The following is a 57671-nucleotide window of genomic DNA, read 5'->3' on the forward strand; positions in this document are numbered from 1 at the left end:
CCCTCCCAATCCTGGTTGTAGCGGGCGTAACCGCTGTCAGACGAGTGCTGGGTGACGAGCACGTCGAGTTCGACGACCCGCTTCCAGAACGGGTCGAACTCCGGCAGCGCGAACGACCGGAGACCCTTGAAACCGGGCACCGGTGCGGGCCGGACCAGGATCGCCTTCGCCCCACGCTCGACGCACCATTCGAGTTCCTCGATCGCCTTGTCCACAATGGGGAGGCTGATCACCGGGACGGTGAAGATGCGCTCCTTGTAGTTGAACGACCATGTCTCGTAGAGCCACTGGTTGAGGGAGTGGACCACTGCGTGGATCAGCTCCGGATTGTCGCGCATGCGCTCCTCGACGAGGCTCGCCAGCGTCGGGAACATCAGGGTGCGGTCGATCTTGAGTTCGTCCATCAACTCCAGGCGCGGTGCCGGCTCACGGAAGGCGGGGATCGCCTTGATCGGCTTACCGAAGATCTCCCGCTTGCTCTTTCCCTCGGGATTGCCGTTCTTGAAGTAGTCCTCCATGGCACCCGGCCGCGCGACCACGTCGAAGGTCGGGTTGGGGATGTACTCGCTGATCTGGCCACGGATGGCGATCTTGGTGCGGCCCTCGACCTCGACGTACTGGATGGCCTTCTTGTACTTGTCTGGCAGGAACTTGGTGAGCGCCTCCTTGGTCTCGTACAGGTGGTTGTCCGCGTCGAACAGCGGGTAGGGCAGCTGGCTCGGTGACATGTGAAACTCTCCTTTGCTACTTTCGAGAATACTATTCTCCTGAACGTGCATCGTGCAATGCCGTGCGGATTCGGAATTTCTGGACCTTGCCGCTCGCGGTGCGGGGGAAGTCGTCGACCACGTGGACCTCTTCGGGCCATTTCTGCTTGGCCAGACCGACCGCGGCCAGGTGTGCACGGAGGTCCTCGATGGTGGGGGAGCCCCGATCGGGATGGACTCGCAGGACGGCGGCGGCGCGTTCGCCGAGCCGGTCGTCGGGAACCGCGACGACGACGGCGTCGGCCACTACGTCCATCCCGAGTAGGGCATCCTCGACCTCGAGGGCGCTGATGTTCTCGCCGCCGCGGATGATGATGTCGGATTTGCGATCGGTGATGCTGAGATAACCGTCCTCGTCAAGGGCGCCGATGTCTCCGGTGTGATACCACCCGTCATCGTCGAACATGCGCGCAGTGAGGTCCGCGTCGGTGTAACCCATGCAGAGATCCGGTCCGCGGCTGAGGATCTCGCCGTCCTCGCCGAGCCGGATCTCGACCCCGGGTAGTGGCCGACCGTCGGTGTAGAGACGTTTGTCCTCCGCGGCGCTGGGGTGCGAACCGGTGATCGACGGGTGCTCGGTGCTGCCGTAGGAACGGAACACCGTGATGCCGAGGGCGGCCAGCCGTGTGGTGATCGCCGCCGGAACGGACGATCCGCCCAGGCCCGCGTACTTCATTTGGGGCACATCGGCTTCGGTGAAGTCGGGGTGGTCGATCAGGCTCGTCATGTAGTACGTCGCGCCGCCGCCCACCGTGACGTTCTCGGCCCGCATCAGGCGCAATGCCTCGCCGGGATCCCACACGTCGGTGAGATTGACGTCGGTGCCGTCGAGGACCGGGATGAGGAAGGCGTTGATCATCCCGATGAAGTGACCGACCGGTGCCGCGGTGAGCTGCCTGCCGCGGTCGTCCGGATACATCGCGGAGAGCTGGCGGGTCTCGTGGACCAACGAGTGATGGCTGTGCAGAACACCTTTGGGGTTGGTGGTGGTACCGGAGGTGAACGCGATCAGCGCGCAGGTGGACGGATTCACCGGGAGGACGCCTGTCAGCGGCTCGTCGTCGAGGAGGTCGGTGAAGTCCTTGTCGATCACCCCGACGATCGGGACGTCGGCGCAGACGGACAGGTCAAAGGTGATCCGCCCGAAACTCTCGGGCGTGATGAAGACCTTGGGTGTCACCTCGCCGAGAATGTAGGAAACCTCTTTGCGCCCATAGAAATGCACGATCGGCACGACCGCCGCACCGAGGAACGCCGACGCCCAGAACACCGCGGCGGCCTCCATCGAGTTCGGTAGCTGGAACGCGACGACGTCGCCGGGTCCCACGCCCCGCCTGTGCAATCCGGCCGCCAGTCGTCGTGCGACGATCTCGACGTCGCGAAAGGTCCCCGACCAGGGGCGGGTTGCCGAGTGCACCAGGAAGCGGGCATCAGGGGATGCCGCCAGACCGTCCCGGAGCAGGTCGCCGAGGGTCTCGTCCGTCCACCACCCGTTGGCGACGTACTTCTCGGCGAGCTCGGTCGGTACCTGCCTGGTCATGAAGCCCCCATGCGCTCGGCCGGAGCCGCTGTCCCGGCAGAACTGCCGCCGACCCCGGATTCGATGGTGATAATGTTCTCTTTGAACGAGAATAGCAATCTCACTTCCGGAGAGCGAGCGGTTATGGTGAAGTTGGAGACGGTCGACGGCCTGGCCGTGATCACGATCGATCGGCCGGAGGCGCGGAACGCGATAGCGCTGTCGACGATGGACGAACTCGACGAGGCGATCGACGCGGCGGCCGGCGCGCGGGCGCTCGCGATCACCGGCGGCGGCGACCGGGTCTTCGTGTCCGGCGGCGACCTCAAAGAACTCGCGAAGCTCCGGACCCTGGACGAGGCCAGGGCGATGGCCTGGCGGATGCGGCGGATCTGTGATCGCATCAGCGCTTTCCCGGGGCCGGTGGTGGCCGCACTGAACGGGCACGCCCTGGGTGGCGGCGCCGAGGTCGCGGTGGCCGCGGACATCCGGCTCGCGGCCGACGACATCACGATCGGCTTCAATCAGTCGAGTCTGGCGATCATGCCGGCGTGGGGAGGCGCGGAACGGCTCACCACCCTGGTCGGCCCGTCCCAGGCCCTGTTGCTCGCCGGGTCGGGGCGAAAGTTGTCCGCGGAGGAAGCGATGAAGGTGGGCCTGGTCGATCAGGTCATCGAACGGTCCCGGTTCGACGACGGTTGGCGAACTGTCGCGCAATCGCTCGCGACGGCGCCCGCCACCGCGATCAAGAAGGTCATCCGGGGTGTCGAGCCGGGTGAGGCCGTCGAGGAGTTCGCGCATCTGTGGGTCGCCGACGAGCACTGGGCTGCGGCCGACCGGGTTCTCAAGCGGGCAAAGTGATCGAGCAGGGTCCGACGGTGAACATCGACGACTCGGTGGCAGCAGCGCATCGTGCCCTCTACGAGGCGGGCCTTGATGTCCGCTCCGAGGTGGTCGGCGCCGACTATGTGGCCGAATCGCTCGCCCGCAACGTCGGTTCCGACGGCGAAGCGTTGCAACGGTTCGTCACGGAGTCGGTGTGGGGCTCGGTCTGGACACGCCCCGGTCTCGACCGGCGGAGCCGGAGCCTGATGACAATCGGCATGCTGGTCGCCCTCAATCATCACCCGGAACTGGCCGTTCACGTGCGCGCGGGACTGGGCAACGGCCTGACCCGTGACGAGGTCGTCGAGGCGATCATCCATGCCACCGCGTATTGCGGCGTGCCTGCGGGCATCGCCGCGATGCGGGTCGCGCAAGACGTCTTGATCCGCGAACTGGGAGAGCGTCCCGACGTCGCCGCATCCCGAAAGGGAAGCCATGCCTGACATCCCGATTCCGGAGCGGCGCGTCGCCATGATCGGCCTCGGCGCCATGGGGTCGCCGATCGCAGCCAACTTCGTGGCGGCGGGACAGCCGCTCGTCATCGCTGACGCCGCGCCCTCCGCGGTTCAGCGATTCCTCGCCGCACATCCCGATCGGGTGGCACCGGGTGATCCCGCGGACTGCGACGTGGTGGTCCTCTCCCTGCCCACGAGTGATGTGGTCGACGAGGTGATTCTCGGCGAGAACGGCCTGCTCCGCCGCCTGGCGCCGGGAACGATCATCGTCGACATGAGTTCCAGTGTCCCGGCCCGCACCCGGGCACTCGGGGATGCGGCCGCCGCGGCGGATGTGGCGGTCGTCGACGCACCGGTCAGTGGTGGGGTGGCCCGTGCAGTCGTCGCGGATCTGGCGGTGATGGTCGGCGGGGACGACGGGGCGGTCGAGATCGTGTGGCCCCTGCTGGCCGCAACCGCGCGCGAGATCATCCATGTGGGTCCGACCGGATCGGCGCACGCCGCGAAGGCGCTCAACAACCTGCTGTCGGCGGTGGGACTGTTCGCGGCCGCCGAAGTGCTCGTCGTCGGGACCAAATTCGGCATCGACCCAGCGACGCTGCTGTCGGTGCTCAACGCGGGTAGCGGTCGCAATCAGGCCACCGAGGCCAAGTTCGGGACGTTCGTGCTGAACCGCGGTTTCGACTCGGGATTCACGGCGTCGCTGATGAACAAGGACGTCGGCATCGCGCTCGACCTCGCCCGCGACTGCGGCGTGGACCTCGACATCGGGTCAGCGCTCGGTCGGGCGTGGGCATCGGCCACCGAAGCGATCGGACCGGGCGCCGATCAGACCGAGATCGTCCGAGTCCTCGAACAGGCCGCGGGGGTCGAACTCCGTTGACCGTATCCACTGGTCGAGGGCACGCGTTGTCAGATCACCTTGCCTGCCCGGTGATTTCGCGGGCTTGCACGGAAACTGCCGAGGCGGCAATGTTGCTGCAGACCGAATTGTTCCCACCGACTCACACGAGGTGCACGAGAAGATGACCCGCCTGTTCACCAGACCGTCGCCCGACAACACCGCTGTGCAATTGCTGATGCGTGCGGCCATCGGCGGAACGATGATCGCCCACGGCGTCAAGCACGGGCGCAGCCTCGACGGCACCGCAGGCTGGTTCGGCTCCATCGGGTTCAAGCAACCCAAGCTGCAGGCCCAGGCGTCCGCCGTGGTCGAGGTGGGGGCGGGCGCCGCCATCGTCGCAGGTGCCGGTACACCGGTGGCCGCGTCGGCCGTGGTCGGGACGATGGCCGTCGCTGCTCGTTCGGTGCACCTCCCCAACGGCTTCTTCATCACCTCCGAGGGATGGGAGTACGTCGCCAATCTCTCGGTGGCCGCCATCGCGCTCGCCGCCCTGGGCCCGGGTAAATGGAGCGTCGACCGCGCACTGGGGCTCGACAGCAAACTCACCGGCAACCGCGCTGCCGCGCTCGCCGCCGGTCTCGGTCTCGGTGCCGCCGCCGCACAGCTGGCCGCCTTCCACCGGCCTCCGAAGGCATCTGCCTGACCGGCACTCGGGCCGGCGTCGTCGTGCCCCAGGTGCTCAGGTCGGCCAGGTGTGCACGGGTTCGCCCTCGTGCATCAGCGTCACGTAGTCGCCGAGCATGCCGTGCAGGGCCGCATCGCGGTCCTCGCCCGCAGCCTCGCGGGCCAGGACCGCGCGCCGCTGCCATGCCGACCCGGTCTGCCGGTTGATGCAGCGCCCCTCGATGACCGACAGGTAGCGCGAGCGTGCCTTGGCCGAGACGCCATAGGAACGCAGGCCGTCGTCGGCGAGGGGGAGCAGCCGTCGCAGGGTGAGTTCGTCGGGACGCACCCACCCGACGTTCGGCCAGTACAACTGTGCCTCGAGGCCCGCGCGAGCGCCCGACTGCAGGTTCTCCGCGGCGGCGTTGAAGGACATCTGCGACCAGAGCGGGCGGTCGGACTCGACGAGGCCGCGAACCAGGCCGTAGTAGAAGGCCGAGTTGGCCATGGTGTCGACGACCGTCGGCCCGGCGGGTAGGACGCGGTTCTCCACCCGCAGATGGGCGTGCCCGTCGACGACGTCGTACACCGGCCGGTTCCAGCGGTACACGGTGCCGTTGTGCAGGCGGAGCTCGTCCAGTGACGGGATCCTTCCCTCGTCGAGTTCGGCCAGCGGATCGACATCGGTGGAGACGGGGAGCAGTGCCGGGAAGTATCGGGTGTTCTCCTCGAAGAGATCGAAGATCGTGTTGATCCATCGCTCACCGAACCAGACCCGCGGCCGGACACCTTGATTCTTCAGCTCCAGGGGCCGGGTGTCGGTCGCCTGCTCGAACACCGGGATGCGGCTCTCGTGCCAGAGCGCGGCGCCGGCCAGGAACGGCGAATTGCCCGCCAGCGCCACCTGTACCCCGGAGATGCTCTGCGCCGCATTCCAATGCGCGGCAAAGTCTTCGGGGGCAACCCGCAGATGCAACTGCAACGATGTGCAGGCCGCCTCGGGGAGGATCGAGTCGGTCGTGGTGTGCAGGCGGTCGGTGTGGTGACCGTCGCCCAGCGGGATCCCGCTGATGTCGATCTCGATCGCCTCGCCGCGGGCGTCGAAGATCTGCTCGTTGAGCAGGTCGTACCGGGGATTGGCCGAAATCCATTGGTGAGCAAAATGTTCGGCGTTGAGGGTGGGGAGCATGCCGATCATCACGAGATGATTGTCGGTCTGCGCGGCCCGCTTTTCCGCGCGATTGAGTGAGGTGCGCAGAGCCTGCTCGAGGGAGATGGTGTCGTCGGTGACGAAGGGGCGCGGGGAGACGTTGATCTCGATGTTGAACTGGCCGAGCTCGGTCTGGTAGTCGGGATCGGCGATGGCGTCGAGCACCGTGGCGTTGGCCATCGCCGGATTCATGTCATCGTCGACGAGGTTGAGTTCCACCTCCATGCCCAGCAACGGCTCCGGCGGCCGACCGTGATCGGTGAACAGGCCCTCGGCCAGCATGCGTGCGATCGCCTCGGTACCGCGACTCACCTGCCTGCGGAACCGGACGCGGTCCTCGCCGGTGAACTCACGTTTCGAGACGTCGGTTCCCATGGCTCAATGGTGCATGATGGTCGGCGTGGCAGCGCGTAAACCGATCGATCCGGCGCAGGCCAGGGCGGCGGTCCTCGCCGTTGCCGAGTGGATTCGTGACGACACGGTCAAGGCTCCCGCCCGGCAGGAGGTCGCCGCCGCCGTCCGACTCACCGCCCGCACGCTCGCCGACGTCGCACCCGGCAACTCCGTCGAGGTGCGGGTGCCGCCCTATGTGGCCGTGCAGTGCATCGAAGGTCCGCGCCACACTCGCGGAACACCGCCAAACGTGGTGGAGACGGACCCGCGGAGCTGGTTGCGGATGGTCACCGGAAACCGGGACATGACGGACCTGGTGGACGCCGGCGAGGTCAGCGCATCCGGATCGCGGGCCGGGGATGTCGCGCACTGGATGCCGCTGTTCCCGCTGTGAGGACCGGGCCGGTTCACGGCGTCGGGGTGTCGGCGGGTGCAGGTTCGATCCGCTTGCGGCCGACGATCAGGATGACCGCCAGGATCGGATAGACCAGGATCGCGGCGACCGACCCGACGTAGCCGCTCTGGTCGACGAGGATCGACGTCCCGGTGAGGATCGAGAAGTCGAAGAGCCCGTGGACCACCGAGTTGAGGACATTGCCCCGGGAGACCCGCCTCATCAGGTAGAAGAAGTAGCCGGCGAGACTCACGGCGATCGCTTGCGGAATCGCGGAGACGCCGTGGCCGATCGCGTTGGTGAGGTGGACCGCCCCGAAGACGATGCTCGACCACAGCGCGACCCGCCCCTCGCCGAGGCCGTGCTCACGCATCGCCGTGACGCCGATCCCACGGAACATCGTCTCCTCGCCCCACCCGACGAACTGGGTGGCGACCAGGAGCGTGAGGACGAAGATCAGATCCTTGTCGGCGAGGGCCCGGTAGTCGGTGCCTGCGGCGATCGCCACCAGCATCAACACCGGCACGATCCACACCCACCGCGACACCGGGCGCTCGTCGTACAGGACCGGGCGCCACCACCCGAGTCGGGTCACCACCAGGAACGTGAAGGCCAGTGCCACCCCGAGGGGGATGATCATCGAGAACACGACGCCCCGGGTCGTGACGATCTCCGTCACCCCGCTCGCGTGTTCGACCGCGAGCCCACCGAGTTGGATGATCGCCAGATAGACGAGCACCACGACGGCGAACCACACATAGGTCAGCTGTCGCAGGGGCCGTCGCGGCGGGTGGTCGGGAAGCGGCATCGTCACCGGGACAAGGTAGCCCGCGCAGATCCGGCGTGCCGCGCCGACGACTCGCCTCGAGCGGGGGGAATACGGCCGGTCGGCGCGCCGTTGCCGGATTCGCGTAACGCCGCGACCGGTCGGTACGCTTGGTGCGTCTCCCCAGCCCACCTGCGTCCTCGATCTCAGGGAGCCCATTGATGACCGACTTGTCGATCAACAGCACAAACCTCCTCGCTCCCACGCGATCATGCGGTGCCGCCCAACCCGCCGACGACGTCGAGAACGAACCTCGCGAGGAGTGCGGTGTCTTCGGGGTGTGGGCACCGGGCGAGGATGTGGCCAAGCTCTCCTATTACGGGCTCTATGCTCTGCAGCACCGCGGCCAGGAAGCGGCGGGGATCGCCGTCGGCGACGGATCGCAGGTCCTGGTGTTCAAAGATCTCGGGCTCGTCAGCCAGGTCTTCGACGAGCAGACCCTTGGCGCGATGGTCGGTCACGTGGCGATCGGGCACTGCCGCTACTCGACGACCGGATCGACGACCTGGGAGAACTCGCAGCCGATCTTCCGGACGACCGATGCGGGCACCGGGGTCGCACTCGGGCACAACGGCAATCTGGTGAACACCGCCGACCTGGCGAGCCGCGCGCGCGGGCTCGGTCTGATGAGTTCGGCCGCCACGTCGGATTCCGATCTGGTCGGCGCCCTGCTCGCCCATGGCGCCGCGGACAGCACGCTGGAGCAGGCGGCGATGGATCTGCTGCCCACCCTGCAGGGTGCGTTCTGCCTCACGTTCATGGACGAACACACGCTCTATGCGGCGCGTGACGCGCACGGTGTGCGCCCTCTGTCGCTCGGCCGCCTCGACCGCGGGTGGGTGGTGGCGTCGGAGACAGCGGCGCTCGACATCGTCGGCGCATCCTTCGTGCGGGACATCGAACCCGGGGAACTCCTGGCCATCGACGCCGATGGCGTCCGCAGCTCGCGTTTCGCCGAGCCGACCCCCAAGGGCTGTGTCTTCGAGTACGTCTACCTGGCCCGACCGGACAGCGTCATTCACGGACGGTCGGTGCACTCGACCCGCGTGGAGATCGGTCGCCGTCTGGCCCGTGAGTATCCGGCCGACGGCGATCTGGTGATCCCCGTCCCGGAGTCAGGCACGCCGGCCGCGGTCGGTTTCGCTCAGGAATCGGGTATTTCGTACGGACAGGGCCTGATGAAGAACGCCTACGTCGGCCGTACCTTCATCCAGCCGTCCCAAACCATCCGCCAGCTCGGCATTCGCCTCAAACTCAACCCGCTCAAGGAAGTCATCCGCGGCAAACGGCTTGTCGTCGTGGACGACTCGATCGTCCGAGGCAATACTCAACGAGCATTGATCCGCATGCTCCGCGAGGCCGGGGCAGCCGAGATCCACGTGCGTATCGCGTCGAGCCCGGTCCGCTGGCCGTGTTTCTACGGCATCGACTTCGCATCGCCAGCCGAACTGATCGCCAACGGTATGGAGTCCGAGGCCGGGATGGTCGAGGGCGTCCGGCAGGCCATCGGCGCGGATTCGCTGGGGTACATCAGTATCGAGGAGATGATCGCCGCCACCGATCAGCCGGCGGAGACCCTCTGCGCGGCGTGTTTCGACGGTGACTACCCCATCGACCTGCCCAAGGAGACCTCCATGGGCAAGGCGGTGCTCGAGCAGATGCTCGCCAGCGCCGTCGGGGACGGCCGCGCCGACCCGCTGACCGTTGCCAACGACAACGTCAGCGCGGTGATGCGGCCCTGATCCCGGGCTGTCAGATCTACTGCCGACGCCACACACCGAACGGTACGGCCGCACCGCGGTCGGGTACCGTGTTTGAGCGGTGGTGACTCGCTGTGCCGACGTCGGAATCGCGGGCCACCGGACCACGGCCTACACCATGCGCGACGACGGAGCCTCCGATCACCCGGAGATCCGACAACCTGGTTTTCGACAAGGGGTGCTCAGCTAGATGACCGATCGGGATTCGGCTGCCGACAATCCGGCAAACAACCCGCCCGCGGGCGACGGTGGTGCCTCGTACGCAGCCGCAGGCGTGGACATCGACGCAGGCGAGCGCGCGGTCGAACTGTTTGCGCCGCATGCCAAGCGCGCGTCCCGCCCAGAGGTGATGGGCGGTCTGGGCGGGTTCTCCGGACTGTTCGCGCTCAAGGGCAACTACCGAGAGCCTGTCCTCGCCGCGGCGAGTGACGGCGTCGGCACCAAGCTCGCCATCGCCCAGGCGATGAACAAGCACGACACCGTGGGCCGGGACCTGGTCGCCATGTGCGTCGACGACCTGGTCGTGTGCGGGGCGGAGCCGCTCTTTCTGCAGGACTACATCGCCGTCGGCAAGGTGGTGCCGGAGACGGTTGCGCAGATCGTCGCGGGTATCGCCGACGGCTGCGTGGACGCCGGTTGTGCACTGCTCGGCGGGGAGACCGCCGAACACCCCGGCCTCATGGGCGAAGACCACTACGACCTCTCGGCCACCGCGATCGGGGTCGTCGAGGCCGACCAGATCCTCTCGCCCGAGCGTGTTCGTCCGGGTGACGTGATCATCGGAATGGGGTCGTCGGGCCTGCATTCCAACGGCTATTCGCTCGCGCGCAAGGTGCTCCTCGAATGGGGCCACATGGACCTGGCCGGGCATGTCGAGGAGTTCGGCCGCTCACTCGGTGAGGAGCTGCTCGAGCCGACCCGGATCTATGCGCGTGACTGCCTCGCCTTGGCCGCCGAGACCGATGTCCGCACCTTCGCGCATGTCACCGGTGGTGGCCTGGCCGAGAATCTGGCGCGGGTGATCCCGTCGGGTCTGGTCGCCGAGCTCGAGCGCGGGACCTGGACTCCGGCACCGGTGTTCGCCATGATCGGCCAGCGCGGCCGGGTGGAGCGCGAGGAAATGGAGCGCACGTTCAACATGGGTGTCGGCATGGTCGCCGTGGTGGCGCCCGAGGACACCGAGCGCGCACAGGCGGTGCTGACCGCCCGTCATGTCGACAATTGGGTGCTCGGTGCGGTCAAACGGTCCACGGAGCCGAAGAACACCGAGCTGCCCCGGGTGGTGCTGTCCGGCGAGCATCCTCGCTTCTGACCACCGCACGCGCCACTGCGCTGCAGGTGTGGCGTTCTCCGCATCGTCGTGGCTCGGGTCTCGATACGCCGCTCCTTCGTCGCGGCTACTCGACCGACGGGGGGTGCCGCTCCTTCGTCGCGGCTACTCGACCGGCAGAGATGCCGAAGCGGGATGCCGAACCTTGGCGGTTCTCTCGTTGATCGAGTAGCGGCAAACGGAGTGAGTCGCGTATCGAGATCCGAAGCCGCGCACGATCGGCGACAGCGCACAACCACACCTGAGCATCTCGCGCGTGACACTCGCCACGGACGAACTGCTCAGGTGTGGTTGTTGCGTTGGTGTGCTCCGAGATCGGTGCTGAGAGGAGAGGGTGGAGTCGACGACTCAGGAGCGTCAGGCTCGACGCCACTCGTCCTCGTCGACCCACTCGTCCACCGGATCCCGGCGTTCCGCCGAGTCCTCCGACCCGGACAACTCGCGCTGCAAGCTGTCGAAGTCGGTGTTCGGAGTGGAGTACTTCAGCTGACGAGCAACCTTCGTCTGCTTTGCTTTTGCCCGGCCGCGGCCCATTTGGGACCCCCTCGCACAATGACGGGGCGGCCAAACGCTTGGCGGCCCCGTTCTCTAGGTAATGAATCTGTCGTGGCACCAGTTTAGCGCGCTCGTTCCGATAATGCGGATCGCCCTGCCGACTGCGCCGCAGCGAGTCGGAAAGTGGGGAGTCGGGTCACGCGTGGGCCAGTTTGCGCGAGGCCTCCCGTCGGACCTTGGGACCGAGGTCCTCGCAGGCCAGCAGGGTCGCGAGGGCATCCGCATCGGCCGTGGTGCCGCTCACGAGATCACGCACGGTGACCCGGTGATCGGGTCGACGCACGATATGGACGGCGTCCCCGGCGCCAACGCTGCCCGGCGTGACAACCCGCAGGTAACAGCCGGTGTCGGCACGATCCAGAAAGCGCTTGACCCACCGCCGCTCCTCCGCCCAAACGGCAAAGGTGCGGCACGGCGTGCGTGGAATCGTCGTCTCGACGACGAGGCCGTCGCCGCCGATCTCCCAGCGTTCCCCGACCACCGCGTCGGTGGTCGGCAGGCCGTCGATCCGCAGATTCTCGCCGAACCAGCCGGACGGCAGTTCGCGGCCGAGTTCCTCGGCCCAACGCAGCGCCTCGTGTTCGCTGTAGGCGTAGATCGCCTGCTCGATGCCGCCGTGGTATTTGGTGTCCACGACGTGGTCGGGCATCAGCCCGAGCTCTCCGACGGCGATGCGGCCGGCCAGTGGCCGCTTGTCGATCCCGCTGGCCCCGATCGTGTCGAGAATCACGTCGTCGGTCGCAGCGCACACGGCCAGGACGACTCCGGCCGACGGATCGTCTGCGATCACGACTACGAGACCCCGCCGTGGCGGAGCCGGTCGATCGCCGCGCGGCCGGCCTGGACGCGCTCGTCGTCGCGGACCGAATCGGGGTCGATCCGGGCACTCACCGGGCGCTCGCCATCGACGAGCAGGTCGACCTCGGGGCCGACCGACCGCTTGACCAGCGCCAGCGCGATCGGACCGAGCTCGTAATGGTCGACGACTGTCCCGATCCGGCCGACCACGCGTCCGCCTGCTTTGACCGGATCGCCGGTGGACGGTCGCTCGTCGGTGCTCCCGTCGAGATGGAGCAGGACGAGGCGACGCGGCGCCTTGCCGAGGTTGTGGACCCGCGCGACGGTCTCCTGTCCGCGGTAGCAGCCCTTGTCGAGGTGAACCGCCCCGAGCTCGTCGGGTCCGCCGATCCAGTTCACCTCCTGCGGGATGGTGCGGTCATCGGTGTCGACTCCGTGTCGGGGGCGCATCGCGGCGACCCGCAGCGCGTCATGGGTCCAGCCACCTGCCATCCGTGCGCCGGCGTCGGTGAGTTGCGTCCACCACGCCTCGACGGCGGATTCGGGGATCACCAGGTCGATCACGGGCAGCCGTGCGCCCTCGCCGATCGGAGGCATCACCCGCCAGAAGCCGAGTGGTTCCTCCTCGTGGTGGAGTTCGGGCAGATCGCCTGCGGTGTAGATCGGGGCGTCGGGGGCGAGATCGATGAGGTCGGCGATCGGGCCGTGCACGATGTCCGGACCGATCAGTGTGAGGACCGACATGTCGGGCCGGGCGGCCGGTTCGACCTTCGCCCAGAAGACCATCTTGGCGAGGAAGTTCAGCAGGACCGGCCCGCGCCGACCTTCGCAGTCGACCCAGGTCACCCCGTCGACATCGGTCATCACGAAATGCTCCTCGACGCGACCGTTCGCATCGAGCGACAGGTTCTCGGCGCTGGTCCGGTCGGCCAGGGACTCCACATGCTGACTGGAGATGGTGTGCAGCCAGGTCAGTCGGTCGGCACCCGGCAACTCGATCACGGTCCGGTCCGAACGGTCGACGACGGCCGCGGAACGTTCCGCGGTCCGCTGCTCTCCGAGGGGATCTCCGTAATGCCAGGCGACCTGGACAAGGTCGTCATCACCGTCCTGGGGTGGCCCGGGCACGGCGCCCTGAGTGGAATACCTGGTCAGAATGCGCGACGCGGTCACATGTCGAGTCTACGGGGCGACACGAACCGGCGAGTGCGGGTCATGACGGACGGACCTCACCTAGCCTCGAGTCCATGGCGCAGCAGATTCTGGTCACCCTCGACGGCACGGTGCACGATCCCGACGTCCCGTTCCTCCATGCCGACGACCTGGCGGCGGTGCGTGGCGACGGCGTGTTCGAGACCTTGCTGATCCGCTCCGGCCGGACGCGGCGCGTGGGAGCGCACCTCGATCGCCTCGAACGCAGCGCGGCGATGATGGATCTGCCCGAGCCCGATCGTGACGCATGGCAGTCGGCCATCGAGGTGGCCGAGAAGGAATGGTCGGTCGCGGGTGGGGACGGCGAGGCGTGGCTGCGGCTGATCTACTCGCGAGGGCGGGAGAGCGCGCCGGATGCCGGACCGACGGCGTATCTGGTCGTCGGTGCCGTTGCCGAGCGGGTACGACACGCCCGCTCGGAGGGACTCTCGGTGGTGACACTGGACCGCGGCTACTCGACAGATCTCGCCGAGACCGCGCCCTGGCAGCTCCTCGGCGCCAAGTCGCTCAGCTACGCGACCAACATGGCCGCCCTGCGTCATGCCGAACAGCAGGGGTTCGACGACGTGATCTACCTCAGCAGCGAGGGAGCGGTGCTGGAGGGGCCGAGATCGACGGTCGTCACCGTGACGGGGAAGACCCTGGCCACCCCGCCCCCGGAGACCGGCATCCTGCCCGGGACCACGCAGCGCGCGGTCTTCGACATCGCGGAGCAGGAGGGCTGGACGACCGCGACGCAGACCCTTCGCCGAGCCGACCTCGTCGGCGCCGATTCGGTCTGGCTGATCAGCAGTGTCACCTTGGCCGCGCGGGTCAGATCGCTCAACCGGTATGTGATGCCGACATCAACGACAGATGACGAATTCGCCGATTTGGTGGACCGCGCGATTTGCGTTGACTGACAATGGGAGCGACGTTCGTGCGTTGACCGGTGACACGTCGCCGGTCAACGGGCGGACGGGATCCAGACCACAATTTCATCCAGGTGCGATCAGGGCTTTGGGTGCTTGAACTTGCCCATCCGCGCAGCGTAGCGTGGGTCGGGTACGACTACTACGAAATGTAGTAGGTGAGGGTTCGGCAATCAGGAGGTCGCACACCGCGGCCCGGCTCGTGCATCGCAGCCCGATGCACCGACTCTGATAGAGGCGACATGGACGCTCTTGATGTCTCCCGATGGCAATTCGGGATCACCACCGTCTATCACTTCATTCTGGTCCCACTGACCATCGGTCTGGCGCCGATGATCGCTGTCATGCAGACGGTCTGGCACGTGACCGGCAACGAACAGTGGCTGCGCGCGACCAAGTTCTTCGGGAAGCTCTTCCTGATCAACTTCGCGCTGGGTGTCGCCACCGGCATCGTGCAGGAATTCCAGTTCGGCATGAACTGGAGCGAGTACAGCCGATACGTCGCCGATGTGTTCGGTGCGCCTTTGGCCTTCGAAGGCCTGGTCGCGTTCTTCCTCGAATCGACCTTCATCGGTCTGTGGATCTTCGGCTGGGGTCGTTTGCCGCGGCGAGTCCACCTGGCCTGCATCTGGCTGGCCGCGATCGGCGTCAACGCATCTGCCTACTTCATCATCGCCGCGAACTCGTGGATGCAGCACCCGGTGGGTGTGGAGTGGGACAACGAACGAAATCGTCCGGCGATGAACGACTTCGGGGCGGTTCTGACCAACAACACCACCCTGGCGGCGTTCCCGCACGTCATCGCCGGCGCGCTGCTGACCGCAGGTACCTTCGTCGCGGCCATCGGTTGCTGGTGGATGGCCCGGAACATGTGGCGGGCGAAGAAACTTCGCGTGGCCATCGAGACCGGCGACACCTCCGAGATGCCGAAGGCGACGTCGCCCAGTCAGATCGACGCCACGCCCGAGGATCTCGAGCACGACGCACGCAGGATGTGGCGCCCGGTGACGCGGTTCGCGCTGTGGGTGACCGTGGTCTCGGGCGTTGCCCTGTTCATCACCGGCGACATCCAGGCCGAGATCATGTTCGAGCAGCAGCCGATGAAGATGGCATCCGCGGAATCCCTGTGCAACACCGAGACCGGTGCCGCGTTCTCGGTGCTGAGCGTCGGTCGGCAGAACAACTGCGACAACGTCCACCCGGTGATCGAGATCCCCAACATGTTGTCGTTCCTGGCCAATCGCGACATCCACAGCACTGTGCAGGGCGTGAATCAGCTACAGGTGCAGTACCAGGAGGCGCTCGACATGCCCGGGCAGAACTTCGCGCCCAACCTGTTCGTCACGTACTGGGGCTTCCGGGCGATGATCACCTGGGCGCTCGGCTCGGCGGTGCTCGCGTTGGGCGGGCTGTGGCTGACGCGGAAGAAGAGAGTTGTCGAGTCGCGAAAGTTCGGCTTGCTGGCCTTGTGGATGATCCCCACCCCGTTCCTGGCCAACAGTTCCGGCTGGATCTTCACCGAGATGGGACGTCAGCCCTGGGTGGTCGCGCCGAACTGGGCCGAGGATCTGGACCCGTTGCAGATCCACATGCTCGTCCAGGACGGTGTCTCCAACCATGTGGCGGCCACGGTCTGGGTGACGCTCATCGGTTTCACGGTTCTCTACGGGGCACTCGGGGTCGTGTGGTTCATGCTGCAGCGCCGCTACATCATCGAGGGGCCGGCCACCTACGATGCGGTACCACCAGATGAGCCGTCGCCGGACGATTCCGATTCCGGTGAGCCCAAACAACTCTCGTTCGCGTACTGAGGAGATGACCGATGGGACTGCAGGAGTTCTGGTTTCTGATCATCGCGATACTGTTCGTCGGCTATTTCGTGCTCGAGGGTTTCGACTTCGGGGTCGGCATGTTGATGCCCTTCCTCGGGCGCAGCCATACCGGTGGTGACGAGAAGGTCGAGCCGACCGAGGATCTCGCCGATCCGGACAGCCGTCGCAGGGCGATCCTGAACACGATCGGGCCGGTGTGGGACGGCAACGAGGTGTGGGTGATCACCGGTGGCGCCGCGATGTTCGCGGCATTCGGCGGCTGGTACGCGACGATGTTCTCGGCCTTCTATCTGCCGCTGTTCCTGATCCTGGTCGGGCTCATCACCCGCGTGTGTGCCATCGAATGGCGGGGCAAGATCAATTCGCCGAAGTGGCGCGCATGGGCCGATGTGGGAATCGGGCTGGGCTCCTGGATTCCGGCGATCCTGTGGGGCGTCGCATTCGCGAACGTCATCCGGGGCCTCCCCATCGATGCCGATGCGCAGTACACGGCCGGGTTCTTCAATCTGCTCAACCCGTACGCGCTGCTCGGCGGCCTGACGACGTTGTTGGCCTTCCTCACCCACGGCGCGGTCTTCCTGGCGCTGAAGACGAGCGGTGTGCTGAAACAGGATTCGATGAAGTACGCCTCCCTGCTGGCCATCCCCACCCTGGTGGTGGCCGCGGCATTCCTGCTGTGGACCCAATTCGCGTACGGCAACGGCTGGACGTGGATTCCGGTGTTGATCGCGGCCGTGGCGGCGGTGGTGATGGTGCTGGCGACGCAGGTGAAACGAGAGGGCGTCGCGTTCTTCGCGACCTGTGTGGCGATCGCCGGGACCGTGGCCACCCTGTTCTCGGTGCTCTACCCGAATGTGTTGCCGTCCACCACGGATTCGGCCTACAACCTGACGATCGACAACACGTCGTCGAGCCACTACACGCTGACGATCATGACCTGGGCCGCGGTACTCATCACACCGGTCGTCATCGCCTACCAGGCGTGGACCTACTGGGTGTTCCGCAAGCGGATCTCGGTGGAGCAGATCCCCGCGCCGAGCGGTCTGTCGTCGCTGCGTGTGCCGACTGAATGACGCGGGCTGCCAGCACCACCGCGTCCACCGGGGAGGCCGACACCGCCGAGGAGGGCGCACCGGCACGCCGCGCCGGGCCGGTCGACCCACGGCTGCTGCGGTATTCGCCTGCCGCCCGCTGGTACGTGGTCGTCACGGCGGTCTTCTCGTTCGGCGCTGTGATCGCGATCATCGTGACCGCGGCGATGGCGGCCTCGATCGTGTCCGAACTCATCGTCGATCCCGGCAGGCGATCCGTTGCCGCCCAACAAGTTCACCTCGGTGTACTGGCGGTTGCCGTGGTCGCTCGGGTGGCGATGACCTACCTGCACGACCGGTACGCGCAGCGGGCGTCCGCGCGCGTCATCGCCCAGTTGCGCGCACGTGCTCTCGACGTCCTGACCGACCCCGCGACCACGTCACCGCGCGACCTCCTGGAGCGGCGCGAGCACGCGAGCACCGTGCTGCTGCGCGGACTCGACAGTCTCGCACCGTATCTGGCGGGCTACCTGCCCGCGCTGATCGTCACCCTCACGGTCACGCCGACGGTGGTGCTCGTCATCGCTGTCACCGACTGGCCGTCGGCGCTGGTCATCCTGATCACGCTCCCGCTGATACCGCTCTTCATGGTGCTGATCGGGTTGATGACGCGGGACCGGACCGACCGCAAACTCCAGGCGATGAGTCGCCTGAACGCGCAACTGCTCGACCTGATCGCCGGCCTCCCGACGCTGCGGGCACTGAACCGGTCACGCGGGCCGGCGGAACGAGTTGCCCAGCTAGGACGCACCCACCGGCGGACCACGATGTCGGCGCTGCGGGTCGCGTTCCTGTCCGGCGCCGTCCTCGAGTTGCTCGCGACCCTGTGTGTGGCGCTGGTGGCCGTGGGCATCGGAATCCGTCTCGTCTACGGCGAGATGAGCCTGTACGCAGGTGTTCTCGCGTTGATCCTGGCTCCGGAGGCCTACCACCCGCTCCGGCAGGTCGGTGCCCAGTTCCACAACTCGGCCGATGGGGTCGCCGCGGCCGGCGAGATCGTCGAGTTGATCGAGGCGGCCGACGCCCCTGCGACGTCTCATCCCGGCCACCGCACCTGTTCGGTGGCCGGGCAACAGATCGGACTCCTCGACGTCGGTGTGCACGGGCGAGATGGATGGGCACCCCATCGACTCGCCGCGACGATCGAGCCGGGCGAGCTGACGGTGCTGACCGGACCGAACGGGGCAGGGAAGTCGACCACGCTGCTGGCCGTCATGGGCCTCATCGAACCGGATGAGGGGTCGGTGCTGATCGGTGCGATCTCGGTCGCCGAACTCGATCCGGCCGCACTTCACGAGCAGATCGCATGGTTGCCGCAGTTGCCGGTGATCGTTCCCGGCACGGTCACCGAGAATCTCGAGCTGTTCGGAGTCCTCGACCCGGCAGCGCTGCGACGTGTATCCGAGGCGACCGGTTTCGACGACGTCGTCGACGAACTGCCAGATGGTGTGGAGACCATGCTCGGCGCGGGTGGCGTCGGGCTCTCGGCGGGCCAGCGGCAGCGACTCGCGCTCACCCGGGTGCTGGCCTCGCCGTCGCCGCTGATCCTGCTCGACGAGCCGACCGCGCATCTCGACGAACGGTCCGCGGCTGCCGTGCTCGGCGTGCTCTCGGCCCGTGCGCAGGCGGGCGACACCGTGGTGGTGGTCGCCCACGAGCCGCTGGCGCGCGCCCACGCCGACCGGATCGTCGAGATCGGCGGGGTGCACCGTGGCGACTGAACCCGGGCAGACCGGTACCGCTCATCACGGGCGAACGGCTGATCCCTTGCGGCGTGCCTTCGCCTTCCTCGGGTTGCAGGGTCGGCCATTGGTGAAATCGATTCTGCTGGGGGTGGGCGGATCGCTGTCGGCGCTCGGCTTGGCGGCATTGTCGGCATGGCTGATCACGCGTGCATGGCAGATGCCGCCGGTGCTCTACCTGTCGGTGGCGATCACGTCGGTTCGGGCCCTCGGGATCTCGCGCGGGGTCTTCCGATACCTCGAGCGCCTGGCCACCCACGACCTCGCCCTCGGCGCGATGGCGACGGCGCGCGAACGCGTCTATCGCAGGCTCGCCGCCGGCGATCCCGCGTATTCGGTGACGCTGCGTCGCGGTGACCTGCTGGCCCGCACCGGTGACGACATCGACGAGATCGGCAATGCCCTGATCCGGGGCGTGATCCCGATCGCCGTCGGCGCGGTGACCGGTGTCGCCGCGGTGATCATCATGGGCCTCGTGTCGTGGTGGGCGGCCCTGATCCTCGCGGTCGCACTGCTGGTCAGCGGCCTCGTCGCGCCGTGGCTGGCGGCACGCGGCTCCGCGCGATCGATCGGCGATTCGTCCGAGGCCGCGACCCGCTCGTCGGAGGCGACTCTGGCCGCGCTCTGGCACGCTCCGGAGCTGACCGTCGCGCGGCGACGGGAGCACGTTCTCGCCGCCGCCGGGGCGGCCGACACCGAAGCCCTGGAGGCGGCCGATCGGGGACTGCGCCACGAGGCCGCCGCGACCGCGGCAACGCCTCTGTCGGTGGGCGTCTCGGTGCTGGCGGCCTGCCTGATCGGGATCGGGCTCGTGTCGTCGGTGCCGGGATCGTTGGCGTCCGTGGCCTCGGGCGAGGGGCTCACCCCGATGATCCTCGGCGTCCTCATCCTGCTGCCGCTGTCCGCCTTCGAATCGACGGGACCGCTCACCGAGGCCGGAATCCAGATCGAGCGGAGTCGTCAGAGCGCGGCCCGGGTGATGGCGCTGGTCGATGGTGCGGGTGTGTCCGATGTCGGCTCGGAGCCCGACGGAGTGCCCACGCACGAGCGGGGACCGTGGGATCGCGACATTCATTCGGGACCGGTGACGGTCGTCGTCGATGCACTTCGGTGGGGTTGGTCGTCGACGAATGTCCTCGGTCCCGCCGACGGGCTGTCTGTTCAGTTGCCGCCCGGGGCGCGGATGGTGGTGGTCGGGCCCAGCGGATCGGGGAAATCGGCACTCATGCTGACCCTGGCCGGGCTCTTGGAGGCTCGCACGGGAACGGTCGGCTGCCGCGACGGCACCGCCGACCCGGTCGATCTGCGTGCGGCGGTCTGCTACGTCGCCGAGGAGGGCCACGTCTTCTCCACGACGGTCCGGGAGAATCTGCTGGTCGCCCGGGGCGACGCCGACGATGCCGAGCTCATCGCGGCGCTCGACGCGGTGGGTCTGCGAGCGTGGATCGCCGGGCTGCCCGACGGTATCGACACCGCACTGACCGGGGGAGCGGATGCGGTCAGCGGCGGTCAGCGACGCCGGCTGCTCCTGGCCCGAGCGTTGCTGCACCCGGCGCCGGTGGTGCTGCTCGACGAACCGACCGAGCATCTCGACGCCGACGATGCGGCAGTGCTCCTGCGCCGGCTCATCGCCGCCGAGGGCGGACTGTTCGGTCCGTCGAAGACCGTGGTGATCGTCACGCATCATGCTGGGGCGCAAGATTTTTCCGTCGTCAACCCGAGCTGCGCACTGCTCGAGATCGAACCTGTCGCAGCCCGGTGAAAAAGACGTTGCCGCCCAGTCGTGGGCAGGCGTATCTTCGGCTGTACACGAGGAAGGAGGTGGTTCGAAGTTGTATGACTATTGGACACGTGAGGTGACCATCCGCTAGCGCGGATCGTGGCATTCACTGCCATGGGAGTGCGCCGACAGGCCGCACCCTCCGTGCCGGCGAATCCCAGATGGTCACCCGACCCCCGTACCCCGATCGAGTCCGATCGGCCCTGGCCCTGCTGACGGGCGGTACGGGGGTCGTTTCCGTCTGGGGTCGCTTCGGTCCGGGCGCGACTCCCACGAATCCGGCATGTGTAACGCACGTCACCGCGATCCCGATCGGTAATTCAAGTAGTCGACTACTCGTGCTCGGACACCGACTCCGGCGTGAAATTGACACCAGTCCGTGATCGACCCCGATCAGGCCCGACCCATCCGTACCGGGTCGCGACGCGAACCACAGTCGACCGAACATCTTCGGCGAGGGAGACCGACATGACCGCGACACATGCTCACGTGGCACCCGATCACGAGGCATCGACCGTGCCCCGCATGCCCGTGGGCCTCCCGCACGAGATTGCCGCCGATCACGTGGACACCGAGGTCCGAGCCCGATTCCTCACCCCTGACGACGCGGACTGGACCAACGACGGCGCGGCCACCTGGACCAGCGGCCACGTCTCGGGTCTCACCTACTCGCACACATCGGGCTCCGACCAGCTGGTACTCCACAACCGGGGCGCGCACGACCTCGGGGTGCTGTCCACCCCGGAACTGCCGGGCACCGACGGAACCGTGTTCACGCATCTGCCGGGCGGCACGTCGGTCGATCTGCCCGTCGCCGAGTCGCACATCCTGCAGACCGCCCGGGTCGGCGACCGGCCGGTCCTCGTCGGACAGATCGTGGCCGGGCGCGATCCGGAGAGCGCCGAGCCGTTGTTCATGCTCGACGGCCCGGCCCCGGACGAGGTCGACTGGGCAGTGCTCGACCCCGACGATGTGTACTGGAAGCCGGGCGACGTCGATTTCGGTGCGCCGACCGCCCCACAGTTCGTGTTCGCCGACCCGTTCGCGCACGGTGTCCACCACACGCGCATCGACGGTGAGGTGGCGCTCCACAATCACGGCGACAGCGAGGTGGCAGTGCTGACGGTCGGCGCCGACGGCCCGCTCGACCTCGTGGTCGCGCGGCCGGGCGAGTCGGTCCCGATTCCGCCCGGAGACGCCGTCTGCTACGTGCAGGCGCCCCGAACCGATTGCAGCCCAACGCTGTTGGGCGTCATGTGGCTGCGCTCGGGCGAGCTGATGCCGAGTGTGCTGCCGATTCCCTCGCGGCGCGATCACCTCGACTACCACTACCTGACCCCGTGGAGCGCCGACTGGGATTGCGGTTACCCGCAGCAGATCCACCTCGATGCCGAGGCGAGTGGCGTCACCTACCAGTACCGGACAGGTGCGGACCGGATGACCATCCGCAACACCGGCGACGAGCCGATCGCGGTGATCTACAACCGTGCGGGTGAGCGGGTCGTCGCCGAGGTGGCGGCCGGCACCCGGATGACCTTCCCGGTGTGTGCGGACGCCGACACCGGCCAGGTGTTCTCCGTCGTCGGCGAGCGTGTGGACAGCAGGCCGGGCCGGTCGGCGAGCTTCGCGTCGTCGGGCGCGGTGATACCGGGAACCAGCGGCACACCGGGTACCGCAACCAATTTCGGCTCGGTCGTGATCATGCTCGGCACGGTGGTCTACAGCGCCGTGCCCAAGAAGAACCTCTACCTGGCATGGTCTGACCGTCGTCGGTGGTTGCGGCGGGCAGCCGGGTGAACAACCCGATACGTCAGCCGGCGTAGCGACGGAGCTTGGCCGATATCCGTGGGATGAGATCGCCGTCGGCGTCGACGCGCTCCTCCACATAGGCGAGGTCGCCGTCCTCGACGAGTCCGTAGAGCCGTTTCGCGCCGCCGGTGCGGCGGCCGGAATCGGCCTTGATCACCACGTCGGTGGCGAGTTCCCATGAGGTCTGGGTCAGGGGCTGACCGTAGAACAGTTCGATCGAACCCTCCGCATGGGCCAGGAGCAGTTCGATGTTGTCGTCGTCGCCGATTCGCCAGAACCCGGTCTCACGCAGATCGGGACGAACGAAACGCGCGTCGTCGTCGATCACCCACGACCGGGCCTGCCAGTTGAGAAAGTTCTGCCCGTCGTGACTGATGATGATCTGTTGAGCGAAGTGGTAGTCGACGCCGGTGTCGGGATCGTTGCCCTCACCCTCACCCAGCCAGACCCCGACCATCGGCAGAAGTGCGAGGAGCCCGGAATGCAGATCGGCGCCCTGGCGGAGATTGGCGGTGTCATGGGGGAGCGGAAGCTCGCCCCACTCGGGGAGATTGCGGTCTGCGGTCTCCCTGGCGCGTTCGGCCGCCTGGTTGATCGCGTCGTCGCCGGAGCGGCGCGCCGCGCCGTCCGGTTCATCCGCAGGCTGGGTCACGACTCGTCGTTGATCAGACGGTAGAGGACGTAGACACCGAACCAGGCGATCAGAATCGATGCCAGAATCAGCAGGATCTCGAAGAAAATGACCACGCGCAGAGTTTAGCGCGCGAGTTCTGCCGCCATCGACCCGAGGTGGTCTCGTCCGATGCTTGGATGGTGACATGAGCGATGAACAGCGCATCTCGACGGCGAGCCGCCGGATCGCCGCCCCGGCCGAACGCATCTTCGAGCTGATCGCCGATCCGGCGCGGCAACCCGACTGGGACGGGAACGACAACCTGTCGCAGGCCCCGTCCGGCCGGCGGGTGACCGCGGCGGGCGAGGTGTTCGCGATGACCCTGACGACCGGCGCGGTACGGGAGAACCACGTCGTCGAGTTCGAGGAAGGTCGGCGAATCGCCTGGAAGCCGGCGGAGGAGGGCTCCGAACCGCCCGGCCATCTGTGGCGGTGGGAACTCGAGCCCGACGGCGACGCGTCGACCCTGGTGATCCACACCTACGACTGGACCGATCTGCACGATCCGCATCGCCTGGTCCGTGCGCGCGCCACGACGTCGGATCGGTTGCGGTCGTCGATCGACCGGCTGGCCGCGATCGCGGAGATGCCATAAGCAGCACGGGTTTCGGCTGGATCAGGGCGTCCCGCAACTCTCACCGACCATTCCGAACATGACGAAGGCCCCCCGGGGCGGAACCCCGGGGGCCTTCGGTCGCGTGGAGCGATCTACTTCTTGACGACGATGTCGTGCTCGTGCACGCCGGGCCCTTCCGGCGAGATGGTCACGTCACCGTTGCCGACCGAGGACAGCGCACGCAGCGTCCACGTGCCGGGGGCGGCGAAGAAGCGGAAGTCGCCGGTGGGGCTGGCCACGACCTCAGCGGTGAACTCACCGGTCGAGTCGAGCAGCCGGACGAACGCGCCGGCGACCGGCGTGCCCTCGGAGTCGTTGACCTGCCCGGTCAGGACGGTCTCCTTCTCGACATCGACGCCTGCGGGCAGCTTCTGCCCTTGCTTGGGTGCAGCACACATGATTACTTTCCTTCTCCGAGCTCGACGGGCACGCCGACCAGCGAGCCGTATTCGGTCCAGCTGCCGTCGTAGTTCTTCACGTTCTGGTGGCCCAGCAGTTCCTTCAGCACGAACCAGGTGTGGCTGGAACGCTCGCCGATGCGGCAGTAGGCGATGGTTTCCTTCTCGCCGTCGAGGCCCGCCTCGGAGTACAGCTCGGCGAGATCCTCGTCGCTCTTGAACGTGCCGTCTTCGTTGGCGGCCTTGCTCCACGGCACGTTGATGGCGCCGGGGATGTGGCCGGGACGCTGGCTCTGCTCCTGGGGGAGGTGGGCAGGCGCGAGGATCTTGCCGGAGAACTCGTCTGGGCTGCGCACGTCGACAAGGTTCTTGTTGCCGATGGCGGCGACTGTCTCGTCACGGAACGCGCGGATGGTCAGATCGGGCTCGGCGGCCTTGTAGGTGGTGGCCGGACGGCTCACCGAGTCGGTCGACAGCGGGCGGCCGTCGAGCTCCCACTTCTTACGGCCGCCGTCGAGGAGCTTGACCTCGTTGTGGCCGTAGAGCTTGAAGTACCAGTAGGCGTACGCCGCGAACCAGTTGTTGTTGCCGCCGTAGAGGACGACGGTGTCGTCATTGGAGATGCCGCGCTCGCTGAGCAGCTTGGAGAACTGCTCGGCATCGACGAAGTCGCGACGGACCGGATCCTGCAGGTCGGTCTTCCAGTCGATCTTCACGGCGCCGGCGATGTGGCCGCCGTCGTAGGCGGAGGTGTCCTCGTCGACCTCGACGAAGACGATTCCGTCGGTGTTGAGGTTCTGCTCAGCCCAGTCGGCGCTGACCAGGACGTCGGAACGTGCCATGGTTGGGTCCTTCCCAGATACTTGCGGATATTTGTGGAGAGAGGTGGAACGCCGATGATGCCGACCGGGTGATTCGTCGCGGATGGTTCTGGTCACCGGAGATGTCCGGATGAGACGCGAGATGTCAGAGATGCAAGGAACCGCACCGGCCACCATCGTCAGGAGAACGCGCCGACAGGCGCCGCGTTCTCAGAGACTAACGACAGCAACAATCGGCGACGCGACAGAAGTCGATCGCACGACGGCGAGTGAGCATGAACTCACGGCGCAGTTGCATGCCAACGAGGGTACACAGCGGTGACCGGCGTCCCCAAACGGCTCCCGCCATCGTCGCCGATCGGGCGCAGATTCCCGTCGATCGGGCGCAGAAATCCGCCGACCGTGCGCAGAACCTCGTCGATCGTGCGTGCCCGCGCCCGTTCGGCGGCAAGTTGTGCCCGCTCGACAGGAAGGTGTGCACGATCGGCGGGAAGGTGTGCCCGATCGACGGCGTGGCGGGTGAGGAGCCGTCAGAAGTCGCTCGGGACGAGGTCGGTCGTGCCGCGCGTTCCGGTCAGGAGGACGTCGCTGCCCTCGCTGTGGGCCTCGGTCGGTGTGGTCTGCCAGGGCAGCGGCATCGGGGGGAGCGTCACCGTGAAGCGCGACAGCACATATCCACGGAGATCGTCCGCGACGTCGGCGTCGACGTGTTCCTCGGGGCCGCGATAGAAGTCGGATGCGGAGATGCGTAAGCGGCCGTCGATCACGGAGAGGTCCACCGCGACGCTGACCTTCACCTTCGGACCGGGGTACGCCGCCGCCGACGGCGGAATGTGTGTTCCTGCGGGAATCGGTGGCAAGGGAACGGTTCCGGTCAGCAACACGCCCGAGGTGCGGTGCAGGAGTCCGTCGCCCGGCCCGCCACCGCCCGCTTTGTCCTCGGGCGCGGGGGTGTTGACCGTCAGATCGAGGATGCCGAGCATCCGTCCGAGATTCACCGAATCCAGCCGTGTGTAGGCGTCCACCGACGCAGTGTGCAGTAAGTCACTCGACTCGATGTCGAAGCCGTTCGTCGTCGACCACCGGCCCATGGTGGCGCCGAGTTCGGCACGGCAGCCCGCAGCGGACGGGCAGCTGACCGCAACGCCGCGGGCGGTGATCACCGCGCCGCCGAAGTCGCCGGCGCGCGCATGGGTCAGGAAGGGAAACCCGCTGATGGTGACCTCGGGCTCATACGTCACGCGTGGTGACGAGAGCAATGCCCGGGAGAAATCATGTTCGGTGCGCATCGCGGCGACGGTGTCGGTGAGAAGCAGTATCAGGGCGACCACGACCAACCCGACGATGCCGACACCCAGAATCCGACGTCCCCGGTGCCGGTGCCCGTATCGGCGCCGAGATACACGCTGTCGGCCTCCCCCGGACGCCTTGTTAACAGCGAAACGCGACATTGGCGCTATTCTGTCACCTATCGCGCACACGTTGGTAAGGCGGCGTAAACAAACCGCCGACCACGTGAGCAGTGCCGGGCCGGTCCGCACGAGGGTCGGGTTCGGGTGTCCGCGGGTTGGGGAACGACGAGATCGGAGTACTACATGGATCTCTTACTGTTGACAGCCGATCCGAATCCGGAGTCCGTCCTGCCATCCCTGTCGTTGCTGGCGCACACCGTGCGGGTGGCGCCGACCGAGGTCTCGTCGTTGATGGAGGCGGGCAACGCCGATGTCGCGATCGTCGACGCGCGGACGGATCTCGCCGCCGCCCGCGGACTCTGCCGGCTGCTCGGCAGCACCGGTTCCGCTGCGCCCGTGGCCGCGGTGCTCACCGAGGGTGGGCTCGTCGCGGTGAACGCCGACTGGGGTCTCGACGAGTTCCTGCTTCCCGCTACCGGACCCGCGGAGCTCGACGCCCGTTTGCGGCTGCTGGTGGTCAGGACCCGGGGGATGACCACCGAGGAGGCCAGCGGCAAGGTCACTCTGGGCGAGTTGATCATCGACGAGGGTACCTACACCGCCCGGTTGCGTGGCCGCCCACTGGATCTGACCTACAAAGAATTCGAACTCCTCAAGTACCTCGCGCAGAACGCCGGTCGTGTGTTCACCAGAGCGCAACTCCTGCAGGAGGTCTGGGGGTACGACTTCTTCGGTGGCACCCGAACGGTCGACGTCCACGTCCGTCGGCTGCGCGCGAAGCTGGGCAGCGAACACGAATCCCTGATCGGTACAGTACGTAACGTCGGGTACAAGGCCGTCCGTCCGAACCGCGGCAGGGGATCGACGGACACCGACAACTCGATAGACGTGATGCCCGACGGGGCAGACGGCTTCGCTGCCGATGATCTCGATGGACCGCTCGACGAGGAGTTCAGTGCCACCACCAACGGGAACTGACGGAACCGGCGCCGGACTGACGGTGGCCGACCATCTGGCCCCTGAGGCCGTCGACTTCGCGCACGGGCTGGTGAGGTCTGCGACCGACGCCGACGGTGTCGTGCCGCTGTCCGAACAGTCGGTGACCGTGATCGACGGATCGTCGGATCAGGTTGTGCGTCATGTCTTCTCGGACGCAGGCTATGCAAATGTGATTGCCGGGCGGTCGGGTGAGCCGGCCATGATCGAAGCCGTCGTCGATCCGGCCCGTCGACGGGAAGGCCACGGTCGGGCGCTTCTCGTCGCGGCGTTCGACGTGGCGCGAGAGGTCACCGCCGATCCGGCGCCGCGGGTCTGGGCGCATGGCGACCTGCCCGGTGCGGTGGCGCTCGCCGCGAACCTGGGTCTGGCCCGGCGCCGCGAACTGTTGCAGCTGCGTCGGCCGCTCCCGCCGGCCGGCGACGCACTGCCGCCACTCGAGGTCGACGACCGAACCGTGTTGCGTACCTACGAGGGTCCCGCCGACGATGCGGAGATCCTGCGGGTCAACAACGCAGCGTTCGACTGGCATCCGGAACAGGGCGGATGGACGCAGGCGCAGATCACCGAACGGGTCGGGAGTGACTGGTTCGACGCGAAAGGGCTGTTCCTCGCATTCGACGCCGGGAGCCCGGAACACCTGCTCGGCTTCCACTGGACGAAGGTGCATGACCCGAGCCTGGGAGAGGTCTACATCGTCGGCGTCGATCCCGCGGCCCAGGGTCGCGGACTCGGCAGGCTGCTGACCCTGGCGGGGCTGCATCATCTCGCCGATCACCACATCGGCGAGGTGGAACTGTACGTCGAGGGCGACAACGTGGCCGCGCTGCACACATATGAGCGGCTCGGTTTCACGAGGTATGCGATCGACGTCGCCTACGGGTGACGCGGTGCCGACGACAACCGGCGCGAGCTCAGCCGAGTTTCCGTGCCCGTGCCGGTGCCTCGGTCAGGAAGTCGTCCAGGATCCGTACCACCTTGTCGGGCGCCTCGGCGTGCGGATAGTGGCCCACCCCCGGCAGGATCTCGAGGCGGCTCCCCGGGATGGCCTCGTGTGCGGCGATCCCGTGCGCAACCGGGATGATGTTGTCCTTGTCACCCCAGATCAACTGGGTCGGCAATTCGGCGTTGAGGTACAACCGGTTCAGGGCGCTGACCGCCTGGCCGCGGTGGTCGACCACCGCTCGTAGCGTCCGGAGGAACGCCCGCCGCGTCGCGGCGTCGGACAACGAGGCATAAGCCCGCCAGGTCTGATCCGCCCGTGGCGAGCGGATACCGGCCGACGAGGCCCACGACCGAACCGTCTCACCCACCCGCAGAACAGGTTTCGGAGCAATGATGGGGAGGATGAGTTCCGCGCCGGGGGCGGCGAGGAACCTCAGCATCCAATTGACGTCGGGCCCCAGCCCGCCACTGCCGATCAACACGAGACGCTCGCAGTAGTCGGGGTGTTGGTAGGTGAACTGCATCGCGACCCCGCCACCGAGCGATTGGCCGATCACCGTGACCTTGTCGATCCCGATCTCGTCGAGCAGGTCACGCAGGAAGGCCGCGAAGGCCCCCAGGGAATAGTCGCCGCGGGGCTTGTCGGAGTCGCCGTGCCCGGGCAGATCCGGTGCGATGATGCGGTAGCGCCGGGCGAGGGCGGGGATCACGGCATCCCAGGTGGCGGAGCTGCCGGCCATCCCGTGGATGAGCAGCAGTGTGTCGCCGTCGCCGGCATCGCGATAGGCGACTCGGTCGCCGTGAAGGTCGAGATGTTTGTACTCGTTCGTCACGGACGTCGCTCCCCACGCAGTCGGTCAGATGTCCGGCACTTCGGGTCTTGGCCGAACTCTACCGGGCGTGGGGTCTCCGGGCGTTCGCTCCCGGTGTCCAAGGGCTTATCGGACTACGGTCCGGCCAATTCACCGTGCGTTCATCTGGTGTCGGTGATCAGTCCACCAGCCCGGCCTAGCGTCATTTCGGACACCCCGGAGTGCCGGGGTCATCGATCGAAAGGCACGTGTAGCGGTGAAGATCAATCGGAACGGTGCGTTGGCGGCGGTATCGACCATTGCGATGGTCGCCCTGGTCAGTGCATGCAGTAGTGGCGGGGACACCAAGACGATCAGCGGCGAGGGCTCGACGGCGCAGCAGAAGGCGATGGAGCACTTCAGCGACGTGCTGACCGACAACGGCGACATCGTGATGGATTACACGGGCAGTGGCTCGGGGGACGGCATCAAGAAGTTCATCGCCGGTGACGTCGACTTCGCGGGTTCGGATTCGGCACTCAAGCCCCAAGAGGCCGCGTCGGCGAAGGAACGCTGCAACGGCAACGACGCGTGGCACATCCCCCTGGTGGCCGGCCCGGTGGCGGTCGCCTACAACGTGGAGGGTGTCGACAACCTCAAGCTCAACCCGACGGTGCTCGCAGGCATCTTCGACTCCAAGATCACCAAGTGGAACGATCCGGCAATCGCGGCGTTGAACCCCGGCGTCGCTCTGCCTGCCGAGAACATCGTGCCGGTGCACCGCAGCGACAGCTCGGGCACCACCGACAACTTCCAGCAGTTCCTCCAGGCGTCGGCACCGCAGGCCTGGCCGTACGAGCACAGCAAGGAGTTCCAGGGCAAGGGCGGCTCCGCCGCAGCCAAGTCGACCGGCGTCGGTGACACCGTCAAGAAGACCCCGGGCTCGATCACCTATGTCGAGTGGGGTTTCGCCACCGAGAACAACCTGGGTGTGGCCCAGGTCGACTTCGGTGCGGGACCGGTCGCGCTGAATGCCGGGTCGGCAGGCAAGGCTCTGGACTCGGTCAAGTTCAAGACCCCGGGCAGCAAGGACCTCGTGGTGGACACCGACGCGCTCTTCGCCTCGAAGACCGCCGGGGCGTACCCGCTGATGCTGACCACCTACGAGATCGTGTGCTCGACGGGCTACGCCGACGACAGCATCAGTTCGACCCTGAAGGAGGCCTTCACCACCGCCCTGAATTCGGGTCAGGACGGCCTCGCCGAGATCGGCTACGTGCCGCTGCCGGCCGCCTACAAGGCGACATTGCAGGGCACCATCGACAGCCTGACCGGTAGTGCTGGCGGCCAGAACTCCTGACGGACACAACGCATCGTGAGTCGCGGGGCCGGAGCATTTGCGGCCCCGCGACCACGGTTGAGACACTAGGCCGATCCACTATCCGGGAAGTGGCGCGATGACCAGAGCAGAACCAGAAGGACGCATGACCTCACTCAGCCAGAATCAGGGCGAGCACGCCGAGGGTGGTCCGCTGGGTGCAGCGCCGTCGCCTGACCTGCCGCCCGAGGCGCAGCCCAGTGATCTCACGACCGCCAAGCACAGCAGACTCGGCGACCAGATCTTCCGCACGCTGTCGGTCGGCTCGGGTGTCCTGGTCTCGGTCGTCATCGCGCTGATTGCGATCTTCCTACTGGCACAGGCGATTCCGTCGCTCGCAAAGAACACCGCCAACTTCTTCACCTACCAGGGCGAGTGGATCACCACCGGGACCGAACTGAAGTTCGGCATCCCCCAACTCTTCTACGCCACCGTCGTGGTGTCGGTGATCGCCTTGATCCTGGCCATGCCCGTCGCGCTGGGGATCTCGATCTTCGTGACGGAATACGCGCCGAAACGCTTCGTCGGGCCCATCACCTACACGGTCGACCTGCTCGCCGCGATCCCGTCCATCGTCTACGGCCTGTGGGGCATCCTGGTTCTCGGGCCCGCGCTGGTCCCGGTCAACAACTGGCTGGTCGGCAACCTCGGCTTCCTCCCGTTCTTCCAGGAACCCAGCCAGGTCGCGAACATGTCGACCGGTGGCACCATGCTCACCGCAGGCATCGTGCTGGCGATCATGATCCTGCCGATCATCACCGCGGTCACCCGCGAGGTGTTCATGCAGACGCCGACGGCCCATCGTGAGGCGGCTCTCGCGCTCGGTGCCACCAAGTGGGAGGTCGTGAAGGTCTCGGTGCTGCCGTTCGGGTTCTCCGGATACATCAGCGGCGGCATGCTCGGCCTCGGCCGTGCGCTGGGCGAGACGATGGCCCTGTTGCTGATCATCTCGACGGCCGGGCCGATCGACTTCAACCTGATGGAGAGCGGCGAGACCTTCGCGACGAAGATCGCCAACAATGCGGCCGAGTTCGACTCACCGTCGAAGACCGGCGCGTACATCTCGGCAGGCCTGACCTTGTTCGTTCTGACGTTCGTCGTCAATGCCGCCGCGCGCGCGGTCGTCGCCCGGAGGAAGAAGTGACATGTCCGTGACCATCGATACGCGGCCGAGTGAACCCGTCAAGAAGCGCCCGTCCGGGTTCCAGCCGGTGGCCACCCGGCGCAAGATCGTCAATCAGTCCACGCGGATTCTGGTGTCGGCTGCGCTCCTGATCGCGCTGGTACCACTCATATGGCTGGTCGTGACGCTCATCGCGCGCGGGATCGAACCGATCCTCGACCCACAATGGTGGTTCTCCGCCGAGCGCAGGGGCGGGGCAGCCAACGCGATCGTCGGCACTCTCGTCCAGACCGCGCTGGCCGCGGTGATATCTGTTCCGCTCGGCATCTTCGTGGCGATCTACCTGGTCGAGTACAGCAACGGCAAGTCGTTCCTCGCGCGCACCACGACCTTCATGGTCGACATCCTGTCCGGTGTCCCGTCGATCGTGGCCGCCCTGTTCATCTATGCCGTCTGGCGCACCTCGCTCGGGTTGCCGCGAATGGGATTCGTGGTGTCGCTCGCATTGGTGCTGCTGATGGTGCCACTGGTGGTCCGCGCGACCGAGGAGATGCTCAAGATCGTCCCGCAGGATCTGCGAGAGGCGTCATACGCACTGGGTATCCCGAAATGGAAGACGATTGCGCGAGTTGTCCTCCCGACGGCGTTGTCGGGCATCGTCACCGGCGTGATGCTGGCCATCGCGCGTGTGATGGGCGAATCCGCCCCGGTGCTGATCCTGGTCGGATCGACACGGGCGATGAACTGGAATCCGTTCGCCGGCAACCAGGAATCGCTCCCGCTGATGATGGTGCAGCAGTACAACAACGGTCCCGGAGCCTTCGACAAGGTGTGGGGCGCGGCGCTCACTCTGGTCATCCTGGTCGCGATCGTGTACTTCGGCGCCAAAGCCGTGGCGAAGTTGTTCGCCCCCAAGACCTCCTGACCCTTCGAGAACCGCTTCGCTCGCCACTCGGGGAGCGGAGGGACCTCCACCGCGAGAACGGATAGAGACAAATGGCCAAGCGCCTCGACATCAAAGATCTGAACATCTATTACGGCGCATTCCACGCGGTGAAGGATGTGACGCTGGAGGTGCCGCCGCGCTGCATCACCGCCTTCATCGGCCCGTCGGGCTGCGGCAAATCCACGGTGCTGCGCACGCTCAATCGCATGCACGAGGTGACGCCCGGGGCCTACGCGACCGGCAAGGTGCTCCTCGACAGCGAGGACATCTACGCCAAGGGCGTCGACCCGGTGAGCGTGCGCGCGACCATCGGCATGGTCTTCCAGCGGCCGAACCCGTTCCCCACCATGTCGATTCGCGACAACGTGGTGGCCGGCCTCAAGCTCCAGGGCGTGCGGAACAAGGCCCAGCTCGACGAGGTCGCCGAGCGTAGCCTGCGCGGTGCCAACCTGTGGGACGAGGTCAAGGACCGGCTCGACAAGCCCGGTGGCGGTCTGTCAGGTGGTCAGCAGCAGCGACTCTGCATCGCGCGAGCGATCGCGGTGTCGCCGGATGTGCTGCTCATGGACGAACCGTGCTCGGCGCTCGACCCCATCTCGACCCTGGCGATCGAGGACCTGATGGGTGAGCTCAAGAAGGAGTACACGATCGTCATCGTGACCCACAACATGCAGCAGGCCGCGCGCGTCAGCGATCAGACCGCGTTCTTCAACCTGGAGGGCATCGGTCAGCCGGGGCAGCTCGTGGAGCTTAACGACACCGAGACGATGTTCTCCAGCCCGCTCAAGCAGGAGACCGAGGACTACATCTCGGGCCGCTTCGGCTGAGCAGCGCCCTTCGTGGCTCGCAGGCTCGCACCTCAGGGACCACGACGGCGAGCGCTTCTCGAAGGGTCACATGTTCAGCACGAGGACGATCAACGCGACGATCAGAACAAGAGTGAATCCCAGGTAGCTCAGGATCTGGCGACGATCAGCCGCCACTGACTGCTCATCGTCGGTGGGAGCGTGCCCGCTCGCTGCGCCCGGACCGAAGAGGGGCATGTCGCGCGTCGCGTTCCCGGTGTCGAATCTCGGCCCGCTCCCGGCGCCCGGTCTGAATGTGGGCCCGCTCGCTGCGCTCCCGGCGCCCGGTCTGAATGTGGGCCCGCTCGCTGCGCTCCCGGCGCCCGGGTCCAAGTCTCGTTCCGCAGAGGGATGCTGAGCCATGGCGTCACCCTAACGCCACGCCGACCGGGCCACGAAATCCGAAGGCGCACCAGGTGAGCGCCATCTCATCGCAGAAAAAACGCGGCCCGGATCGCATCCGGACCGCGTGAGGGATCTGCGTCCCGACAGGTCAAGAGACCTCGAGGAACTGCTCCGGGGTCTGCCCGGTTGCCTGGAACACGACCCGTCGCCCGATGAGCACCGCATGGTCGGCGAACCGTTCGTAATAGCGGCCGAGCAGAGTGACGTCGACGGCGGCGGCCACCCCATGGCTCCACTCCCGGTCCATCAGGACCGTGAACAGGTGCCGGTGCAGGTCGTCCATCGCGTCGTCGTCCTCTTGTAGACGGACTGCTTCCTCCGGGTTCTGTGTGGTCAAGACCTCGCGCGCGGTCTCCGCGAGCTGTACCGCGAGCCGGCCCATCTCGGCGAAGTAGCCGTTGACCTCCTCGGGCAGCGCCTTGGCCGGGTGGCGACGCCGTGCGACCTTCGCCACGTGCAGGGCGAGAGCACCCATCCGGTCGACGTCCGCCGCGATCTGGAATCCGCTGACGATCCCGCGTAGATCACCGGCCACCGGGGCCTGTCGGGCGAGCAGCGCGAACGCCTGTTCCTCGGCGCGGGCCGACAACTCGCTCATCCGGTCGTTGTCGGTGATCACTTCCTCGGCGACGGCGAGGTCGGCCTGCAGCAGTGCCTGGGTGGCGCGTGCCATGGTCGCGCCGGCGAGGTCACACATCTCGCCCAGGATCGAATTGAGCACCTCAAGCTGCTCGTGGTACGCGGTACGCATAGCGTCCAGGATACGTGGTTGCGCGAGCGGTACCCGGCCAGTGCGGATGAACACACCGTGAACGCCCGGTGCCCGCCCGCTTTGAGGCTTTTGTGCAGGTCAGGAACAGGTCGTGTCGCCCGCGTTGGTCACCGCGAGATCGTTCGGCAGGCCCGACGACGCCGATAGCGCCGGCAGCTGCTGGGCCGAGATGGTGCTACCCGTGGCGGGGGTCGAGTCCAGGGAGCCGTCGAAGTTCGAACCCAGGATCACCTCGACGCCCGACTTGACGTTCGGGTCCTGTTGGATCGACGCGCCGGGGAACATCTTGGCCAGCGTGGCCGCCGAATCCTGCTCACCCGCGCCGTAGCGGATGACGGTCTCGTCGCGGTTCTCCGAGGCGTCGGCGACGCCCCGGACGTCGAATCCCTCGGACACGAGCTGGTCAGAGACCTCCGACGCCACGCCGCTGCGGTCGGTCCCGTTGAGGACCCGGACGCCCACGTTGCCGGGGCTCTGCGCGGTCGCGCTCAGCTTGGTCGGTGCAGCCTCACTCGACGGTGCGGCCGCACTGCTCGACGGCGACTTGCTGGCCGAACTCGCGGCCTTCTTCTTCGCCTTCTCACCGGGCAGCGGGTCGTCGTCGATGATCGAGTTGAAGATCGCGTTGATCGCTTCGGTCCGCGGGATCTCGTTGTTGAGACCGTCCGTCGTGGTGCCCGAGGTCGGGATGGTCAGGAAGGTGACGCGTCCGGCCTCGATTCCCTGCATCGATTCGGCCAGGCTGAGCAGGGACTTGGTGTCGACACCGTCCACGAAGCTGTACTGGATGAAGGTGTTGACGATGCTGTTCAACTTGTTCGGGTTCGACAACACGTTGCCCGACAAGGTGGAACGCAGGAGCGACGACATGAACAGCTGCTGTCGCTTGATGCGGCCGTAGTCACCGGTGCCCTCGGACGCGATGTTCCGGGCGCGGACATAGTTCAGCGCGCGGCGCCCGGTGAGCTTCTGACTTCCGGGCTTGCGGATGATCTGGCCCAGCTCGTAATCGTAGAGCGGGGACGTCGAACAGACCTGGACGCCGCCGACGGATTTGACGACCTTCTCGAAACCGTAGAAGTCCATGGCGATGAAGTGGTTGATGTTCAGGCCGCTCATCTGCGTGATCGCCTGCACCAGACATTTCGGTCCGCCATCGGCGTAGAGACTGTTGAGCTTCACTCCGGTCTCGGCCGGTATCGGGTCTCCGTAGGTGCCCGCACTGTTGTCCCAATGCTGGCATTCGGGTCGGTCGACCTGGAGGTCGCGGGGGAACGAGACAGCGACGACACGACTGCGATTGGCAGGCACGTTGACCAGGATAACGGTGTCCGAGCGCGCACCTTCGGCGTCGGCGGTGGTGCCTGCGCCCACCTTGCCGTTCTGTCCGGTACGGGTGTCAGTGCCGACGATGAGATAGTTCTCGTCGCCGTACTGGGCATCCTTCTTGCGGATGTTCGAATCGTCCGGGTTCACCGCGTTGATGGTCTTCCAGTTGCCGTCCCACGACTGCAGGTAGCCCCAGACGAAGCCGGTGCCGACCAGCGCCATCACACAGGCGACCGCGACCATGACACGGCCGGTGACGGTGACGTTTCGGGAGAGGTTGCGGCGCCGATCCTGCGGTCCGGGATGTCGGAACGGGCGCGACCGCGGCGGGATGGTGTCGGAGAGGTCGGGAGTCGGTTGCAACGGCCGGGCGCGACTGCCCTGCCCGCGCGACTCCTCGGTGACGCGTTCGCGCGTCGCATCGTCCGAGAGGTCGACGTCGACGTCGGGGGCGTCGGGAATGGTCGGGATCTTCTGGGTGACATCGTTCGCGTTGGGAACCTCGTCGAGGTTCCCGAACCGGTGGACCGTGGTCGGATTCTCGTCGGCGGGTGGCTGTGGCTCCGGCGAACGCCTCGGCGGCCGTTTTCCGGACTGTCCCGGCTGCGCCTGCCCGGAGGGCGCGTCGGCTCCGGCCGCGTTCATCTGCTCCATCAGCTCACGCACGGTGAGCCGGGTGCGGCCGCGGACATAACGATCGGCCCCGCGTGGCTCGTGGAGGGCGCCGTGGGAGGGGCCACCGTTCACCGGTGGGTCGCCGAACATCTCCTTGAAGTCGTTGGCACCACCGGAGCGGCCGGCCCGCCGACTACGACGAGGCGTGCTGCCTTCGTCGGACGGCTCGTCCGGTCCCGATGACTTACGACTCAACTGACATTCCCCTTGAACCCCGACCTTCCAGTGCCACCGCCGATGGGCTGGTACGGCGCACCATGACATGGCCCCGCCCATGCGAGACCTCGAGTCATATTACTGATTGCACCTGAGAACATGTCTCAGCTACCGCGTGGCGGGTTGCATTTCCGCGTTCAGCCGCCCGAATGCATGATCTCGGCGCCGTCGGGAACGATGTCCTCGTCCGGGTCGTCGAGCCAGCCGTCGGGTAGCGCCACCTTGGCGGGCGATCCCTGCCGACCGCGAGGCCCATGTCCGTCCGCCGGGAATTCGGCGTCGGCGGGCAGCGTGCCGACGAGTTCGCGCAGCTCGTCGAGGGTGTTCACCAGAGCCAGACGATTGCGGAGATCGGAGCCTGCCGGGAAACCGCGCAGATACCAGGCGACGTGCTTACGGATCTCGCGCATACCCTTGCCCTCGCCGTGATGTGCGGCGAGCAATTCACCGTGCCGGACGATGATCTGCGACACTTCGCCGAGATTCGGGGCGGCGGGAGCCGTGAATCCGTTCAGTTCGGCGGCGAGTTCGGCGAACAGCCACGGCCGTCCGAGGCACCCGCGACCGATCACCACGCCGTCGCAGCCGGTATGCCGCATCATCTCGACGGCATCGACCGGTTCGAAGATGTCACCGTTGCCGAGCACCGGAACCTCGGTCACGTGTTCCTTGAGCCGGGCGATCTCATCCCAGTCCGCGGTGCCCGAATAGCGCTGTGACGCGGTGCGCGCGTGCAGGGCGACGGCCTGAGCGCCTTCGGCGGCGGCGATGCGCCCGGCGTCGAGGTGCGTGTGGTGCTCGTCGTCGATGCCGATCCGGAACTTCACCGTCACCGGAATGGAGGTGCCCTCGGTGGCACGCACCGCCGCTGCGACGATCCGCCGGAACAGGTTGCGCTTGTAGGGAATTGCCGATCCACCACCCTTGCGGGTGACCTTGGGGACCGGGCAGCCGAAATTCATGTCGATGTGGTCGGCGAGATTCTCGTCGACGATCATCTTGGCGGCCGCGTAGGTGTTCTCCGGGTCAACGGTGTAGAGCTGCATCGACCGCGGCGACTCATCCGGTCCGAACGTCGTCATGTGCATCGTGACCGGGTGGCGTTCCACCAGCGCGCGGGCGGTGACCATCTCGCACACATAGAGCCCCGACACCGTGCCGGTGCGGGCGAGTTCGAGTTCGCGGCACAGGGTGCGGAAGGCGACGTTGGTGACGCCGGCCATCGGGGCGAGAACCACCGGGCTCGCCAACTCGATGGAGCCGATTCTCAGGGCAGCGGACGCCGAACCGGCGCCCTCGGAGATCGAGGGCGCCGGCGTCGACAAGGTCGGTGCGGTGCTCAGGATGCCTGCTGCTCCCGCTTCTTGGCCTCGCGGGCGAGTGAACGGTCGCGCATCTCCTCGAAGCGGATGGTGTCCTTCTCCAGCTGCTCGAGGAAGGCCGCGAGCTCCTCACGGGTCTTCTCGCCCGCGGACGTGAAGTCCTCGCGCTCGAAGACCTTCCACTTCCGCAGGACCGGCATGATGACCTCTTCGAGGTGCTGACGCAGGTCGTAGATGCCGTGTTTGGCCATCAGCACGCCGTGGCGACGGAAGTTCGGCATACCGGCGCCCGGCATCTGGAAGTTGGTGACGATGTCGGTCACCGCGCGCAGCGTCTGGTCGGGCGAGATGTCCATGCCCGCACCGCAGATGTTGCGGTAGAAGATCATGTGCAGGTTCTCGTCGGCGGCGATGCGCTGCAGCATCTTGTCGGCGATCGGGTCGTTGCAGGCCTTGCCGGTGTTGCGGTGGCTCACGCGGGTGGCGAGCTCCTGGAAGGTCACGTAGGCGACGGAGTGCAGGATGCCCAGTTCGTCGGCGTATTCCTCGAGCTCCTCGGTGCGTCCGGCGGCCGCCAGCATCGGATCGTAGCCGTTGGTCATGTGGATCATCCGCGCCTCTTCGAGGGCGACGGGATCGACACCGCGGGTCACCACCAGGTAGTCGCGCATGGCGATGCCGTGCCGGTTCTCCTCGGCGGTCCAGCGTCCCACCCAGTGGCCCCAAGCCGAATCCATCGAGAAGTTGTCGGCGATGACCCGGTGGTAGGACGGCAGGTTGTCCTCGGTGAGGAGGTTCGTGATCATCGCGGCCTTGGCGACCTCGTCGAGCTGCGACTGCTCGGGGTCGTAATCGACCCCGCCGAGCGCTGCGAAGTTCTTGCCCTCATCCCAGGGCACGTAGTCGTGCGGGTTCCAGTTCTTGGCGATCTTGAGGTGCCGGTTGACGTTGTCCTCGGCAACCGGTGCCAGCTCCTTGAGCAGTTCAAGCTGGGTCAGCTCGCGTGCCATTCTTTCCTCCGAACGGTGGTGGTCCGTATGTCATGCCTGTCAGTGGTGAGCTCGGCGCGGGACTGACATGGTGGTCAGTGGTTCAGGATACGACACCTGCCGACCCGACCCAAGTCCGTACTTACGGAATCGTAACCATGGGCGTACGCCGTTACGTTCATCTCACGTGTCATCGGTCACGATAGGTGATCGTCACCGACGACGACTCTCACGTACCGCTCGATCATCGCCGATCGGGGCACATCTACCCCCTGCGTGACGCGGATTCACAGCCGATTCGCAGGCCATCTACGTGCCGTTGCGCGAATCCCCCGAGGCCTCGGCGTCATCGACGCCGAGCGAACATCACCCCGATGGTCTCCATCCAACGGGCCGCGTCGTCGTCAAGGGTACCCAGATCGGCCGATTTCTCGCACCATCTCATCGCCGCCTGCCCGAACTCCATCGGGTTGTAGACGTCCTCTTCCCGACTCCACATCCCGTTGCCTGCATAGGTCAGGATGGTGATGTTGGTCGCGGTGATCAGCGTTCCGTCACCTGGATCGCGCATCGGGTTGTCGACCTCGCAGATGACCCGACCGGTGGGCGCGTCCACCACGTGCCAGAGCGAGGGATACCCGGTCATGTGGCTGCCGGGGAAGGTGGTCATCGTCTTCCAGATCCAGGCCCGGATCTCCTCTCGGCCGGACATCGTGCCGAGGGCGTGCTCGACGTAGTCGGCGTCCTCGGTGAACAGCTCGGCGAACCGGTCCCAGTCACGGGTCACGGCGATCTCGGCGACAGTTCGCTGGAATTGGCCGAAGGCCTCATCGAGTTCGGAATGCGTGAATGTGCTCATCGAGGCATGAGCGTACTAGAACTTGTTCTAGAAAATCCGCCGATCAGTGATGGAACCCGTGCGTGGCGTGCGGCGTCGGCATCGGCGTGTCGAGGCTGTCCAGGTATTCCACCGAACTACGCAGGTCGCGCATCAAGAGGTCTGCCAGGTCATGCGACAGGCCGTTGCGCACCACGATCCGTTGCACCCACTGATCGCCGAGATTGTCGGGCAGGGGGTAGGCGGGCACCTGCCATCCGCGCTCACGCAGCTGAGTGGAAAGGTGGTGCAGATTCCAGTTCTCGGAGTGGCCGGGAGCGAGTTGCCAGGCGAATACGGGGATGTCGCTGCCGTCGCTGCGTAGCACGAACTGGTCCATCGCGCCGATCTGGGACGACAGGGACAGCGCGACGTCCTGGCAGTTCTGCTGGACGGCGCGGTAGCCCTCGAAGCCGAGCCGGAGGAATTGGTAGTACTGCAGCAACACCTGGGCGCCCGGACGGGAGAAGTTGATGGCAAAGGTGGGCATGTCGCCGCCGAGGTAGCTCACCCGGAACACCAGGCTCTCGGGGAGCAACGAAGCGTCCCGCCAGACCACCCAGCCGATGCCGGGATAGACGAGGCCGTATTTGTGGCCGGACATGTTGATCGACGCGACCCGGTCGACGCGGAAGTCCCATTCCAGATCGGGCTGGAGGAACGGGGCGATGGCCCCGCCGGAGGCGGCATCCACGTGGATGGGGATGTCGAGGCCCGTGTTCGCCTGGATCTCGTCGAGGGCGGCGGCGATCTTGGTGACCGGCTCGTAGGCGCCGGTGTAGGTGACACCCATGATCGGTACGACGCCGATGGTGTTCTCGTCGACGTAGGACGCGAGGTCGTGTCCGTCGAGGACGGGATGCTCCTCGGAGATCGGCACATACCGCGGTTCGATCTCGAAGAAGTTGCAGAACTTCTCCCAGCACACCTGGACCGCCGACGACATGATCAGGTTCGGGGTGCCGACGGGTTTGCCCTCGGCCTTGCGACGTTCGGCCCAGCGACGTTTGAGTGCCATTCCGCCGAGCATCGCCGCCTCCGACGAACCGATGGTCGACGTACCGATCGCCTTGGTTGCGTCTGGCGCGTTCCAGAGGTTGGCAAGCATTGTCCAACAACGGGTTTCGATTGCGGCAGTCTGTGGGTACTCGTCCTTGTCGATCATGTTCTTGTCGGCTGACTCGAGATACAGCCGATTGGCGTGATCGTCCATCCAGGTTCCCACGAAGGTGGCGAGGTTCTGGCGCGCATTGCCGTCGAGCATGGCCTCGTCGTGGACGATCTGATAGGCGGTCTCCGGCAACGATTCGGTCTCGGGAAGGGTGAAGCGGGGGAACTCGGTGGCCTCGCCACGTCGCGTGAACAGCGGGTTCGCCGAGACCGGAAGGTCGGCGACGTCATTGCGATCGACTTTCAGGTGATGTTCCATCGGCTCAACGTACGCCGAATCGATGCCTGACCGGCTCATCCTTCGGGCATGATTGTGCAAGCGCGCCCGGGCTGTTCATCCGTGCGCGCATGATGGTGGATGACGGGGTCAGCAGTGACGTCGGTAGCGCAAGGGGTGATGGGTGCATGCAACGTCTCAGTGGGCTCGATGCGTCGTTTCTCTATCTCGAGACGAGGTCGCAGCTCATGCACGTCATCGGTCTCATCGAGATCGATCCGAGCACGATGCCGGGTGGGTACAGCTTCCCGAAGCTGCGCGACGAGCTCGAGCGGCGCATCGGCGCGATGCCCAATTTCCGTCGCAAACTGGACAATTCGCTGCTGAACATCGACCACCCGGTCTGGATCGAGGACGAGGACTTCGACATCGAACGTCACGTCCATCGTGTTGCGGTGCCCGCCCCGGGCGGTGAGGAGCAGGTGGCCGAGCTGTGTGCCCACCTCGCCGGCCAGACCCTCGATCGCGGCAAGCCGTTGTGGGAGTTGTGGGTCATCGAGGGCCTCGCACAGGGCAAGGTCGCCGCGATGCTCCGCATGCATCATGCCGGCGTGGACGGGGTGACCAGTGCGGACCTGCTCGCCGAACTCTGCACCATGACGCCAGAGGCACCGGATCTCGATGCGGACAAGATGAAAGAGACCGCAGGCGGATCGTCGCGGACCACGATGGCGTTGACCGGAGCCGTCAATTACTTCGTCCAGCGCCCGATCGCGATGGCCAAACTCCTCCCGGAGACCGTGGGGGTGCCGATCGAATGGTTCCGCCGCACCCGGGCGAAGACCGCCATGCCGGTTCCGTTCCAGGCGCCCCGGACCCGGTTCAACGCGCCGATCACACCTCACCGGTCACTCGCGGTCACGCAGCTCTCCCTCGACGACGTCAAGCGGGTCAAGAACCGTTTCGGCGTGAAGATCAACGACGTCGTGCTCGCCATCACCGGCGGTGCGATGCGCAGTTATCTCGAACAGCACGACGAACTCCCGGAGCAGCCGCTCGTCGCGATGGTGCCGGTGTCGGTACACGGAGCCGACGAGAGCGCGCTGGTGACCGGCGGCACCAACAAGGTGACCGGAATGTTCACGCTGTTGCCGTCGAATCTCGACGACCCGGTCGATAGGGTCGAGCAGGCATCGGAGATGGCGCGTAAGTCGAAAGAGCATCACGCCGACATCGACGCCAACATCCTTCGGGCGTGGGCGCAGTTCGCCCCGGGCACCACCATGTCGACGGTGATGAAGCTCTACGGCGATCGCGGACTGTCGCTGGCCCATCCGCCGGTGTTCAACGTCCTGGTCTCCAATGTCGCGGGCCCCGACTTCCCGCTCTATTTCCTGGGCTCACGGGTCACCGCGGTCTATCCGCTCGGGCCGATCTTCCACGGGCTGGGATTGAACATCACCGTCTTCTCCGCCGACGGCCATCTCAATGTCGGCATCCTCGCCTGCACCGATCAGGCCCCGGATGTCCAGGCGATCGCTCGAGCCTTCGACGAGCAGCTCAAGCAGTTGCTCGAGCGATGCGACTGATCTGCGTCACCGGCCGCGCGGTCGGCTCACAGGCTGTCGAGCCAGGCCCGTGAGCTCGCGTCGGACGGCGACCGCCAGTCGCCACGCGGCGACAGCGACCCGCCGGAACCGATCTTCGGACCGTTGGGCATCGCGGTGCGCTTGAACTGATTGCTCATGAACCGCTTGAGGAAGACGGTGAGCCATTGCTCGATGGTCGTCGGGTCGTACTGATTGCGCCGCTGGGTGACGATCATCTCCGACCACGCGCCGCGTTCACGGTCGCCCCATGCCTGTGCCGCCAGGTAGGCGATCTTCGCCGGGCGATAACCGAATCGGGTCAGGTAGTACAGGAAGAAGTCGTGCAGTTCGTACGGTCCGACGGTGTCCTCGGTGCTCTGGATCGCGCCGTCGTCACCGGCCGGGACCAACTCGGGGGAGATCACGTCGTCGAGGATCTCGGCGAGGGTGTCGGTGGTCTCCTGCGTGTAGGCACTGGTCGTGATCATCCACCGGATGAGGTGTTGGATCAGGGTTTTCGGTACCGACGAGTTGACGTTGTAGTGCGACATCTGGTCGCCGACACCGTAGGTGCACCAGCCCAGTGCGAGTTCGGAGAGATCGCCGGTGCCGAGCACGATGGCGCCGTGGTGATTGGCCAGCCGGAATAGGTGCGACGTCCGCTCGCCTGCCTGGACGTTCTCGAACGTGACGTCGTAGACCTTTTCGCCGCGGGCGTAGGGATGCCCGAGGTCGGCGAGCATCTGTTCGCAGGACGGACGGATGTCGAGTTCCGTGCCGCTCACCCCGAGCGAGTCCATCAGCACGTGGGCGCGACGTAATGTCGCGGTGCCGGTGGCGAATCCGGGCATCGTGTACGCGAGGACGTTCTGCCGCGGCAGGCCGAGGCGATCGAAGGTGTCGACGGCGACCAGTAATGCCAACGTCGAGTCGAGGCCGCCGGAGACGCCGATGACGATCTTCTCGATCCCGGTGGCTCGCAGCCGAGCCGCCAGACCCTGCACCTGGATGTTCCCGACCTCGCGGCAGCGGAAGTCGCGATCGGCCGAATCGGCGGGGACGAACGGGAATCGCGGCACCTCACGGCGCAGGGTGTCGTCGACCTCCTCGATGGCGCCGAGTCGGAACCGGATGCGGCGCAGCGGTTTCAGATCGCCGGCATAGTCGCCCACCTGGTCACGCAGGCTGATCATCCGCATCCGCTCCTGCCGGAGCCGATCCAGATCGATGTCGGCGGTGATGCGCTGATCGGTCATCGAGAACTGTTCGCTGCGGGCCAGGAGGGTGCCGTTCTCCGAGATCAGCGCGTCGCCGTCCCAGGCGAGGTCGGTGGTCGACTCGCCGAATCCCGCGGCCACGTAGATGTGCGCGGCAACGCACCGGGCGGAATGGCTGGTGCACAGCGACTTCCGGTACGATTCCTTGCCCACGGTGACCGGGCTGCCGGACAGGTTCGCCAAGACCGTTGCGCCCGCGAGGGCCGCCCAGGTGCTCGGGGGGATGGGCACCCAGCCGTCCTCGCAGATCTCCACGTGCACGGCGAAGCCGGGGAGGTCGTCGGCCTCGAAGATGAGATCCGGACCGAACGGCACCTCCGCGCCCAGCACCGTGGCGGTGGTGACGGCGGCGTCGCGCGCTGCGGAGAAGTATCGCTGCTCGTAGAACTCCCGGTAATTCGGCAGATACGACTTCGGTACGACGCCGAGGACCTCCCCGTCGTGGACGATGGCCGCGCAGTTGTAGAGACCGTCGCCGACCACCAGTGGCAGCCCGACGGCGATCAGCGGGCGCAATCCCGTGCTGGCCTCGACCACCGTCCGCAGGCCGACCAGGCACGCATCCAGCACGGCGTCCTGCTGGACCAGGTCGTCGATGCTGTACCCACAGAGCCCGAGCTCGGGGAACACCACCAGAGCGGCGCCGTCGTCGGCGGCAGCGCGGAGTGCATCGACCGTTCGTTCGGCATTGCGCGCCGGGTCGGCGATGGAGACGGTCGGAACCGCCCCGCTCACCCGCGCGAATCCGTGCTCGTAGACAGACACACCCCGAGCCTAATGGGTCAGAGGCCGAGGTCTTTCGCGATGATCGTCTTCATCACCTCATTGGTGCCGCCGTAGATACGCGAGACCCGGGTGTCGGCGTACAGCCGGGCGATCGGGTATTCGACGATGTAGCCGTATCCGCCGTGCAACTGCAGGCATTTGTCGATGACGCGTCCGGCCGTCTCGGTGGCGAACAGCTTGGCCCGCGCCGCATCCGGTACGGAGAGTTCGCCAGCGTTGTGCAGTTCGAGGGCGCGGTCGACCAGATGTCGGATCGCCTCGACCTCGGCCGAGCATTCCGCGAGGACGAATTTCGTGTTTTGGAACGACGCCACCGGGCGACCGAAGACGTCACGTTCCTTCGTGTAGTCGAGCGCGTGCTGCACGGCGGCGGCCGCGGTCGCCGAGGCGCCGATGGCGATGGTGAGCCGCTCCTGCGCGAGATTGTGCGTCAGGTAGGAGAACCCGGCGCCCTCCTCGCCGAGACGGTCTTCCACGGGCACCTTCACCGAGCTGAACGACAGTTCGGCGGTGTCGGAGGCCTTCAGTCCGATCTTCTCGAGTTTGCGTCCGACCGTGAAGCCTTCCGACGCGGTGTCGACCACCAGGATCGACAGCCCGGCGCGGCGGTTCTCGGTGTCGTACGGCGACGTCCGGCACACCACCAGAACCCGGTCGGCGAGCGCACCGCCGGTGATGAACGTCTTGGCGCCGTCGAGGATGTAGTGGCTGCCGTCCTCGGACAGTTTCGCGGTGGTCGAGATGTTCGCCAGATCCGATCCGGTGCCCGGCTCGGTCATCGCGATGGCGAACATGATGTCGCCGGAGCAGAATCCGGGGATCCAGCGCTGCTTCTGATCGTCGGTCGCGTGCTCCATCAGGTACGGCAGGATGAGGTTGCTGTGCACGGAGTAGCTGCCGAAGGTGACTCCCGCCGCCGAGGTCTCCTCGGCGATCACCATCGAATAGGTGAAGTCCGCGACGCCGCCACCGCCGTATTCCTCGGGTGCTTCGATCCCGAGCACGCCGAGATCGCCGAGCCGGTTGTAGAACTCCCGCGGTGGGTGACCCTGCTTCTCCCATTCGTGGTACTCAGGTACCACTTCCTTGGCGATGAAGTCGCGGATGGTCTTGCGAAAGGTCTCGTGGTCGTCGGTGAAGATGCTGCGCTGCATGTGTTCTCCCCTTTACTGCTCGCGGTAGTCGCGGAGTAGTCCTTTGCTGATGATCTGTTTCTGGATTTCGCTGGTGCCTTCGCCGATGAGGAGGAAGGGGGCTTCGCGCATCAGCCGTTCGATCTCGAATTCTTTCGAGTAGCCGTAGCCGCCGTGGATGCGGAAGGAGGCCTGGGTGACCTCGGCGCAGTATTCGCTGCACAAGTATTTGGCCATGCCGGCGGCGACGTCGTTGCGTTCGCCGGAGTCTTTGAGGCGGGCGGCGTTGACCATCATCAGATGCGCGGCTTCGACCTTGGTGGCCATCTCGGCCAGGGAGAACGCGATCGCCTGGTGTTCGGCGATGGGTTTGCCGAAGGTGGTGCGCTGCTGGGCGTACCGGACGGCGAGCTCGAAGGCCCGCTGACCCACGCCGCAGGCGCGGGCCGAGACATTGACGCGGCCGACCTCGACACCGTCCATCATGTGGGCGAAGCCGCGACCGGTGACTCCGCCCAGGACATCGGTGGCGGGTGCGCGGTAGCCGTCGAAGATGAGCTCGGTGGTGTCGATGCCCTTGTAGCCCATCTTGTCGATCTTGCCGGGGATGGTCACCCCGGGCAGGACCTCTCCGAAGCCCGCAGGTTTCTCGATGAGGAATGTGGTGAGGTTCTTGTGCGGCTTGTCGGCCCCCTCGTCGGTCCGCACCAGGGCGGCGACGAGGGTGGAACTCGCTCCGTTGGTGAGCCACATCTTCTGGCCGGTGATCGAGTAGTCGCCGTCGTCGGTGCGCTTGGCCGTCGTCGTGATGGCGGCGACGTCGGAACCGAGTTCGGGTTCCGACATCGAGAACGCGCCGCGGATCTCGCCGGTGGCCATGCGCGGCAGGAAGTGCTGTTTCTGCTCGTCGGTGCCGTGCTGGCGGATCATGTAGGCGACGATGAAGTGGGTGTTGATCACACCCGATACGCTCATCCACCCGCGGGCCAGTTCCTCGACGCACAGTGCGTAGGTCAACAACGACTCACCCAGCCCGCCGTACTCCTCGGGGATCATCAGACCGAACAAGCCCATCTCGCGCATGCCGTCGACGATCTCCTGCGGATACGTATCCGCATGCTCGAGCTCCTGCGCCACCGGAATGATCTGTTTGTCCACAAACCGGCGAACATTCGCCACGATCTCGGACTGGATCTCGGTCAATCCCAGAGTTTGCGCGAGACGGGTCATCTGACCTCTTCTTCGGTCGGCGGGTTCTTGTCGTCAGGGCGCTCGTCGGTGGCCCAGGCACACCGGTGAACCCTCTCAGCATGCCTGCCGGACGTGCGCGATGGAATGACGCGATCGGCTATCGATGCGTTAGCGGGAGCCAATGATGCGTGGTCGCGGGATGTGCGCAGACGACTCATAGGCAGTGACAGTCTCACTCTTCGCCGAACGGACATTGTTCGCGATCGCGACGGAACGCTTCAATCGAGTCGGTGTGACCCACGCCACCATCTCCGACCTCCCCTCGCATTGCTGAAGGAGACTCCATGCCGACCACCAAAGCCGATCCGGACATGGCGACCCAGGACTTTCCCGCGTCGACCGCGTTGCGCGACCGCGCCGGTTCACCACGAAAGGCGTGGGGACTGACCTCGCTACTGGTGGCGCTGTATGTCATCAACTACGCCGACAAGGCAGTGCTGGGCATCATCGCCCAGCCGCTCGCCGACGAACTCGGTCTGCGGTCCTCGCAGATCGGTTTGGTCGGCAGCCTGTTCTTCCTGACCTTCACGATCGGCGGATTCTTCGCAGGCGCTCTGAACCGGTGGTTCTCGCTCCGGTGGGCGCTGGTCTTGCTGGCGCTGTGCTGGGCATTCGCGATGCTGCCGCTGGTCGCCGTTGCGGCCTTCGCGGTGCTCATCGTGAGCAGGTTGCTCCTCGGATTCGCCGAAGGACCCAGTTCTGCGTTGCTGCACACCGCGGCGTACTCGTGGCATCCGCCGGCGAAGCGCGCGCTGCCGGGCGCTCTGCTGGCCGGCGCCGCCTCCATCGCGAAGATCGCCATCGCGCCGATCCTCGCGCTGGTCACCGTGAACCTCGGTTGGCGCGCGGCCCTGGTGACGCTCTCGGTAGCGGGTCTGTTGTGGTGTGTCGTGTGGCTGGCCACCTGGCAGGACGGGCCGTACATCTCCGGTGCCAAAGGCTCTGCCACGAGCGCGACCACAACGGCGGGCGAGGAACCCGCTGTCCCGTGGGTGCGGATCTTCACCTCCCGGACGTTCATCGGCGGCGCTCTGCTGGTGATGAGTGTGTATGCCCTGGTCACCGTGGTCCTCACCTGGCTGCCCTCCTATTTCGAGGTAGGTCTCGGCTACAGCCGGTTGCAGGCGGGCTCGATGTTCGCGTTCCCGTCGATCGTCGGACTGGTGCTGATGCTGGTGACCTCTGTCGTCGCCGACCGCCTGATCTCGCGGGGTGCGACCTCGCGAAAGGTTCGGGTGATCGTGCCGTCCGTCGGCGTGCTGATCTCCGGGGTCCTGCTGTTCCTACTGCCGTCGATCGGTACCCCGGCAGTCGCCGTGCTGGTCGTCTCGGTCGGCTACGGTTTCGCGACGACCGTCTTCCCTCTGATGAACGCCGCGATCTCGGAGATCTGCCCGCCGCGTCAGACCGCGGGCACCCTCGGCGTGTTCCTGGCGATCATGGCGATCGGCGGCCTCGTCGCGCCGTATGCCACCGGTCTGATCGTCGATGCGGCGGCCACTCCTGCGCAGGGGTACGCCACCGCATTCCAGATCCTCGGACTCGTCGCGTCGGTATGCGCGGTGATCGCGCTCGTCCTGGCCGATCCCGAACGCGACAAGATGCTGGTCCGGCGAGGCCTGGTGGACGAAACGACCCGCCCATAGGTTCGGGCTATCCGTCCGTGAGCGTGAATCGACTTGTGATCCACCGTGCTTCATGGTCGATTCGAGTGGGGCCCGATGACCTCAGCGCAGCAATCCGATCCACCGTCAGTAGAAGGAAGTCCCATGCGTGATGCAGTGATCGTCGACGCCGTCCGCACCCCGATCGGACGTCGCCGCGGCGCCCTGTCGGGAATCCACCCCGCCGATCTGTCGGCGCACGTACTCGAGGCCCTCGTCGAACGCGTCGGCATCGACCCGTCGGTGATCGATGACGTGGTCTGGGGCTGCGTCAGTCAGACGTCCGAGCAGGCGACCAACATCGCCCGCACCGCCGTCCTCGCTGCCGGCTGGCCCGAATCGGTGCCCGGCACCACGGTCAGCCGGGCCTGCGGATCGAGCCAGCAGGCAGTCAGCATGGCTGCGGCGGCGGTGATCTCCGGTCAGCAGGACGTCGTGGTCGCCGGTGGCGTCGAGTCGATGAGCCGGGTGCCGATGGGGAGTGCGGCGCCCGACGGCGAGAATCAGCCGGCCACGGTGCTCGACCGATACGGGGTGGACCGCTTCAGTCAGGGGATCGGGGCCGAGATGATGGCCGAGAAGTGGGCACTGAGTCGAACCGCCCTCGACGAGTTCTCCCTACGGTCCCATGAGCTCGCCGCGACCGCCGCCGACAACGGGGCCTTCGACGGGCAACTCGCGCCCATCACGGGGGTCCTCGAAGGTGACGAGGGAATCCGCCGTGGGGGCACGCTGGAATCGATGAGTACGCTCAAGCCTGCCTTCAAAGACGACGGGGTCATCCACGCGGGCAATGCCTCCCAGATCTCCGATGGTTCCGGCGCGCTGCTCGTGATGGGCGACGACACGGCGAAGAAACTGGGAGTCTCGCCGATCGCGAGGGTGCACACGGCGGTGGTCGCCGGCGACGACCCGGTCATGATGCTCGCCGGACCGATCGCGGCGACTGCGAAGGCGCTCAAGCGTTCGGGCCTCGCGATCAGGGACATCGGCGCTTTCGAGATCAACGAGGCCTTCGCCCCGGTTCCGCTCGCGTGGCAGATCGAGACGGACGCTGATCCGGAACGTGTCAATCCGCTCGGCGGTGCCATCGCCGTCGGCCACCCGCTGGGTGGTTCGGGAGCGATCCTGATGACGAGGCTGATCCATCACATGCGCGACAACGGAATCCGCTACGGGCTGCAGTCGATGTGCGAGGCAGGCGGTATGGCCAACGCGACCATCGTCGAACTCGTCTGAAACACGAAGGAACACAATGGAACTCAAAGGTCAGTCCTTCGCCGTCACCGGCGGCGCATCCGGATTGGGGCTGGCGACGGCGAACCGCATCGTCGACGCAGGCGGGCAGGTCACGTTGATCGACCTGCCCACCTCCGACGGCGAGGCCGTCGCAAGCGAACTCGGATCGTCGGCGAGCTTCGCCCCGGCCGACATCACCGATCGTGAGCAGTTCGCCGCCGCCCTCGACGTCGCCGACGAGCGCGGCGGTCTGCGGGGGCTGGTGCACTGCGCGGGCGCCGGGCGGCGGATGCGCGTGCTGGACAAGGAGGGCAAAGCGGGATCGCTCGAGGACTTCGAGTTCGTGATCAACCTGAACCTCGTCGGATCGTTCAATGCCCTCTCCTTGGGGGCCGAGCGGATGGCGCGGCTCCACGAGCTCGACGGCGAGCGCGGCTGCATCGTCCTCACGGCCTCGGTGGCCGCCTTCGAGGGCCAGATCGGTCAGATCAACTACAGTGCCTCGAAGGCAGGCATCGTCGGCATGACGATCGTCGGAGCGCGCGACCTGGCGAGCAAACTCATCCGGGTCAACACGATCGCACCGGGCACGATGGACACGCCTCTGCTGGCGCGGCTGCGCGACGACGTCCGCGCGTCGCTCGCGGCCAGCATCCCGAATCCGTCTCGCCTCGGCAAGCCGTCGGAGTTCGGGCAACTCGCGGTCTCGATCCTCGAGAACAGCTATCTCAACGGCGAGACGATCCGCCTCGACGGAGCGATCCGGATGGCACCGCGATGAGTGATGCATCGACGAAGGTCCGAGGCGGGGCCACTGAGCCTCACGGGTCAACCGAACTCCACTATCCCGACGTCCCGGTGGCGGCGCTGCCGCCGAGTATGGCGCGGATGTACGGCGATCGGGCGGCTGTGGTCGACGGTGACCGGGTGTTGAGTTACGACGAACTCGACGTCGAAACCGGGCGGGTCGCAGCGGCATTGCGAGCGTCCGGGGTCGACGATCGCGACGTGGTCCTCCTGCATCTTGCCAACAGCATCGAGTTCGTCGTCGCGTACTACGGTTCGCTGCGCGCCGGGGCGACGGTCACTCTCGTCAATCCGCTCCAACCGGTTCCCGGCTTGCGGGCGCAGCTCGCCGAAACGGGTGCGGTGGCCGCGTTCACGGGAGCCGAGCAACTCGAACGTCTGCTCGACGCGGCACGCGAAACCCGCCTTCTCGCCGTGGTGCTGGCCGAGCCCGACGCGCCGTCGGCACCCGTTGGGGTGGCGACGCTCGCGGAATTCACCGCGGGCCAATCCGTCGCCCCGGCCACGTCGGTGACTTCCGCCGACGTCGCGCACCTCGCTTTCACAGGCGGCACCACCGGGGTCTCCAAGGGTGTTCAGGTGTTGCACCGCAACGTGATCGGAAATGTCACCCAGATGATCGGATGGCGCGCCGGGCACGCGGTGATCGAGGGCGACGACGGGTACGTCCAGCTCCGATCGCGAGGTGGCGAGAGTCGGGGAGTGGTCCCCGGCGACGCCGCCACCGTCGTGGTGTCGCCGCTGTTCCACGCACATGCCCTCATCAACATGTCCTTCCTGCTGCTCTGCGGTGCCACCCAGGTGCTGGCGGGACGGTTCGATCCGGCGAAGATGCTCGGTCTGATCGAACGTCATCGCGCCACCTACATCACCGGCAGTCCGGCGATGTGGCACGCGTTGGCCACGCACCCGGACGTCGCGAACCGTGACCTGTCGTCGGTTCGGGTGGTGTCATCGGGCGCTGCACCGATCGACCGGGTCACGCTCGAACTGCTGCAGGCGGCATTCCCCTCGGGGGCGGTCGTGGAGGGCTACGGACTCACCGAGGCAACGTGTCTGGTCTCGTCAGCGCCGCTGACGAGTGACGGTGAATATCGGCTCGGCAGTGTGGGTTTGCCGACATTCGACACCGCGATCGAGATCCGCTCGGTCGATGACCCGCACACCGTGCTGCCGGCGGGCGAACGTGGTGAGCTGTGGGTCCGCGGACCTCAGGTCACCGCCGGCTATCTGGGTCACCCCGAGATCACGGCCGCGCAGTATCTCGACGGATGGCTCGACACCGGCGACATCGCCTACCGCGACGACGACGGGTACCTCTACATCTGTGACCGCGCCAAGGACATGCTGATCTACAAGGGCTACAACGTCTATCCGCGGGAACTCGAGGAGATCCTGGTCACGCATCCGGATGTTGCTTCCGCGGCCGTGGTCGGGCGTGCGGCGGGCAGTGTCGGTCAGGAGCCGGTCGCGTTCATCGTGCCCAAGGACGGCCACGTGATCGACGAGGAACTCGTCCGCGGTTTCGTCGCCGAGCAGGTGTTGCCGTACAAGAAGATCCGAGACGTCATCGTCGTGGACTCCCTGCCGACATCGGCGGCGGGCAAGATCCAGAAGGTCGCGTTGCGCGAGCTGCTGACACCCACGGCCCGCTGATCGAGTGGCGTCGGTTGCCACTCGATCAGCGGCGGCCATGCATGTTTCACACTGTGGAGTTGTCAAGGAACGGTGCGGTGTTCGCCGCTGATCGGGTGGTTGTCTGCCGGATCGGCGTTGCTGACGGGGAGTGTGCTTGAGGAGGAAGCCTTTTCAGGCAGCAGCGGGTAGCTTGTCGACGGTCATGGTGCGCCGGTTGTGGGCGGCAATGGGTTGTCGTCGTGGGTCGACGGTGGCCGGTGGGATGAGCCAGGGGTGTTTGTCGATGCCTATCGTGACTTCCCAGCCATTGTGGTGGACGTCGGCGTGACATGACGGGCACAGCAGACAGCCGTTGGCCACAGTGGTCTCGCCGCCGTCGGCCCAGTGCACGATGTGGTGGGCCTGGGTGCGGGTGGCCGGTGCACCGCATTTGATGCAGCAGCGATCGCGGACATAGAGCGCCTTGCGCATCGCGGCCGTGAGCAGTCGCTTGTCGCGGCTGATGTCGAGGGGAACCTTCTCACCGTCGACGATGACAGTGGTGACGGTGGCATCGCACGTCAGTTGCGCCAGGGTGGATTCGGTGACTGATCCCATGAACTGCAGCGATGCCTGGATCGGTGCCTCGGCGGGCACCGTGATCAGTACCTGCGTACGTGGTGCCGATGCCGTATCGCCGCCGCGGGAGGCGATGTCCAACAAGGCTTCCAGGGCGTCGGCGTGGCGACGTTGGGTGGAGCGGGCGTCGGGCGAGCCGTCGGGTTCGGGCCGTGGAGCGCCGAGTTCTTCCATCGCTGCCCGAAACTTCTCACCGACCTCGGTGTCGAGGTCGGCGCGTACCTGCAGACGGCCGTCGCTGTCGGCAGCATGGGTGAGGGCATTGATCGAACGGTCCTCGGCGGCGGGCAACCCACCGTCGGTGGTGGCGGCGAGCTCGTTGCCGATCACCCTGGCACGGGCGGTGATCTGGGCGGGAGTCGCACCGGAGAAGAACTGGCCGAGCAGATCGGTCACCTGCCCGTGTCGGGTGTCATCGTCGACCGGCTCGGGTGATCGCTTCGCGATGTGGGCGATGCCTTGCACGATCCCGTCGACGTGCTCGGCCGACACGGCGCCGTCGGCGGCGTGAGCGTGCGCAGTGGGCAGCGAGTCTGTGGATGTTGCGATGCGGATCAGGCGTGCGGCTACGGCGGGTGCGAAGCCCATGACGATCAACAGTTCTCGTGTCTTTCGGCCGTGACTCTTGGCAACGCCCAGACGCTCCAGCGCGCCGACCATCTGCGCGGCGTGATGGTCGATCAGATTGCGCAGGATGAGGAAGATGCGCATGGCCTCGACCGCGTCGGGACCGGACAGATCGTCGTGGGGTCCGAGGTCGCGGACGGAGTCGGTGATGGCGGGCAGGTCCATCAGGGTGGTCATGTGCAGCCTTTCAGATAACGCGGATGCGGTTGCAGGGCATCGTCATCGTTGTCTGTGGTCGATCAGGACTGGGTGTTCTGTGGTCGACCGGCTGTCATCATTTCGGCTTGGTGGAACCAGACTATCGGTGGGTACCGACAAGATCGGCGGGGGATGTGAGGTCTGTCCACATGGTCGGGATCCGCGACAACCGCATCGGGTGACACCGATTCGTCGGCATCACGCAATGGTCGAGTGTCTGCCGCCTCGGCCGGTGAGGGAACTCAACCGTGGTGGTCATGTGCAGCCTTTCAGATAACGCGGATGCGGTTGCAGGGCATCGTCATCGTTGTCTGTGGTCGATCAGGACTGGGTGTTCTGTGGTCGACCGGCTGTCATCATTTCGGCTTGGTGGAACCAGACTATCGGTGGGTACCGACAAGATCGGCGGGGGATGTGAGGTCTGTCCACATGGTCGGGATCCGCGACAACCGCATCGGCGGCATCGATTCGTCGGGATCACGCAATGGTCGAGTGTCTGCCGCCTCGGCCGGTGAGGGAGCCCCACCGTGGTGGCCATTGCAGCTCTCGGAGAACGCGAATGCCGAAACCAGACCATCGGCCGCCACCTACAAGATCGGCGAGAAAGGTGAATCGAGTTCGAGCGGCGGCAATCAGCCCCGCTGCGCTCGCTTCACCAGATTCCGGCCGATGATCAGCCGCTGGATCTCGCTGGTGCCCTCGTACAGTCGCAGCAGGCGGACGTCACGATAGATCCGCTCCACGGGCACGTCGCGCATGTAGCCACTGCCGCCGTGAACCTGTACGGCCAGATCGGCGACCTTGCCGACCATCTCGGTGCAGAAGAGCTTGGCCGCCGACGGTGCGATCCGTCGGTCCGTCTCGTCGACCCACGCGCGTGCCGCATCGCGCACCATCGCGCGTCCGGCCATCACGCCCGCCTGCTGATCGGCGAGCATGGCCTGTACGAGTTGGAACTCGCCGATCGCGGTGCCGCCCTGGGTGGCGGTGGCTGCCCACGTCACCGATTCGTCGAGAGCGCGCTGCGCGGTACCGACCGATAGAGCCGCGATGTGGACGCGGCCTCGTGCCAGCGAGGTCATGGCTGCTCGATAGCCGACGTCCTCGCTGCCGCCGACGAGCGCTGAGGCCGGCACACGGACGTCGTCGAAGTGGACATCCGAGGTCCATGCGCCCTCCTGGCCCATCTTGCGGTCCTTCGCGCCGATGGTGATGCCCGACGTCTCCGCGGGAACCAGGAACACCGCGATCCCGGTCCCGTCGGAGTCGGCCGGGCGGGCTGCCGATTGAGCCCGCTCGCTTCGCTCCCGGCGCTCGGTTCGCGCGAACACTACGAACAGGTCGGCCAGCGGGGCATTGGTGATGAATCGCTTCTCGCCGGTGATCACCCAGTCGGCGTCATCCCCCGATCCGTCGCGAACCGCCTTGGTGCGCAGTCCGGCCGGGTCCGAGCCCGCGCCCGGCTCGGTGAGCGCGAACGAGGCGACCACCTCTCCAGAGGCGATCTTCTCCAGCCAGGTGCGCTTCTGCTCATCGGTGCCGAAGCCGACGAGCACCTGGCCGGCGATACCGTTGTTGGTGCCGAACATCGACCGGAGCGCCAGCGACGTGTAACCGAGCTCCATGGCCAGTTCGACGTCCTGGGTGAGGTCGAGGCCGAGGCCGCCCCACTCCTGCGGGATCGCGTAGCCGAACAGGCCCATGTCCTTCGCGGTGGCCCGGATGTCGTCGGGGATCGCGTCGGCGTCGAGGATCTCCTGCTCACGCGGGACGACCTTCTCGCGGACGAACTCACGCGTGGCGGCGAGGATGTCCGCGAAGTCTTCGGCGGACACCTGGGAACTGGCAGCTGCTGTGTTCATGACACCGGTCATCCTCCCACTGTGGCGTCCTCGACGGGCGCGGTCCACTACGAACTCGCTACTGCAGGCATAGCCGCTTCGAATGGATCGGCCGGGATCGATTCGGTGCGCGGGCCGGTAGATTCCGTCATATGGACTCTTCTGCACCCAACACCCTCCTGGACGGGCGCACCGCGGTCATCACCGGTGGTGCGCAGGGCATCGGACTCGAGATCGCACGGTCGTTCGTCGACGCGGGTGCACGCGTGGTGCTCGGCGACCTGAACGAAGAAGCCGCCCAGACTGCGGTGGAGAAGCTCGGCGGCACCGACGTCGCGCGCGCCGTGCGGTGCGACGTGACCGACTCCACCAGCGTCGATGCGCTCCTGGCCGCGGCCGTCGACGGCTTCGGTTCGCTGGACGTGATGGTGAACAATGCCGGCATCACCCGTGACGCGACGATGCGCACGATGTCCGAAGACGACTTCGACCTGGTGATCTCCGTGCATCTCAAGGGAACGTGGAACGGTACCCGCAAGGCCGCCGCGATCATGCGCGAGGCCAAACGCGGTGCCATCGTGAACATCTCGTCGCTGTCGGGCAAGGTCGGGATGGTCGGGCAGACGAACTATTCGGCCGCCAAGGCGGGCATCGTGGGCATGACCAAGGCGGCGGCCAAGGAGATGGCACATCACGGGGTACGGGTCAACGCGATCCAGCCCGGTCTCATCCGGTCCGCCATGACCGAGGCCATGCCGCAGAAAGCGTGGGACCAGAAGATGGCCGAGATCCCGATGCAGCGGGCAGGCGAGGTCGGTGAGGTCTCTTCCGTCGCTCTCTTCCTCGCCTCCGACATGTCCTCCTACATGACCGGCACCGTGCTCGAGGTGACCGGCGGGCGCTTCATGTGAACGCAGCTCACCGCCGACATCGTGGTTCGTCGAATTCGAAAGGCTTGCAATGAGAGACACCGTCTTACGCGACGTGGTGATCTGTGAACCCGTCCGCACCCCGATCGGCCGGTACGGCGGCATGTTCAAAGACGTCACCGCCGTCGAACTCGGAGTGACCGCGTTGCGCGGCATGCTTGATCGGACCGGGCTCGCGCCGGATGTGGTCGAGGATGTGGTCCTCGGGCACTGCAACGGCAACAGCGAGGCGCCGGCCATCGGCCGGGTCATCGCCCTCGACGCAGGCCTGCCGATCACGGTGGGCGGCATGCACATCGACCGACGATGCGGCTCGGGACTGCAGGCGGTCATCCAGGCCGCGTTCCAGGTCGCGGCCGGCGACAACGAGGTCGTGGTCGCC

50 protein-coding genes (2 of these 50 only partly in view) are annotated in these 57671 nt (G+C 66.4%); 27 read left to right on the forward strand and 23 right to left on the reverse strand.

Going from position 1 to position 57671, the window contains the following annotated elements:
* Both OVA31_RS16005 and OVA31_RS16010 read right to left on the reverse strand, forming a co-directional pair.
* Window positions 1-728: the 5' portion of an amidohydrolase family protein gene (locus OVA31_RS16005; RefSeq protein ID WP_267627596.1), read on the reverse strand. It extends 454 nt beyond the left edge of the window; 728 of the gene's 1182 nt are visible here — the first part of the coding sequence; the start codon lies at window positions 726-728; its stop codon lies beyond the left edge, outside the window.
* Window positions 729-759: 31 nt separating this feature from the next.
* Window positions 760-2307, reverse strand: coding sequence for an AMP-binding protein (locus OVA31_RS16010; RefSeq protein WP_267627597.1), 1548 nt, complete (start codon window positions 2305-2307; stop codon window positions 760-762).
* 123 nt (window positions 2308-2430) lie between these two features.
* On the opposite strand from OVA31_RS16010, the gene OVA31_RS16015 reads away from it, so the two are divergent.
* The 4 genes from OVA31_RS16015 (at window position 2431) to OVA31_RS16030 (ending at window position 5173) form a co-directional block, all read left to right on the forward strand.
* Window positions 2431-3147, forward strand: a complete 717-nt coding sequence (locus OVA31_RS16015) for an enoyl-CoA hydratase/isomerase family protein (RefSeq protein ID WP_267627598.1) — start codon at window positions 2431-2433, stop codon at window positions 3145-3147.
* Between the two features lie 17 nt (window positions 3148-3164).
* Window positions 3165-3614 (forward strand): carboxymuconolactone decarboxylase family protein, encoded by a 450-nt coding sequence (locus OVA31_RS16020; RefSeq protein WP_267627599.1) that lies wholly within the window; start codon window positions 3165-3167, stop codon window positions 3612-3614.
* Complete coding sequence (locus OVA31_RS16025) at window positions 3607-4509, forward strand: NAD(P)-dependent oxidoreductase (RefSeq protein ID WP_267627600.1); 903 nt, start codon at window positions 3607-3609, stop codon at window positions 4507-4509. Before OVA31_RS16020 ends, OVA31_RS16025 begins: the two co-directional genes overlap by 8 nt.
* A gap of 142 nt (window positions 4510-4651) precedes the next feature.
* Window positions 4652-5173 (forward strand): DoxX family protein, encoded by a 522-nt coding sequence (locus tag OVA31_RS16030; RefSeq protein ID WP_164307267.1) that lies wholly within the window; start codon window positions 4652-4654, stop codon window positions 5171-5173.
* 36 nt (window positions 5174-5209) lie between these two features.
* Here OVA31_RS16030 and OVA31_RS16035 read toward each other — a convergent pair whose 3' ends face one another.
* On the reverse strand, window positions 5210-6718 hold the full coding sequence (locus tag OVA31_RS16035; protein ID WP_267627601.1) for a glutamate--cysteine ligase: 1509 nt from the start codon (window positions 6716-6718) through the stop codon (window positions 5210-5212).
* A 16-nt stretch (window positions 6719-6734) separates the two neighbouring features.
* Here OVA31_RS16035 and OVA31_RS16040 point away from each other — a divergent pair, with 16 nt between their 5' ends.
* On the forward strand, window positions 6735-7130 hold the full coding sequence (locus OVA31_RS16040; RefSeq protein ID WP_420714215.1) for a sterol carrier family protein: 396 nt from the start codon (window positions 6735-6737) through the stop codon (window positions 7128-7130).
* 13 nt (window positions 7131-7143) lie between these two features.
* On the opposite strand, the gene OVA31_RS16045 is transcribed toward OVA31_RS16040, so the two are convergent.
* A complete protein-coding gene (locus OVA31_RS16045) occupies window positions 7144-7938 on the reverse strand; it encodes a CPBP family intramembrane glutamic endopeptidase (RefSeq protein ID WP_267631562.1) in 795 nt (264 codons plus the stop codon).
* A gap of 179 nt (window positions 7939-8117) precedes the next feature.
* Between OVA31_RS16045 and purF the strand changes: the two genes are divergently transcribed.
* Both purF and purM read left to right on the forward strand, forming a co-directional pair.
* Window positions 8118-9698 (forward strand): amidophosphoribosyltransferase, encoded by a 1581-nt coding sequence (gene purF, locus OVA31_RS16050; RefSeq protein WP_267627603.1) that lies wholly within the window; start codon window positions 8118-8120, stop codon window positions 9696-9698.
* A 208-nt stretch (window positions 9699-9906) separates the two neighbouring features.
* A complete protein-coding gene (purM, locus tag OVA31_RS16055; RefSeq protein WP_267627604.1) occupies window positions 9907-11028 on the forward strand; it encodes a phosphoribosylformylglycinamidine cyclo-ligase in 1122 nt (373 codons plus the stop codon).
* Between the two features lie 375 nt (window positions 11029-11403).
* On the opposite strand, the gene OVA31_RS16060 is transcribed toward purM, so the two are convergent.
* The 3 genes from OVA31_RS16060 to OVA31_RS16070 all read right to left on the reverse strand — a co-directional run bounded on the left by OVA31_RS16060 (window position 11404) and on the right by OVA31_RS16070 (window position 13572).
* Window positions 11404-11580 carry a DUF3073 domain-containing protein gene (locus OVA31_RS16060; RefSeq protein WP_164307262.1) on the reverse strand — a complete coding sequence of 59 codons (177 nt, stop codon included), beginning with the start codon at window positions 11578-11580 and terminating at the stop codon, window positions 11404-11406.
* A 157-nt stretch (window positions 11581-11737) separates the two neighbouring features.
* Entirely contained in the window at window positions 11738-12391 is a 654-nt protein-coding gene (locus OVA31_RS16065; protein ID WP_267627605.1) for an MOSC domain-containing protein, read from the reverse strand.
* Window positions 12392-12393: 2 nt separating this feature from the next.
* Window positions 12394-13572, reverse strand: coding sequence for a YgfZ/GcvT domain-containing protein (locus OVA31_RS16070; RefSeq protein WP_267627606.1), 1179 nt, complete (start codon window positions 13570-13572; stop codon window positions 12394-12396).
* Window positions 13573-13646: 74 nt separating this feature from the next.
* Between OVA31_RS16070 and OVA31_RS16075 the strand changes: the two genes are divergently transcribed.
* The 6 genes from OVA31_RS16075 to OVA31_RS16100 all read left to right on the forward strand — a co-directional run bounded on the left by OVA31_RS16075 (window position 13647) and on the right by OVA31_RS16100 (window position 22764).
* The gene (locus tag OVA31_RS16075; protein WP_267627607.1) at window positions 13647-14513 is read left to right on the forward strand and encodes an aminodeoxychorismate lyase; all 867 of its coding nucleotides are present in this window, start codon (window positions 13647-13649) and stop codon (window positions 14511-14513) included.
* A 251-nt stretch (window positions 14514-14764) separates the two neighbouring features.
* Window positions 14765-16333 carry a cytochrome ubiquinol oxidase subunit I gene (locus tag OVA31_RS16080; RefSeq protein ID WP_267627608.1) on the forward strand — a complete coding sequence of 523 codons (1569 nt, stop codon included), beginning with the start codon at window positions 14765-14767 and terminating at the stop codon, window positions 16331-16333.
* 11 nt (window positions 16334-16344) lie between these two features.
* The gene (gene cydB, locus OVA31_RS16085; protein ID WP_267627609.1) at window positions 16345-17427 is read left to right on the forward strand and encodes a cytochrome d ubiquinol oxidase subunit II; all 1083 of its coding nucleotides are present in this window, start codon (window positions 16345-16347) and stop codon (window positions 17425-17427) included.
* Entirely contained in the window at window positions 17424-19166 is a 1743-nt protein-coding gene (gene cydD / locus OVA31_RS16090) for a thiol reductant ABC exporter subunit CydD (protein WP_267627610.1), read from the forward strand. The genes cydB and cydD overlap by 4 nt, the downstream gene beginning before the upstream one ends.
* A complete protein-coding gene (gene cydC / locus OVA31_RS16095) occupies window positions 19156-20949 on the forward strand; it encodes a thiol reductant ABC exporter subunit CydC (RefSeq protein WP_267627611.1) in 1794 nt (597 codons plus the stop codon). Before cydD ends, cydC begins: the two co-directional genes overlap by 11 nt.
* Window positions 20950-21435: 486 nt before the next feature.
* Window positions 21436-22764 carry a hypothetical protein gene (locus OVA31_RS16100; protein WP_267627612.1) on the forward strand — a complete coding sequence of 443 codons (1329 nt, stop codon included), beginning with the start codon at window positions 21436-21438 and terminating at the stop codon, window positions 22762-22764.
* 13 nt (window positions 22765-22777) lie between these two features.
* On the opposite strand, the gene OVA31_RS16105 is transcribed toward OVA31_RS16100, so the two are convergent.
* A complete protein-coding gene (locus OVA31_RS16105) occupies window positions 22778-23428 on the reverse strand; it encodes an FABP family protein (RefSeq protein WP_267627613.1) in 651 nt (216 codons plus the stop codon).
* A 166-nt stretch (window positions 23429-23594) separates the two neighbouring features.
* Between OVA31_RS16105 and OVA31_RS16110 the strand changes: the two genes are divergently transcribed.
* Window positions 23595-24044 carry an SRPBCC family protein gene (locus OVA31_RS16110; RefSeq protein ID WP_267627614.1) on the forward strand — a complete coding sequence of 150 codons (450 nt, stop codon included), beginning with the start codon at window positions 23595-23597 and terminating at the stop codon, window positions 24042-24044.
* A gap of 113 nt (window positions 24045-24157) precedes the next feature.
* Here the strand turns inward: OVA31_RS16110 and OVA31_RS16115 are convergent, their stop codons facing one another.
* From OVA31_RS16115 to OVA31_RS16125, 3 genes are all read right to left on the reverse strand, one after another.
* Window positions 24158-24463, reverse strand: a complete 306-nt coding sequence (locus OVA31_RS16115) for a DUF1416 domain-containing protein (protein WP_161060271.1) — start codon at window positions 24461-24463, stop codon at window positions 24158-24160.
* Window positions 24464-24465: 2 nt separating this feature from the next.
* The gene (locus OVA31_RS16120) at window positions 24466-25305 is read right to left on the reverse strand and encodes a sulfurtransferase (protein ID WP_267627615.1); all 840 of its coding nucleotides are present in this window, start codon (window positions 25303-25305) and stop codon (window positions 24466-24468) included.
* 509 nt (window positions 25306-25814) lie between these two features.
* Complete coding sequence (locus tag OVA31_RS16125; protein WP_267627616.1) at window positions 25815-26735, reverse strand: DUF2993 domain-containing protein; 921 nt, start codon at window positions 26733-26735, stop codon at window positions 25815-25817.
* A gap of 144 nt (window positions 26736-26879) precedes the next feature.
* Here OVA31_RS16125 and OVA31_RS16130 point away from each other — a divergent pair, with 144 nt between their 5' ends.
* Both OVA31_RS16130 and mshD read left to right on the forward strand, forming a co-directional pair.
* On the forward strand, window positions 26880-27674 hold the full coding sequence (locus OVA31_RS16130) for a winged helix-turn-helix transcriptional regulator (RefSeq protein ID WP_267627617.1): 795 nt from the start codon (window positions 26880-26882) through the stop codon (window positions 27672-27674).
* On the forward strand, window positions 27652-28578 hold the full coding sequence (gene mshD, locus OVA31_RS16135) for a mycothiol synthase (RefSeq protein ID WP_267627618.1): 927 nt from the start codon (window positions 27652-27654) through the stop codon (window positions 28576-28578). Before OVA31_RS16130 ends, mshD begins: the two co-directional genes overlap by 23 nt.
* Window positions 28579-28606: 28 nt before the next feature.
* Here mshD and OVA31_RS16140 read toward each other — a convergent pair whose 3' ends face one another.
* Window positions 28607-29470, reverse strand: coding sequence for an alpha/beta fold hydrolase (locus OVA31_RS16140; RefSeq protein ID WP_267627619.1), 864 nt, complete (start codon window positions 29468-29470; stop codon window positions 28607-28609).
* Between the two features lie 235 nt (window positions 29471-29705).
* Between OVA31_RS16140 and pstS the strand changes: the two genes are divergently transcribed.
* From pstS to pstB, 4 genes are all read left to right on the forward strand, one after another.
* Window positions 29706-30788, forward strand: a complete 1083-nt coding sequence (gene pstS / locus OVA31_RS16145; protein WP_267627620.1) for a phosphate ABC transporter substrate-binding protein PstS — start codon at window positions 29706-29708, stop codon at window positions 30786-30788.
* Between the two features lie 124 nt (window positions 30789-30912).
* Complete coding sequence (pstC, locus tag OVA31_RS16150) at window positions 30913-31950, forward strand: phosphate ABC transporter permease subunit PstC (RefSeq protein ID WP_267627621.1); 1038 nt, start codon at window positions 30913-30915, stop codon at window positions 31948-31950.
* Window position 31951: 1 nt separating this feature from the next.
* Entirely contained in the window at window positions 31952-32854 is a 903-nt protein-coding gene (gene pstA / locus OVA31_RS16155; protein WP_267627622.1) for a phosphate ABC transporter permease PstA, read from the forward strand.
* 71 nt (window positions 32855-32925) lie between these two features.
* On the forward strand, window positions 32926-33702 hold the full coding sequence (pstB, locus tag OVA31_RS16160) for a phosphate ABC transporter ATP-binding protein PstB (RefSeq protein WP_164307244.1): 777 nt from the start codon (window positions 32926-32928) through the stop codon (window positions 33700-33702).
* A 511-nt stretch (window positions 33703-34213) separates the two neighbouring features.
* Here the strand turns inward: pstB and phoU are convergent.
* From phoU to OVA31_RS16190, 6 genes are all read right to left on the reverse strand, one after another.
* A complete protein-coding gene (gene phoU / locus OVA31_RS16165; RefSeq protein ID WP_164307243.1) occupies window positions 34214-34876 on the reverse strand; it encodes a phosphate signaling complex protein PhoU in 663 nt (220 codons plus the stop codon).
* Between the two features lie 99 nt (window positions 34877-34975).
* A complete protein-coding gene (locus OVA31_RS16170) occupies window positions 34976-37096 on the reverse strand; it encodes an LCP family protein (RefSeq protein WP_267627623.1) in 2121 nt (706 codons plus the stop codon).
* A 158-nt stretch (window positions 37097-37254) separates the two neighbouring features.
* Window positions 37255-38442, reverse strand: a complete 1188-nt coding sequence (gene dusB, locus OVA31_RS16175; protein WP_267627624.1) for a tRNA dihydrouridine synthase DusB — start codon at window positions 38440-38442, stop codon at window positions 37255-37257.
* Between the two features lie 14 nt (window positions 38443-38456).
* Window positions 38457-39449 carry an acyl-ACP desaturase gene (locus tag OVA31_RS16180; protein ID WP_267627625.1) on the reverse strand — a complete coding sequence of 331 codons (993 nt, stop codon included), beginning with the start codon at window positions 39447-39449 and terminating at the stop codon, window positions 38457-38459.
* A 325-nt stretch (window positions 39450-39774) separates the two neighbouring features.
* On the reverse strand, window positions 39775-40287 hold the full coding sequence (locus OVA31_RS16185; RefSeq protein ID WP_267627626.1) for a nuclear transport factor 2 family protein: 513 nt from the start codon (window positions 40285-40287) through the stop codon (window positions 39775-39777).
* Window positions 40288-40330: 43 nt separating this feature from the next.
* The gene (locus OVA31_RS16190; RefSeq protein WP_267627627.1) at window positions 40331-41734 is read right to left on the reverse strand and encodes a glutamate decarboxylase; all 1404 of its coding nucleotides are present in this window, start codon (window positions 41732-41734) and stop codon (window positions 40331-40333) included.
* Window positions 41735-41880: 146 nt separating this feature from the next.
* Here OVA31_RS16190 and OVA31_RS16195 point away from each other — a divergent pair, with 146 nt between their 5' ends.
* Window positions 41881-43281, forward strand: a complete 1401-nt coding sequence (locus OVA31_RS16195) for a WS/DGAT/MGAT family O-acyltransferase (protein ID WP_267627628.1) — start codon at window positions 41881-41883, stop codon at window positions 43279-43281.
* 26 nt (window positions 43282-43307) lie between these two features.
* Here the strand turns inward: OVA31_RS16195 and OVA31_RS16200 are convergent, their stop codons facing one another.
* The 3 genes from OVA31_RS16200 to OVA31_RS16210 are packed head-to-tail and all read right to left on the reverse strand — an operon-like array spanning window position 43308 to window position 47707.
* Window positions 43308-45323 (reverse strand): NAD(+) synthase, encoded by a 2016-nt coding sequence (locus OVA31_RS16200; protein ID WP_267627629.1) that lies wholly within the window; start codon window positions 45321-45323, stop codon window positions 43308-43310.
* A 17-nt stretch (window positions 45324-45340) separates the two neighbouring features.
* Window positions 45341-46498, reverse strand: a complete 1158-nt coding sequence (locus tag OVA31_RS16205; RefSeq protein ID WP_267627630.1) for an acyl-CoA dehydrogenase family protein — start codon at window positions 46496-46498, stop codon at window positions 45341-45343.
* A 12-nt stretch (window positions 46499-46510) separates the two neighbouring features.
* The gene (locus tag OVA31_RS16210) at window positions 46511-47707 is read right to left on the reverse strand and encodes an acyl-CoA dehydrogenase family protein (protein ID WP_267627631.1); all 1197 of its coding nucleotides are present in this window, start codon (window positions 47705-47707) and stop codon (window positions 46511-46513) included.
* A gap of 332 nt (window positions 47708-48039) precedes the next feature.
* On the opposite strand from OVA31_RS16210, the gene OVA31_RS16215 reads away from it, so the two are divergent.
* The 4 genes from OVA31_RS16215 (at window position 48040) to OVA31_RS16230 (ending at window position 53094) form a co-directional block, all read left to right on the forward strand.
* Complete coding sequence (locus OVA31_RS16215; protein ID WP_267631563.1) at window positions 48040-49374, forward strand: MFS transporter; 1335 nt, start codon at window positions 48040-48042, stop codon at window positions 49372-49374.
* A 123-nt stretch (window positions 49375-49497) separates the two neighbouring features.
* The gene (locus OVA31_RS16220) at window positions 49498-50631 is read left to right on the forward strand and encodes a thiolase family protein (RefSeq protein WP_267627632.1); all 1134 of its coding nucleotides are present in this window, start codon (window positions 49498-49500) and stop codon (window positions 50629-50631) included.
* A gap of 16 nt (window positions 50632-50647) precedes the next feature.
* Entirely contained in the window at window positions 50648-51412 is a 765-nt protein-coding gene (locus tag OVA31_RS16225; protein ID WP_267627633.1) for an SDR family NAD(P)-dependent oxidoreductase, read from the forward strand.
* On the forward strand, window positions 51409-53094 hold the full coding sequence (locus OVA31_RS16230; RefSeq protein WP_267627634.1) for a class I adenylate-forming enzyme family protein: 1686 nt from the start codon (window positions 51409-51411) through the stop codon (window positions 53092-53094). The genes OVA31_RS16225 and OVA31_RS16230 overlap by 4 nt, the downstream gene beginning before the upstream one ends.
* A 153-nt stretch (window positions 53095-53247) precedes the next feature.
* Here OVA31_RS16230 and OVA31_RS16235 read toward each other — a convergent pair whose 3' ends face one another.
* Window positions 53248-54498 (reverse strand): HNH endonuclease, encoded by a 1251-nt coding sequence (locus tag OVA31_RS16235; protein ID WP_267627635.1) that lies wholly within the window; start codon window positions 54496-54498, stop codon window positions 53248-53250.
* Window positions 54499-55151: 653 nt separating this feature from the next.
* Complete coding sequence (locus tag OVA31_RS16240; RefSeq protein ID WP_267627636.1) at window positions 55152-56393, reverse strand: acyl-CoA dehydrogenase family protein; 1242 nt, start codon at window positions 56391-56393, stop codon at window positions 55152-55154.
* A 119-nt stretch (window positions 56394-56512) separates the two neighbouring features.
* Between OVA31_RS16240 and fabG the strand changes: the two genes are divergently transcribed.
* Both fabG and OVA31_RS16250 read left to right on the forward strand, forming a co-directional pair.
* The gene (fabG, locus tag OVA31_RS16245; protein WP_267627637.1) at window positions 56513-57271 is read left to right on the forward strand and encodes a 3-oxoacyl-ACP reductase FabG; all 759 of its coding nucleotides are present in this window, start codon (window positions 56513-56515) and stop codon (window positions 57269-57271) included.
* A 49-nt stretch (window positions 57272-57320) separates the two neighbouring features.
* Window positions 57321-57671, forward strand: partial view of an acetyl-CoA C-acetyltransferase gene (locus OVA31_RS16250; protein WP_267627638.1) — the 5' end (the start) only. It continues 888 nt past the right edge of the window; the window shows 351 of its 1239 coding nt (coding positions 1-351); its start codon is at window positions 57321-57323; its stop codon lies off the right edge, out of view.

This window comes from Gordonia sp. SL306, assembly GCF_026625785.1.
GTDB lineage: Bacteria > Actinomycetota > Actinomycetes > Mycobacteriales > Mycobacteriaceae > Gordonia.

Coding starts and splice junctions, on each gene's coding strand:
- OVA31_RS16225 (WP_267627633.1), top strand. CDS start 50,648: ATGGAACTCAAAGGTCAGTCCTTCGCCGTCACCGGCGGCGCATCCGGA.
- OVA31_RS16185 (WP_267627626.1), bottom strand. CDS start 40,287: ATGAGCACATTCACGCATTCCGAACTCGATGAGGCCTTCGGCCAATTC.
- OVA31_RS16205 (WP_267627630.1), bottom strand. CDS start 46,498: ATGCAGCGCAGCATCTTCACCGACGACCACGAGACCTTTCGCAAGACC.
- OVA31_RS16220 (WP_267627632.1), top strand. CDS start 49,498: ATGCGTGATGCAGTGATCGTCGACGCCGTCCGCACCCCGATCGGACGT.
- OVA31_RS16035 (WP_267627601.1), bottom strand. CDS start 6,718: ATGGGAACCGACGTCTCGAAACGTGAGTTCACCGGCGAGGACCGCGTC.
- OVA31_RS16125 (WP_267627616.1), bottom strand. CDS start 26,735: ATGTCGCGTTTCGCTGTTAACAAGGCGTCCGGGGGAGGCCGACAGCGT.
- OVA31_RS16080 (WP_267627608.1), top strand. CDS start 14,765: ATGGACGCTCTTGATGTCTCCCGATGGCAATTCGGGATCACCACCGTC.
- purF (WP_267627603.1), top strand. CDS start 8,118: ATGACCGACTTGTCGATCAACAGCACAAACCTCCTCGCTCCCACGCGA.
- OVA31_RS16040 (WP_420714215.1), top strand. CDS start 6,735: ATGGTCGGCGTGGCAGCGCGTAAACCGATCGATCCGGCGCAGGCCAGG.
- OVA31_RS16045 (WP_267631562.1), bottom strand. CDS start 7,938: ATGCCGCTTCCCGACCACCCGCCGCGACGGCCCCTGCGACAGCTGACC.
- pstC (WP_267627621.1), top strand. CDS start 30,913: ATGACCTCACTCAGCCAGAATCAGGGCGAGCACGCCGAGGGTGGTCCG.
- cydD (WP_267627610.1), top strand. CDS start 17,424: ATGACGCGGGCTGCCAGCACCACCGCGTCCACCGGGGAGGCCGACACC.
- OVA31_RS16120 (WP_267627615.1), bottom strand. CDS start 25,305: ATGGCACGTTCCGACGTCCTGGTCAGCGCCGACTGGGCTGAGCAGAAC.
- purM (WP_267627604.1), top strand. CDS start 9,907: ATGACCGATCGGGATTCGGCTGCCGACAATCCGGCAAACAACCCGCCC.
- OVA31_RS16060 (WP_164307262.1), bottom strand. CDS start 11,580: ATGGGCCGCGGCCGGGCAAAAGCAAAGCAGACGAAGGTTGCTCGTCAG.
- OVA31_RS16075 (WP_267627607.1), top strand. CDS start 13,647: ATGGCGCAGCAGATTCTGGTCACCCTCGACGGCACGGTGCACGATCCC.
- pstB (WP_164307244.1), top strand. CDS start 32,926: ATGGCCAAGCGCCTCGACATCAAAGATCTGAACATCTATTACGGCGCA.
- phoU (WP_164307243.1), bottom strand. CDS start 34,876: ATGCGTACCGCGTACCACGAGCAGCTTGAGGTGCTCAATTCGATCCTG.
- OVA31_RS16210 (WP_267627631.1), bottom strand. CDS start 47,707: ATGACCCGTCTCGCGCAAACTCTGGGATTGACCGAGATCCAGTCCGAG.
- OVA31_RS16215 (WP_267631563.1), top strand. CDS start 48,040: ATGGCGACCCAGGACTTTCCCGCGTCGACCGCGTTGCGCGACCGCGCC.
- fabG (WP_267627637.1), top strand. CDS start 56,513: ATGGACTCTTCTGCACCCAACACCCTCCTGGACGGGCGCACCGCGGTC.
- OVA31_RS16240 (WP_267627636.1), bottom strand. CDS start 56,393: ATGACCGGTGTCATGAACACAGCAGCTGCCAGTTCCCAGGTGTCCGCC.
- OVA31_RS16015 (WP_267627598.1), top strand. CDS start 2,431: ATGGTGAAGTTGGAGACGGTCGACGGCCTGGCCGTGATCACGATCGAT.
- OVA31_RS16190 (WP_267627627.1), bottom strand. CDS start 41,734: ATGGAACATCACCTGAAAGTCGATCGCAATGACGTCGCCGACCTTCCG.
- OVA31_RS16180 (WP_267627625.1), bottom strand. CDS start 39,449: ATGGCACGCGAGCTGACCCAGCTTGAACTGCTCAAGGAGCTGGCACCG.
- OVA31_RS16110 (WP_267627614.1), top strand. CDS start 23,595: ATGAGCGATGAACAGCGCATCTCGACGGCGAGCCGCCGGATCGCCGCC.
- OVA31_RS16230 (WP_267627634.1), top strand. CDS start 51,409: ATGAGTGATGCATCGACGAAGGTCCGAGGCGGGGCCACTGAGCCTCAC.
- pstA (WP_267627622.1), top strand. CDS start 31,952: ATGTCCGTGACCATCGATACGCGGCCGAGTGAACCCGTCAAGAAGCGC.
- OVA31_RS16030 (WP_164307267.1), top strand. CDS start 4,652: ATGACCCGCCTGTTCACCAGACCGTCGCCCGACAACACCGCTGTGCAA.
- OVA31_RS16235 (WP_267627635.1), bottom strand. CDS start 54,498: ATGACCACCCTGATGGACCTGCCCGCCATCACCGACTCCGTCCGCGAC.
- OVA31_RS16130 (WP_267627617.1), top strand. CDS start 26,880: ATGGATCTCTTACTGTTGACAGCCGATCCGAATCCGGAGTCCGTCCTG.
- cydB (WP_267627609.1), top strand. CDS start 16,345: ATGGGACTGCAGGAGTTCTGGTTTCTGATCATCGCGATACTGTTCGTC.
- OVA31_RS16115 (WP_161060271.1), bottom strand. CDS start 24,463: ATGTGTGCTGCACCCAAGCAAGGGCAGAAGCTGCCCGCAGGCGTCGAT.
- OVA31_RS16010 (WP_267627597.1), bottom strand. CDS start 2,307: ATGACCAGGCAGGTACCGACCGAGCTCGCCGAGAAGTACGTCGCCAAC.
- OVA31_RS16100 (WP_267627612.1), top strand. CDS start 21,436: ATGACCGCGACACATGCTCACGTGGCACCCGATCACGAGGCATCGACC.
- OVA31_RS16025 (WP_267627600.1), top strand. CDS start 3,607: ATGCCTGACATCCCGATTCCGGAGCGGCGCGTCGCCATGATCGGCCTC.
- OVA31_RS16195 (WP_267627628.1), top strand. CDS start 41,881: ATGCAACGTCTCAGTGGGCTCGATGCGTCGTTTCTCTATCTCGAGACG.